This is a genomic window from Herbidospora sp. RD11066 (assembly GCF_054661255.1).
In genome coordinates this window covers 169,620-227,290 of sequence record NZ_BAAGDO010000008.1, presented here as the reverse complement: position 1 = coordinate 227,290, position 57,671 = coordinate 169,620, and the positions used below count along the sequence as shown (strand labels likewise).

At 70.7% G+C, this 57,671-nt stretch carries 48 protein-coding genes (2 of these 48 cut by a window edge); 16 read left to right on the top strand and 32 right to left on the bottom strand.

Going from position 1 to position 57,671, the window contains the following annotated elements; all coding sequences use genetic code 11:
* The 3 genes from ACYQ78_RS28430 to ACYQ78_RS28420 form a co-directional block, all read left to right on the top strand.
* Positions 1–669: the 3' portion of a polyamine ABC transporter substrate-binding protein gene (locus ACYQ78_RS28430; protein WP_459804004.1), read on the top strand. 327 nt of this gene lie to the left of the window's left edge; only the last 669 of its 996 coding nucleotides appear in the window; the start codon falls outside the window, past its left edge; the stop codon is at positions 667–669.
* A gap of 143 nt (positions 670–812) precedes the next feature.
* Complete coding sequence (locus tag ACYQ78_RS28425; protein ID WP_459804003.1) at positions 813–1,643, top strand: ABC transporter permease; 831 nt, start codon at positions 813–815, stop codon at positions 1,641–1,643.
* On the top strand, positions 1,640–2,446 hold the full coding sequence (locus ACYQ78_RS28420; protein ID WP_459804002.1) for an ABC transporter permease: 807 nt from the start codon (positions 1,640–1,642) through the stop codon (positions 2,444–2,446). The genes ACYQ78_RS28425 and ACYQ78_RS28420 overlap by 4 nt, the downstream gene beginning before the upstream one ends.
* On the opposite strand, the gene ACYQ78_RS28415 is transcribed toward ACYQ78_RS28420, so the two are convergent.
* The 5 genes from ACYQ78_RS28415 to ACYQ78_RS28395 form a co-directional block, all read right to left on the bottom strand.
* On the bottom strand, positions 2,352–2,813 hold the full coding sequence (locus ACYQ78_RS28415) for a hypothetical protein (protein ID WP_459804001.1): 462 nt from the start codon (positions 2,811–2,813) through the stop codon (positions 2,352–2,354). The two genes, ACYQ78_RS28420 and ACYQ78_RS28415, sit on opposite strands and share 95 nt — an antisense overlap.
* Before the next feature lie 8 nt (positions 2,814–2,821).
* Positions 2,822–3,217, bottom strand: a complete 396-nt coding sequence (locus tag ACYQ78_RS28410; protein WP_459804000.1) for a hypothetical protein — start codon at positions 3,215–3,217, stop codon at positions 2,822–2,824.
* A gap of 47 nt (positions 3,218–3,264) precedes the next feature.
* The gene (locus ACYQ78_RS28405) at positions 3,265–4,098 is read right to left on the bottom strand and encodes an NAD(P)-dependent oxidoreductase (protein ID WP_459803999.1); all 834 of its coding nucleotides are present in this window, start codon (positions 4,096–4,098) and stop codon (positions 3,265–3,267) included.
* 144 nt (positions 4,099–4,242) lie between these two features.
* Positions 4,243–5,406, bottom strand: a complete 1,164-nt coding sequence (locus ACYQ78_RS28400) for an acyl-CoA dehydrogenase family protein (protein WP_459803998.1) — start codon at positions 5,404–5,406, stop codon at positions 4,243–4,245.
* Between the two features lie 446 nt (positions 5,407–5,852).
* Complete coding sequence (locus ACYQ78_RS28395; protein WP_459803997.1) at positions 5,853–6,488, bottom strand: TetR/AcrR family transcriptional regulator; 636 nt, start codon at positions 6,486–6,488, stop codon at positions 5,853–5,855.
* An 80-nt stretch (positions 6,489–6,568) separates the two neighbouring features.
* On the opposite strand from ACYQ78_RS28395, the gene ACYQ78_RS28390 reads away from it, so the two are divergent.
* Complete coding sequence (locus ACYQ78_RS28390) at positions 6,569–8,611, top strand: acetate--CoA ligase family protein (RefSeq protein WP_459803996.1); 2,043 nt, start codon at positions 6,569–6,571, stop codon at positions 8,609–8,611.
* On the opposite strand, the gene ACYQ78_RS28385 is transcribed toward ACYQ78_RS28390, so the two are convergent.
* The 5 genes from ACYQ78_RS28385 to ACYQ78_RS28365 are packed head-to-tail and all read right to left on the bottom strand — an operon-like array spanning position 8,580 to position 13,267.
* Positions 8,580–8,996, bottom strand: coding sequence for a ferritin-like domain-containing protein (locus ACYQ78_RS28385; RefSeq protein WP_459803995.1), 417 nt, complete (start codon positions 8,994–8,996; stop codon positions 8,580–8,582). The genes ACYQ78_RS28390 and ACYQ78_RS28385 overlap by 32 nt on opposite strands.
* Positions 8,966–9,697: a glycosyltransferase gene (locus tag ACYQ78_RS28380; RefSeq protein WP_459803994.1), complete on the bottom strand. Its 732-nt coding sequence runs from the start codon at positions 9,695–9,697 to the stop codon at positions 8,966–8,968. The genes ACYQ78_RS28385 and ACYQ78_RS28380 overlap by 31 nt, the downstream gene beginning before the upstream one ends.
* On the bottom strand, positions 9,694–11,040 hold the full coding sequence (locus ACYQ78_RS28375) for a sensor histidine kinase (RefSeq protein ID WP_459803993.1): 1,347 nt from the start codon (positions 11,038–11,040) through the stop codon (positions 9,694–9,696). The genes ACYQ78_RS28380 and ACYQ78_RS28375 overlap by 4 nt, the downstream gene beginning before the upstream one ends.
* Positions 11,037–11,744: a response regulator transcription factor gene (locus ACYQ78_RS28370; RefSeq protein ID WP_459803992.1), complete on the bottom strand. Its 708-nt coding sequence runs from the start codon at positions 11,742–11,744 to the stop codon at positions 11,037–11,039. Before ACYQ78_RS28370 ends, ACYQ78_RS28375 begins: the two co-directional genes overlap by 4 nt.
* Before the next feature lie 35 nt (positions 11,745–11,779).
* Positions 11,780–13,267, bottom strand: a complete 1,488-nt coding sequence (locus tag ACYQ78_RS28365) for a phytoene desaturase family protein (RefSeq protein WP_459803991.1) — start codon at positions 13,265–13,267, stop codon at positions 11,780–11,782.
* Positions 13,268–13,413: 146 nt separating this feature from the next.
* Between ACYQ78_RS28365 and ACYQ78_RS28360 the strand changes: the two genes are divergently transcribed.
* From ACYQ78_RS28360 to ACYQ78_RS28350, 3 genes are all read left to right on the top strand, one after another.
* Positions 13,414–14,322 (top strand): pseudouridine-5'-phosphate glycosidase, encoded by a 909-nt coding sequence (locus tag ACYQ78_RS28360; protein WP_459803990.1) that lies wholly within the window; start codon positions 13,414–13,416, stop codon positions 14,320–14,322.
* Positions 14,323–14,344: 22 nt separating this feature from the next.
* On the top strand, positions 14,345–15,253 hold the full coding sequence (locus tag ACYQ78_RS28355; protein WP_459803989.1) for a carbohydrate kinase family protein: 909 nt from the start codon (positions 14,345–14,347) through the stop codon (positions 15,251–15,253).
* 64 nt (positions 15,254–15,317) lie between these two features.
* Positions 15,318–17,069: a hypothetical protein gene (locus ACYQ78_RS28350; protein ID WP_459803988.1), complete on the top strand. Its 1,752-nt coding sequence runs from the start codon at positions 15,318–15,320 to the stop codon at positions 17,067–17,069.
* Here the strand turns inward: ACYQ78_RS28350 and ACYQ78_RS28345 are convergent.
* The 6 genes from ACYQ78_RS28345 to ACYQ78_RS28320 all read right to left on the bottom strand — a co-directional run bounded on the left by ACYQ78_RS28345 (position 17,066) and on the right by ACYQ78_RS28320 (position 23,665).
* Complete coding sequence (locus ACYQ78_RS28345; protein WP_459803987.1) at positions 17,066–17,512, bottom strand: GNAT family N-acetyltransferase; 447 nt, start codon at positions 17,510–17,512, stop codon at positions 17,066–17,068. The genes ACYQ78_RS28350 and ACYQ78_RS28345 overlap by 4 nt on opposite strands.
* Before the next feature lie 163 nt (positions 17,513–17,675).
* Positions 17,676–18,119, bottom strand: a complete 444-nt coding sequence (locus tag ACYQ78_RS28340) for a Rieske (2Fe-2S) protein (RefSeq protein WP_459803986.1) — start codon at positions 18,117–18,119, stop codon at positions 17,676–17,678.
* A gap of 108 nt (positions 18,120–18,227) precedes the next feature.
* Complete coding sequence (locus ACYQ78_RS28335) at positions 18,228–19,379, bottom strand: acyl-CoA dehydrogenase family protein (protein WP_459803985.1); 1,152 nt, start codon at positions 19,377–19,379, stop codon at positions 18,228–18,230.
* 1 nt (position 19,380) lies between these two features.
* The gene (locus ACYQ78_RS28330) at positions 19,381–20,289 is read right to left on the bottom strand and encodes a hydroxymethylglutaryl-CoA lyase (RefSeq protein WP_459803984.1); all 909 of its coding nucleotides are present in this window, start codon (positions 20,287–20,289) and stop codon (positions 19,381–19,383) included.
* A complete protein-coding gene (locus ACYQ78_RS28325; RefSeq protein ID WP_459803983.1) occupies positions 20,286–22,091 on the bottom strand; it encodes an acetyl/propionyl/methylcrotonyl-CoA carboxylase subunit alpha in 1,806 nt (601 codons plus the stop codon). The genes ACYQ78_RS28330 and ACYQ78_RS28325 overlap by 4 nt, the downstream gene beginning before the upstream one ends.
* 5 nt (positions 22,092–22,096) lie before the next feature.
* On the bottom strand, positions 22,097–23,665 hold the full coding sequence (locus tag ACYQ78_RS28320; RefSeq protein WP_459803982.1) for a carboxyl transferase domain-containing protein: 1,569 nt from the start codon (positions 23,663–23,665) through the stop codon (positions 22,097–22,099).
* Between the two features lie 54 nt (positions 23,666–23,719).
* Here ACYQ78_RS28320 and ACYQ78_RS28315 point away from each other — a divergent pair, with 54 nt between their 5' ends.
* The gene (locus tag ACYQ78_RS28315; RefSeq protein WP_459803981.1) at positions 23,720–24,301 is read left to right on the top strand and encodes a TetR/AcrR family transcriptional regulator; all 582 of its coding nucleotides are present in this window, start codon (positions 23,720–23,722) and stop codon (positions 24,299–24,301) included.
* A gap of 36 nt (positions 24,302–24,337) precedes the next feature.
* On the opposite strand, the gene ACYQ78_RS28310 is transcribed toward ACYQ78_RS28315, so the two are convergent.
* The 4 genes from ACYQ78_RS28310 to ACYQ78_RS28295 all read right to left on the bottom strand — a co-directional run bounded on the left by ACYQ78_RS28310 (position 24,338) and on the right by ACYQ78_RS28295 (position 31,405).
* Positions 24,338–25,216, bottom strand: a complete 879-nt coding sequence (locus ACYQ78_RS28310) for an O-acetyl-ADP-ribose deacetylase (protein ID WP_459803980.1) — start codon at positions 25,214–25,216, stop codon at positions 24,338–24,340.
* 88 nt (positions 25,217–25,304) lie between these two features.
* Entirely contained in the window at positions 25,305–28,289 is a 2,985-nt protein-coding gene (locus tag ACYQ78_RS28305) for a coiled-coil domain-containing protein (protein WP_459803979.1), read from the bottom strand.
* 339 nt (positions 28,290–28,628) lie between these two features.
* On the bottom strand, positions 28,629–29,780 hold the full coding sequence (locus ACYQ78_RS28300; protein ID WP_459803978.1) for a hypothetical protein: 1,152 nt from the start codon (positions 29,778–29,780) through the stop codon (positions 28,629–28,631).
* 437 nt (positions 29,781–30,217) lie between these two features.
* Positions 30,218–31,405 (bottom strand): hypothetical protein, encoded by a 1,188-nt coding sequence (locus ACYQ78_RS28295; protein ID WP_459803977.1) that lies wholly within the window; start codon positions 31,403–31,405, stop codon positions 30,218–30,220.
* A 52-nt stretch (positions 31,406–31,457) separates the two neighbouring features.
* Between ACYQ78_RS28295 and ACYQ78_RS28290 the strand changes: the two genes are divergently transcribed.
* Entirely contained in the window at positions 31,458–32,384 is a 927-nt protein-coding gene (locus ACYQ78_RS28290; protein WP_459803976.1) for a winged helix DNA-binding domain-containing protein, read from the top strand.
* On the opposite strand, the gene ACYQ78_RS28285 is transcribed toward ACYQ78_RS28290, so the two are convergent.
* On the bottom strand, positions 32,366–33,100 hold the full coding sequence (locus tag ACYQ78_RS28285) for a M50 family metallopeptidase (RefSeq protein ID WP_459803975.1): 735 nt from the start codon (positions 33,098–33,100) through the stop codon (positions 32,366–32,368). The genes ACYQ78_RS28290 and ACYQ78_RS28285 overlap by 19 nt on opposite strands.
* Before the next feature lie 41 nt (positions 33,101–33,141).
* On the opposite strand from ACYQ78_RS28285, the gene ACYQ78_RS28280 reads away from it, so the two are divergent.
* The 4 genes from ACYQ78_RS28280 (at position 33,142) to ACYQ78_RS28265 (ending at position 36,629) form a co-directional block, all read left to right on the top strand.
* Positions 33,142–34,254, top strand: a complete 1,113-nt coding sequence (locus ACYQ78_RS28280) for a magnesium and cobalt transport protein CorA (protein ID WP_459803974.1) — start codon at positions 33,142–33,144, stop codon at positions 34,252–34,254.
* 67 nt (positions 34,255–34,321) lie between these two features.
* Positions 34,322–34,810: a PadR family transcriptional regulator gene (locus ACYQ78_RS28275; RefSeq protein WP_459803973.1), complete on the top strand. Its 489-nt coding sequence runs from the start codon at positions 34,322–34,324 to the stop codon at positions 34,808–34,810.
* Complete coding sequence (locus tag ACYQ78_RS28270) at positions 34,807–35,775, top strand: ATP-binding cassette domain-containing protein (protein ID WP_459803972.1); 969 nt, start codon at positions 34,807–34,809, stop codon at positions 35,773–35,775. The genes ACYQ78_RS28275 and ACYQ78_RS28270 overlap by 4 nt, the downstream gene beginning before the upstream one ends.
* Positions 35,772–36,629: an ABC transporter permease gene (locus tag ACYQ78_RS28265; protein WP_459803971.1), complete on the top strand. Its 858-nt coding sequence runs from the start codon at positions 35,772–35,774 to the stop codon at positions 36,627–36,629. Before ACYQ78_RS28270 ends, ACYQ78_RS28265 begins: the two co-directional genes overlap by 4 nt.
* A 41-nt stretch (positions 36,630–36,670) precedes the next feature.
* Here the strand turns inward: ACYQ78_RS28265 and ACYQ78_RS28260 are convergent, their stop codons facing one another.
* Complete coding sequence (locus ACYQ78_RS28260; protein ID WP_459803970.1) at positions 36,671–37,720, bottom strand: hypothetical protein; 1,050 nt, start codon at positions 37,718–37,720, stop codon at positions 36,671–36,673.
* Positions 37,721–38,040: 320 nt separating this feature from the next.
* On the opposite strand from ACYQ78_RS28260, the gene ACYQ78_RS28255 reads away from it, so the two are divergent.
* On the top strand, positions 38,041–40,122 hold the full coding sequence (locus ACYQ78_RS28255) for a thiamine pyrophosphate-dependent enzyme (protein WP_459803969.1): 2,082 nt from the start codon (positions 38,041–38,043) through the stop codon (positions 40,120–40,122).
* Positions 40,123–40,222: 100 nt separating this feature from the next.
* On the opposite strand, the gene ACYQ78_RS28250 is transcribed toward ACYQ78_RS28255, so the two are convergent.
* The 3 genes from ACYQ78_RS28250 to ACYQ78_RS28240 form a co-directional block, all read right to left on the bottom strand.
* Complete coding sequence (locus ACYQ78_RS28250; RefSeq protein ID WP_459803968.1) at positions 40,223–40,519, bottom strand: hypothetical protein; 297 nt, start codon at positions 40,517–40,519, stop codon at positions 40,223–40,225.
* A gap of 105 nt (positions 40,520–40,624) precedes the next feature.
* A complete protein-coding gene (locus ACYQ78_RS28245; RefSeq protein ID WP_459803967.1) occupies positions 40,625–44,356 on the bottom strand; it encodes an AAA family ATPase in 3,732 nt (1,243 codons plus the stop codon).
* Complete coding sequence (locus tag ACYQ78_RS28240) at positions 44,356–45,447, bottom strand: exonuclease SbcCD subunit D (protein ID WP_459803966.1); 1,092 nt, start codon at positions 45,445–45,447, stop codon at positions 44,356–44,358. Before ACYQ78_RS28240 ends, ACYQ78_RS28245 begins: the two co-directional genes overlap by 1 nt.
* A 146-nt stretch (positions 45,448–45,593) precedes the next feature.
* Here ACYQ78_RS28240 and ACYQ78_RS28235 point away from each other — a divergent pair, with 146 nt between their 5' ends.
* Positions 45,594–47,072, top strand: a complete 1,479-nt coding sequence (locus tag ACYQ78_RS28235; protein ID WP_459803965.1) for an alpha/beta hydrolase family protein — start codon at positions 45,594–45,596, stop codon at positions 47,070–47,072.
* On the opposite strand, the gene ACYQ78_RS28230 is transcribed toward ACYQ78_RS28235, so the two are convergent.
* The gene (locus tag ACYQ78_RS28230) at positions 47,052–47,999 is read right to left on the bottom strand and encodes an alpha/beta hydrolase (RefSeq protein ID WP_459803964.1); all 948 of its coding nucleotides are present in this window, start codon (positions 47,997–47,999) and stop codon (positions 47,052–47,054) included. The two genes, ACYQ78_RS28235 and ACYQ78_RS28230, sit on opposite strands and share 21 nt — an antisense overlap.
* A 162-nt stretch (positions 48,000–48,161) precedes the next feature.
* Here ACYQ78_RS28230 and ACYQ78_RS28225 point away from each other — a divergent pair, with 162 nt between their 5' ends.
* Positions 48,162–49,475, top strand: coding sequence for an LCP family protein (locus ACYQ78_RS28225; RefSeq protein ID WP_459803963.1), 1,314 nt, complete (start codon positions 48,162–48,164; stop codon positions 49,473–49,475).
* A 100-nt stretch (positions 49,476–49,575) separates the two neighbouring features.
* On the opposite strand, the gene ACYQ78_RS28220 is transcribed toward ACYQ78_RS28225, so the two are convergent.
* The 6 genes from ACYQ78_RS28220 to ACYQ78_RS28195 form a co-directional block, all read right to left on the bottom strand.
* Positions 49,576–50,577: an enolase C-terminal domain-like protein gene (locus tag ACYQ78_RS28220; protein ID WP_459803962.1), complete on the bottom strand. Its 1,002-nt coding sequence runs from the start codon at positions 50,575–50,577 to the stop codon at positions 49,576–49,578.
* Between the two features lie 19 nt (positions 50,578–50,596).
* Positions 50,597–51,940, bottom strand: a complete 1,344-nt coding sequence (locus ACYQ78_RS28215) for an MFS transporter (protein WP_459803961.1) — start codon at positions 51,938–51,940, stop codon at positions 50,597–50,599.
* Between the two features lie 204 nt (positions 51,941–52,144).
* Positions 52,145–53,329 carry a VWA domain-containing protein gene (locus tag ACYQ78_RS28210; protein ID WP_459803960.1) on the bottom strand — a complete coding sequence of 395 codons (1,185 nt, stop codon included), beginning with the start codon at positions 53,327–53,329 and terminating at the stop codon, positions 52,145–52,147.
* Positions 53,329–55,632: a DUF5682 family protein gene (locus ACYQ78_RS28205; protein WP_459803959.1), complete on the bottom strand. Its 2,304-nt coding sequence runs from the start codon at positions 55,630–55,632 to the stop codon at positions 53,329–53,331. Before ACYQ78_RS28205 ends, ACYQ78_RS28210 begins: the two co-directional genes overlap by 1 nt.
* 4 nt (positions 55,633–55,636) lie before the next feature.
* Positions 55,637–56,722, bottom strand: a complete 1,086-nt coding sequence (locus tag ACYQ78_RS28200) for an ATP-binding protein (RefSeq protein ID WP_459803958.1) — start codon at positions 56,720–56,722, stop codon at positions 55,637–55,639.
* Positions 56,719–57,671: the 3' portion of a DUF5691 domain-containing protein gene (locus tag ACYQ78_RS28195; RefSeq protein ID WP_459803957.1), read on the bottom strand. The gene runs 466 nt beyond the window's last position; only the last 953 of its 1,419 coding nucleotides appear in the window; its start codon lies off the right edge, out of view; the stop codon is at positions 56,719–56,721. Before ACYQ78_RS28195 ends, ACYQ78_RS28200 begins: the two co-directional genes overlap by 4 nt.

The following is a 57,671-nucleotide window of genomic DNA, read 5'->3' as shown; positions in this document are numbered from 1 at the left end:
TACCGGGCCGACAAGGTGTCCGCCGGGTTCGGGTACGGGCTGCTCTGGGACCCCGCCTACAAGGGCAAGGCGTACCTGATCGACGACCATCGCGAGGGGCTGGCCCTGGCGATGCTCAAGAACGGCTCCCGGGAGATCAACACCGAGGACCCGGTGAAGATCAAACAGGCGGGGACGTGGCTCTCGGAGCTCGTCCCGCTGATGAACATCAAGACCGGGATCGCGGCCTACCAGTTGGTCGCCGAGGGCCAGGCGACGGTCCATCACTGCTGGTCGGGCGACATGATCAACGCGCAGTCGTACCTGCCCGAGGGCGTGGACGCCGACGTGCTCGGCTACTGGTATCCCTCCGACGACCTCGGCGTGGTCGGCACCGACTCGCTCGCCGTGCCCGCCTCCGCGTCGAAGCCGGTGCTGGCCCACATGCTGCTCAACCATCTGCTGGATCCGAAGGTGGCACAGGAGAACTTCTCGTTCACGGGCTACCAGCCGGCGCTGTCGGCGATCACCCCCGAGAAGATGGTCACCGACGAGTTCGTGACCGAAGCGCTGAAGTCGGCGATCGTCACCCCGGACGTCTACGCCCGCAGCCAGCAGATCTTCCAGATCTCCCCGGCGGCGGAAGCGGTCTGGCTCGACACCTGGTCGCAGTTCAAGGCAGGCCAGTGACCGGGGGCGGTGGGGGTTCTTCGGAACCCCCTTCTCCCCTCGACGCTCGTTCGCGGCGAAATGTCGGGGCTCCCACCCGGCGCCGCCGGCCTCGGGGTGGCGGCTTCTGGGCGTTCCTCGCCGCGCCCGGCACGCTCTGGCTGGTGCTGCTGTTCGCGGTGCCGTTCTACGCCATCGCCGCCGTGGCCTTCGGGTACACCGACCCGGTCTTCAACGCGCCCGTCCCCGAATGGGACCCCCGCTACTGGGACTTCACCGCGTTCTCCGAGATCCTCACCCGATCGGTCTCCGGAGACCTGCGCCCCGTCTTCCTGCGCACCCTGCTCTACGTCGCCCTGGCCCTGGGACTGTGCGTGGCCATCGGCTATCCGGTCGCCTACTACGTCGCCCGGCACTCCGGACGGCACCGGGCCCTGCTCCTCGGCCTGATCCTGGCGCCGTGGTGGGTGAACTACCTGACCAGGATGCTGGCCTGGCTCAACCTCCTCCAGGACGACGGCTACATCAACGACCTGCTGCTGTTCACCCGGATCGTCGACGAACCGGTCCGCTGGCTGTCCGGCAACCCGGTGACGGTCGTGCTGGCCCTGGTGTACGGCTACATCCCGTTCTTCATCGTCCCCCTGTTCTCCACCCTCGACCGGATCGACCCCCTGCTCCTGGAGGCGGCGCGAGACCTGGGCTGTTCGGGCCGGGGCGCGTTCTGGCACGTGACGCTCCCGCTGTCCCGGCCGGGCCTGCTCACCGCCTCGGCCATCACGGCCCTGCCGATGTTCGGCGACTACTACACGAACACCATCGTCTCGGGCTCGCCCACCACCACGATGATCGCCAACCAGATCGAGTTCTACCTGCTCGGCGGCACCCGCAAGGAGCTGGGCGCCTCGCTCGTCCTGCTGCTGTCGGCGCTGCTCATGGCGCTGATGATCTACTACTTGATCTCCAGCCGCCGGGCCGAGGAGGGGGTGTCGTGAGACGACGTCCGTGGGTGCTCGCGTCGGTGACGTGGGCCTACATCGTGTGGTCGCTGGTCCCGATCCTGGTCGCGATCCAGTTCTCCTTCAACGACGGCCGCTCTCGGAGCACCTGGCAGGGCTTCTCCCTGCAGTGGTACTTCGGCTCGTCGGGCTCGGTGGCCGAAGACCCGTCGTTGCGCCTGGCCCTGATCAACAGCCTGACGGTGGCCGGCCTGACCACCTTGATCGCCACCCCGCTGGGCGTCGCGATGGCACTCGGGCTGTCTCGATGGCGCGGCCGGACCGGCCGGGTGGTGGGCGGCCTGACGCTGCTCCCCCTGGCCACCCCGGAGATCGTGATGGGCTCCGCGCTCTACCTGGTCTTCACGAACCTGTACCTGTTCATCCCGCTGGGCCAGCCCGCGCAGGTCCTGGGTCACGTGACGTTCTCGGTCTCGTACGTGGTGGTGATCGTCCGCTCCCGGCTCGCGTCGATCGGCACCGACTACGAGGAGGTCGCCCGCGACCTGGGCTGCGGCCGCCTCTCCGCCGTGCGCCTGATCCTGCTCCCCATGCTCGCCCCCGCCGTCTTCGCCGGCGCCATGATCGTCTTCGCGTCGTCGATGGACGACTTCGTCATCTCGGCGTTCCTGTCCCCCGACGCGTCGTCGGTGACGGTCCCCATCAAGCTCTACAGCTCTGTACGCAATGCGCCCACACCCGCGCTCAACGCCCTGGCGACGTTACTGGTGCTCGCATCGGTATTGGCGTTACTCCTCGGCTGGCTCGTTCACCGGCGCCCATTGAGCCGACATCCGTGACCACGGGGGGAGGCACATCGGACGACGCGTCCATGGCCTGCCAGAAGGCCATGCCCGACAGAACGAAGAGAAGGCTGGTCAACAGCCACATCTTCCACGACCGAATGAACAGGAGTAACGCCGGAAGGGCCATGACAAGCCCGATGACCGCCGCCACCATGGCGCCCAGAACCTGATCGGAATCGGCGATGTGCTCATTGCCGGGGATGAACGCATATCGATAAGGCTCGACGCTGAGCGCTATCACTCCGAAAAACAGCGACACCAAATAGAAGAAGACATACAGCACGATGCGCAGCACTCGCCATGCCTGCCGTCTCTGCGGCTCTTCCTCTTCCGGGCCGGCGGAAATACTGCTGTAGGGCATGGGCTCCTCTATCTCTCCATGTCGATCGCCACCTGCGTGGCGTAGAACTCGAAGAACCAGTCTCCCGCGTCGATCTCGAACTCCGACCGCCCCGAAATCACCCGGTGGACAATGCCCTCAAGGGTGTCACCGGCCCGCGGGTCATAGTCGGCGTCCTGCGCGACACGTAACGCCTGGACGCCGGAGAAGACCAGCCGGACATTCACCTTCGAGGGATCGATCTCCCGCCAGTCGTGTGCGTGACTGAAGGACAGGACCAGTTCGGCGGGGTCGACGGATATACCGACGCTCACGAGGTTCGCGTTGTTGTGGAGGTCGATGAGCCCGGTCGGCGTCTCCAGCTCGATGCGGGGAGAATCATCCGACGGCCATGGCGACAGCCCGACGAAGGAAGCCGCCGCCATTGAGGAATTCCCCGCTCTCTCCAGAACCCGTTATACGACGAGAGCACCTACCCGTAGACATATCGCATCAGCAGCGAGAAACCATCGTCACCCCGCCCGTCGGCCACCGCCCGCTCGGCGTAAGCACGGGCCGCGCGCAACGCCCCCGTGTCGAGCCCGGCCCGTTCCGAGGCCGCGATCACGTGGGAGATCGCGGAGCGCGCCGACCGGATCGACGACGCCGTGCCGGGGTGTTCGCCCGTTTCGAGGTTCGAGCCGCACTCGTCGATGAGCGAAGGGAGGATCTCCCCCAGGCCCCGCAGCATCGGCGTGAGTTCCGCCGCCGAGATCCCCTCGGATTCCGCCAGCGCGTAGGAGTGGACCACACCGGCCAGGGCGTTCCAGAACGTGTCGAGGATCGCCACGTCGAAGGCGGCGGCCCGGCCGGGGTCCTCACCCAGGTACATCGGGGTGGCGAGCACCGAGAGTTCGGCCTCCCACCGGGAGAACAGGCCGGTGGGGCCGCTGTAGAAGATCAGGCCGTGAGGGGTTCCGATGGCCGTGGTCGGGCAGGCCACGGCGCCTTCCAGGTAGGAGATGCCCTGGTCGGCGGCCCAGGCGGCCATCTCCCTGGCCCGGTGAGGGGTGTCGGCGGTGAGGTTGACGAGCGTCTTCCCGCGCAGGGCATCGGCGTCGAGGATGGCCGACACCGCGTCGTAGTCGATGACGGAGACCAGGGTGAGGTCGCCGACCGCCTCGGCCACCGTCGCGGCCTCCACGGCGCCTTCCGGGGCCTTGCCCGGAGTGCGGTTCCACACCGTGGTGGGATGACCTGCGGTGACGAATGCCCGGGTGATCGCCTGCCCCATCGGGCCTAGTCCGAGAATCGTGACTGGAGTCATGCCGCGACCTTACAAACACCCACCGACAGAACCCGGCCCCCGCCTTGCGAGTTCTGTGTAGCTTCGGCTGCTCTGTGGATGGCCCCAGGGTGGGCGGTAGCCGTAACGGAACGTCTTTCTGGGACGACGGCGGCGCTCCCGAAGCTAGGAGATGACTCGGGCCACGCCGCGGCGTTCCATCGAGCGGGCGATGATCAGCCGTTGGATCTCGCTGGTGCCCTCCCAGATGCGGTCCACCCGGAGTTCACGGAGGAACCTTTCGGCCACGTTGGTCCGCATGTATCCCCGCCCGCCGAACGTCTGCACCGCCCTGTCAGCGCACCGCCACGCCGCCTCCGACGCGAACAGTTTCGCCAGCGACGCCTTGGCGTGGACGACCTTCCGGTCCGCCCCCGCGTCGGCCAGCGCGGCCACCTCGTAGACCATCAACCGGGCCGCCGCCGCGTCGGCCGCCGAGTCGGCCAGGGGGAAGGCCACGCCCTGGTGGTCGATGAGCCGCGAACCGCCCTGTTCTCGCTCGCATGCCCACGAAACGGCCTCATCCAGTAGCCGGCCCATCGCGCCGACGCAGTGCGCGGCGATGCCCAGGCGCTCCTCGACGAACCAGTTCTGCTGGAGCGCGTCGGCCCGGCCCAGGCCACCGAGAACGGCGTCGTCGTCGACGAGGACGCCGTTCAGGTGCAGGGTCGGGTGGCCGTGCGGGAAGGAGTGCGTGAAGGGCGGATCGTCCAGGTATTCGACTCCGTCGGCTTCGGCGTCGACGAGGAACAGGGTCGGGCCATGACCCTCGGCCACGGCCACCACGATGTGGACGGCCGCGACATCGCCGCTGGTCACGAACCACTTCTCGCCGTCGAGTCGCCAGCGGGCACCCACCCGTTCTGCGGAGGTGGCGATGCCCGAGGGGTCGGATCCGGCGTGTTCCTCGGTCACGGCGTAGGAGACCCATCCGTCGCCACGCAGGGCGGGGCGGAGGTAGCGGTCGATCTGCCCGGAGGTACCGGCGGACAGGACGTTGTAGGCATCCGGGACCCACCACCACAGACCATTGGTGTTCCGCCCGAACTGCTCCTGCACCACGACGTAGTCGGTGGCCGACCACCCCTGGCCGCCGTGCTCGACGGCGTGCCGGCCTCCGTTGAGCCTCGCGGCCAGCGCCGCTTTCATGATCTCGGTGACGTCCGAGGAGGGCAGCCGCCCGAAGGCCCGCTCGGCGGACTCCTCCCGTGGAATCAGTACGTCGTCGACGAAGGCTCTGGCGCGTTCGCGCAACTCGATCTGCTCATCCGACAGCCGTATCAGCGACATGTCGCTCTCCCCAACGATCCCTGACTGGCGACCCAGTCAAATCGGGAAGCGATCATCCTGTCAAGCCACCGACACCGACCTGCCCCGATTCACCCCAGCAAGAAATCCCGGCCGATCACGTTGAGGTCCGTTCGGAGACCGAGAATGTCCTGCGACGGCATACCCACCGGGGGTAACCGACCTCCCAATCGCGATCTGCCCTCATCTCGCGGTTCCCGAACAGGGACAATCAGTCCTCGCCTCCTGGACGAGCTCCCCTATTTCCGGCCGACCCCAACATCACCTGTCGGTCATGCCGGGGATGCCGCTCTCACCCACCGAGACTTGACCAGCGTGCGACCGCTCGCCGCATCGAGCGCGCGCCGAGGCCACTCGAGCGATCAGAAATCGACACGGAAGAACTTCGAGAGCCCTTCACCGCACGAAGGGGCCGTTCAGCACGAAGGTCAGGCGGGAAACGTCGACCGTTCTACGCCGACCTCGCGCGCCGCCGCGATCCGGGCGTGCTCCAGCAGTCGCTTCCGCGACATCGCCCCCGAATGCAGCGTGTAGCGCACCACGAGCCCGTCGAGCATCCCGTCGAGCCGCTCAGCAGCGCCTTGGGGGTCGTCACAGGTGAACTCGCCGGCGGCCATACCTTCCGAGATCACCTCGGACAGGATCTCGATCCAGCCGCCCTCGAGTTCGAGGAGGATCTCGCGCACATGCGGCTCGCGCACCCCGAGCGCCCAGGCGTCGAGCCACAGGATCCAGCTCTGGTCGGAGCGCGAGTTCGGGATATAAAAACGCAGCACCCGGTCGAGGCGCTGAACCGCCGTGCCGGGACCGGCGATGATCTCGCGCAGGCGCCTGACCTCGCTCTCCGAGGTCGCGCGCAGCATGGCGGTGATCAGGTCGTCTTTGGTGGCGAAGTGGTAGTGGATCAGCCCGCCACTGACGTTGGTCGCTTTCGCGATGTCGGAGACCCGGGTGCTGGCGAGCCCACGCTCGAGCACGACACGCCGGGCGGCATCAAGCAGTTCGGCCCGGCGCTGATCTGCCTGATCGGCCCGGCTGCTCCGGGCGCCCTCCGCGCTGCGCACCCGGCAACTCTACCCCAGCACCGCCTCGCGTTGACGACACACCTTGACTGCTGACTGGTCGACCAACCAGTGTGGAGGGGGTGAGACCCGTGCGCCTGCTCGCTCCCCGTTCGGTCGCCGTCGTCGGCGCTTCGACGCGCCCCGGCTCCTATGGGAACCAGGCCGTCGCCAACCTGGTCACCGCCGGTTTCCCGGGCCCCGTGTACGGGGTGCACCCCACGGCCCGCGAGGTCCACGGCGTGTCGTGTGTGCCGACCATCGGCGACCTGCCCATCGCCCCTGACGCGCTCGTGATCGCGACTCCGGCGGCCACGGTGCCCGCGCTTCTGCGGCAGGCGGGGGAACGAGGGTGTGGCGGTGCGGTCGTACTCGCGGCCGGTTTCGCCGAGATCCCGGAAGGCCGGGGGCTTCAGGAGGAGCTCCGCCAGACCGCGCTGACCTGGGACCTGCCCGTCTGCGGGCCCAACGGGAACGGCATCGTCTCCGTGGTCGGCAACGCGCCCCTGTGGGGTGACGCCTACCTGCCCCGGCGGCCCGGCCCGGTGGCGCTGATCTCGCAGAGCGGCAACGTCGCCGTCAACGCCCTGCTCAGCAGGCGCGCGCTGCGACTGCACACCGTCATCTCCTGCGGGAACCAGGCCGTCCTGACCGCGTCCGACTACCTCACCGCTCTGGCCGAACTCGACGGCGTGACGTCGGTGGCGCTCTACCTCGAATCCGAGGACGCGGGCCTGCCGGAGGCCCTCGCGCTGGCGGCGGAGCGCGGCATCCGGGTGGCCGTACTGAAGGCGGGCTCCAGCGAACAGGGCGCCGCCGCCGCAGGGGCGCACACCGGCGCCGTCGCGGGCGACCACCGCGTCCTCAGGGCACTGATCGAGGAGGCGGGCGGCGCCTGGGCCCGCAACCCCCACGAACTCCTCGAACTGGCCAAAGCACTGAGCAGCACCAAGAAACACGACACGCTGTGGAACAACCGAACCGGGGTCCTGGTGGTCACCTGTTCAGGGGGCGATGCCGCCATCGCCGCCGACGAGGCCGCCCGGCTGAAGGTCCCGCTACCGACGCTGAGCGCCGTCACCACCGAGGCGCTGAAAGGCCTTCTCCCCGGTACGGCCACCGCCACCAATCCCCTCGACTACACCGCCGTCATTTTCGGCGAGACCCGTCGAACGGCCGACATCATCACCGCAGCGGGCAGTGACCCGTCGATCGGCGTGCTCCTCGCCTACTACGACCGGCCGGAGACCCTGGATCCCGAGCAGGAAGAAATGTGGGACGCCGCCCTTAACGGCATCACCCAGGCGGCCGACAACCTGGACATCCCGGTCGTGGTGGCCGCCACGCTCCCCGACCTCATGCCGGAAGCCACCGCCGAACACCTCACCGACCTCGGCGTAGTGCCGGTGGCAGGCCTGACCGAGGGCCTGATCTGCGCCAACGCCATGACCGCCCGGCCTGACCCCCGCCGCCTGCGCGCCATCGCCGACTATTCACGCCACACTCAACACGCCCCGGCCGAAGTGCAATACACCTGGCTCCGGGAGGTGGAGGGCAAGGCCCACCTCAAGGCTCACGGCATCGCCGTCCCCGAAGGGGGAATCGCCGATGACCTCGCTCAGGCCGAGGCGCTTCTGCAGAAGCTCGGCACCGTTGTGGTCAAGGTCGACTCCGCCGACGTCCGGCACAAAGCCGCCCACGGCGGTGTCATCCTCGGTGTCTCGACACCTAGGGACCTGGAGAGGGCGCTCAGGCAGATCCCGCCGCCCGTCCTCATCGAGGAGATGCTCCCCCAGGGCGTCGAGGTCATGGTTTCGGTCCGGTACGACGCCGTCACCCCGGTCGTCGTCATCGCCCTGGGCGGGGCCTGGGTCGAGGTCTTCGACGACGCCGCCGTCATCCCGCTCCCCATCACCCCGGAGCGCGTGGCGGAAAACGTACAGAAACTGAAGGCCGCCAGGCTCATCCCGGACATCACGACCCTCGCCCGGACCGCCGTCGCCATCGCCGGCATGACCCTTCGGGAAGGGTTCGTGTTCGCCGAGGTCAACCCCGTCATCCTGCGCGGACGGACCGCGACGGCGGTCGACGCGGTCATGCGCCGAGGGCGCCCTGCAAGTCCATGACGTGGTCCTGTGTCTGCTGGAGCAGGGGGCGCAGGGCTTCGGCCACGTCGGGGAGGCCGAGTTCGATCGCCTGCTCGACCCGCTCCCGATACCGGACGAGCTGGTTCTCCTCCAGCTCCAGGTCGAGGCGCAGAGCCGAGGCCCCGTCGGGGGTGTCGGGGATCGAGGGGACTTTCACGGAAGGGACGCCGCCGAGGAAGTCGATCTGCTGGGCCAGAGCCGAGGCGTGTTCGAGTTCCTGGGTCAGGTGGGCGCGCATCTCTTCGACGATGGGCTGGTATTCGGCGCCCTTGATGGTCGCCGCGTGCTGGGTGTACTGGACGATCGAGCGGTATTCGCTCTCAAGGTCCTCGTTCAGGAGCGCGATGAATGCCTGTTTGTCCATGCGCCTCCGGCTACCCCGCGATCGCGCTCCGACACCACCCGGGCGAGGCCGCGCAGCTGGGCGATCGAGGTGCGCAGGACGTCGACGCTGCTGTCGGGGTCGTCGACCCACCGCACCGGCACCTCGTGGATGCGCAGGCCGCGCCACTGCGCCTTGAGCAGCAGTTCGGTGTCGAAGAACCAGGCGTCGTCGGTCACGTGGGGCAGTAATGCGCGGGCGACGGGGGCGCGCAGCGCCTTGAAGCCACATTGCGCGTCGCTGAAGGTCGCGCCGACCCCGCGCAGCAGGCGGTTGTAGCTGCGGGAGATGAGTTCGCGTTTGCGGCCCCGGACGACCGAGGCGCCGGGCGCGAGCCGGGTTCCGACCGCGATGTCGGCCTCCCCCGACAGCAGCGGCGTGACGAGCGGCACGAAGGCGGCCAGGTCGGTGGACAGGTCGATGTCCATGTACGCCACCACGTCGGCCTCGCTCCACGACCAGGCCTCACGCAGCGCCAGACCCCGGCCCTTGCCCTCCAGGCGGATGGTCCGGACATTGTCCAGTGATCTGGCCACCGACCAGGTGCCGTCCGTCGAGCCGTTGTCGGCGATGGTCACCTGGGCAGGGAACGGGCATTCCCGCTTGAGGTGGTCGAGCAGTTCCATGACGCTCGACGCCAGCACCCGTTCCTCGTTGTAGACGGGCAGCACGATTTCGATCACGCGGCGGTTCCGGGCAGCACGACCGTCACCGTGGTCCCGCCGTGCGGGCCGCTCGCCAGGTCCACGCGTCCTTCGGCGGCGCGCACCGCCTGGGCCACGATGGCCAGGCCGAGGCCCGAACCGGGCAGGCTGCGCGCGGCGGGTGAGCGCCAGAAGCGTTCGAAGACGTGCGGAAGCTCCTCGTCGGCGATGCCTGGGCCCTCGTCGCGGACGGTCAGTTCTCCGTCCCGCAATCGAACGGTCACCGTGCCCCCCTCTGGGCTAAACTTGACCGCATTGTCCAGAATGTTAACCGCCGCGCGCTGCAACCCGCGCACGTCCCCGCACACCCGCCACGGGGACAACTCCACGTCGAACACCAGCCCGGGGCCGCGGCGCCGGGCGCGGTCGACGGCGGCGGACACCACGTCCTGGAACTCCACCTCGCCGACCGCCCCGGCCGTCTCGGCGTTGCGGGACAGTTCCAGCAGGTCGGCGATGAGGGAGGACATCTCCTCGAACTGTTCCTTCACGCTGACCAGCAGCAGCCGCTTGGCGTCGGGCTCCAGCGGGCGGCCGGTGTTCTCGCTGCGGAGCAGCAGGTCGATGTTGGTGCGCAGCGAGGTCAGCGGGGTGCGCAGTTCGTGGCCCGCGTCCGAGACGAGCTGCCGCTGGCGGTCGCGGGAGGCCGCGAGGGCGGCGGTCATGGTGTTGAAGGCGGCGCCGAGGCGGGCGATCTCGTCCTTGCCGTCGACGGGGATGCGGATCTCCAGGTCCTCGGTCCTGGCCACGTGTTCCACCGCGCCGGTCAGCGAGGCGACCGGGCGCAGGGCGGTGCGGGCGAGAGAAAGCCCCGTGAGGCAGGCGCCGAGCACGCCGACGGCGCAGACCCCGGCGAGCACCAGGCCGAGCACCCGCAGCGAGGTGTCCATCTCGCGGGTCGACCGGAAGACGGTCAGCGCGGTGCCGGGCTTGAACGACTCGGTGCGGGCGATGACGGGCGTCTGGTACTTGCCGCGCAGCACCCCGTCGCGGACCACCGGCGCGCCGTCGGCGGAGGCCAGCGCCCATTCGGCCGGAAGCGGGTCGAGACTGGACGAACCGCCCTGGCAGACCGACCCGTCCGACCGGACGAGCTGGAAACCGCGCCCCGACGGGTCCCACGGCAGGTCGCTGTCGTCGTGGCCGCAGCGGGCCAGCGCCTGGGCCACCTGCCCGTCGAGGACGGGGAAGGCCTCCAGCGACTCGATGAGCTGGTCGCGCATCTGGTCGCGGACGATCAGCCAGCTCGCCCCCGCGCACACGGCGATCGCGACGGCCACCGCCACCGCGATGACGAACGTCACGCGCCGCCGCAGGCTCACGACGCCGCCTTGAGGACATAGCCGACACCGCGCACGGTGTGGATCAGCCGGGGTTCCCCGTCGGCCTCGGTCTTGCGGCGCAGGTACATGACGTAGACGTCCAGGGAGTTGGACGACGGCTCGAAGTCGAACCCCCACACCGCGCTGAGGATCTGCTCCCGGCCGAGCACCTGGCGCGGGTGTGCCAGGAACAGCTCCAGCAGCAGGAACTCGGTCCGGGTCAGGTCGAGGGGCCGTTTGCCGCGCCGGACCTCCCGCGTCTGCGGGTTCATCCGCAGCCCCTCGAAGGTCAGCTCGTCGGAGGCGGGCGCGGCCAGGGTGCTGCGCCGCAGCAGGGCCCGCACCCGGGCCAGCAGTTCGTCGAGTTCGAACGGTTTGACCAGGTAGTCGTCGGCGCCGGCGTCCAGGCCGGAGACCCGGTCGCCGACGGCGTCGCGGGCGGTGAGCATGAGGATCGGCACGTGGTCACCGGCCGCGCGCAGCCGCCGGCAGGTGGTCAGCCCGTCGAGGCGCGGCATCATGACGTCGAGCAGCACGGCGTCGTAGGGGGCGTCGTAGGGCTCGCGCTGGAGTTCGGCCAGCGCGGCCAGCCCGTCGGAGGCCGTGCCGACCCGGTATCCCTCGAACTCCAGGCTGCGCCGCAGGGCGTCACGCAGGGCGGGTTCGTCGTCCACGACCAGGAGCCGGGGTGTTTCTTCCGTCACGTTTCACACGGTAACGACCGCCTCTGAGAAGACCCTTAACGTCCCAGAACGGCCATCGCCGCGTTGTGGCCGGGGATCCCGCTCACCCCGCCGCCGCGCCTGGCTCCCGCCCCGCACAGCAGCAGCCGTTCGTGGGCGGTCTCCACGCCCCAGCGGCCCTCTCCCTCGGCGTAGGGCCAGGAGAGGTCCTGGTGGAAGATGTGCCCGCCCGGGAGGGCGGCGTCCTTCTCCAGGTCGAGAGGGGTCTTGGCCTCCAGGCAGCCGGGCAGCAGGACGCCTTCGATGGGCTCGGCGAGCACCGAGTCGATCGAGGCCAGGGTCCGGCGGACCGCCTCCTCCTTGGCCCCGGGGCGGTCGAACAGCCGCGCGGGCATGTGCAGGCCGAACAGCGTCATCGTCTGCGCGCCGGATCTGCGCAGCTCGGGGCCGAGGATCGAGGGGTCGGTCAACGAGTGGCAGTAGACCTCGGCGGGCGGCAGGCCGGGGATCTCCCCCGCCGACGCCTGCCGGAACGCGGCGGCGAGCTGGTCGCGGCTCTCGTTGATGTGGAAGGTGCCGCTGAACGCCTCGCGCGGGTCGACCGACCGGTCTTTCAGCTTCGGCAGCCGCTTCAGCACCATATTGATCTTGATCTGGGCGCCTTCGGGCCGCTCGGGGCTCTCCTCGCCGAGCAGCCGCGCGAGCGTGAAGGGCGGCAGGTTCGCGAGGACCTTCCCGCCGGTCACGGTGTGCTCGCCCGTTTCGTCTCGGTACGTCACCTCGCCCGTCGCCGGGTCGATCGCGACCACCTCGGCGTTCACGCGGATCTCCGCGCCCGCCTTCCTGGCGATGTCGGCGAGCCCGCCCGTGACGGCGCCCATGCCGCCGACGGGGACGTTCCAGTCGCCCGTCCCGTCGCCGATGACGTGGTAGAGGAAGCACCGGTTGGCCAGCAGGTCGGCGTCGGGGTCGGCGAAGGTGCCGATCAGCGCGTCGGTCAGCACCACCCCGCGCACCACGTCGTTGGCGAACCGCTCGTTCACCACCTGGCCGATGGGACGTTCGAACAGATCGGTCCACGCGTCCCCGACCAGCGCCTTGAGACGGTCGCGTGGCACCAGCGGCTCGATCAGGGTGGGCGCGATCGCGGTCGCGACGGCGGCCGTCATGGCGTAGAAGCGGCGCCAGGCGACGATCTCGTGGCCGCCCCCGGTGATGTTCGCGAACGAGGCGGCGGTGCGGTCTTCGTCGCCGCCGTCCACCAGGAGACCACCGGTTCCGACCGGGGTGTACGACGAGAAGCGCCGCCGCCGGAGATCAAGGGGCAGCCCGAGGTCCTTCACGACCTTCGAGGGCAGCAGGCTGACGAGGTAGGAGTAGCGCGAGACCCGGGCCTCGACGCCCGGGAAGGCCTGGGCCGAGACGGCCAGGCCGCCCACGTGGCCGAACCGCTCCAGCAGGAGCACGCTCTTGCCGGCGCGGGCGAGATAGGCGGCGGCGACCAGGCCGTTGTGACCGGCACCGGCGATGACGACGTCGAACATGGTGGAACCCCTCGTTTTCGTGACTGGACGAAAGCGGATGTGGGGCTAGAGACCGGTCTGCCAATGGGGCTGCGGCTGGGACACCATGCCCGCACCCTACATTTGTGAGTGCTCTGGGACCACCTGCGACGTATGGGGAAATTTCAATGATCAAGCGTTCCGAGGAAGTGGCGACGGCGCAGGCGGAGGGACGCCCGGTGGTGGCGCTGGAGTCGACCATCATCTCCCACGGCCTGCCGCAGCCCAGGAACCTCGAAGTGGCCCGTGAGCTGGAGGGTCTGGTCCGGAAGGGTGGAGCGGTCCCGGCCACGATCGCGGTGCTCGACGGCGTGCCGCGCGTCGGGCTCACCGACGAGGAGCTGGTCCGGGTCGCCACCGAGCCCGGCCTGCGCAAGCTCGGCTTCCGCGACCTGCCGCCGTGCGCGAACCTCGGGCTGAGCGGCGCGACCACCGTCTCGGCGACCTCGTTCCTGGCCGCGCGGGCCGGCCTGCGGGTGTTCGCCACCGGCGGCCTGGGCGGCGTGCACCGCGGTTACACCTCCGTACAGGACGAATCGGCCGACATCGACACCCTGAGCCGCACCCGGATCACGGTCGTCTGCGCCGGGGTGAAGTCGATCCTGGACGTCCCCGCCACCCTCCAGCGCCTGGAGACCCGCCAGGTCACCGTGGTCGGCTTCCGCACCGACGAGTTCCCCGGCTTCTACCTGCACACCTCCGGCGAGCCGGTCGACTGGCGGATCGAGAGCGCCGAGGAGGCCGCCGGCATCATGCGCGCCCAGGACGCCCTCGGAGGGCCCGAGACCGCGCTGATCGTGGCGAACCCCGTACCGGAGAACGAGCAGTTGGACCCGGCCCTGCACGACCGCGTGCTCGCCGCGGCCCTGAACGCCGCCGAGACCAGCGGCGTGACAGGTCAGGCGATCACCCCCTACTTGCTGGAATACCTGGTCGAGGCCACCCAAGGCGCCTCACTTGAGGCGAACCTCGCGGCAGTACGCGGAAACACCCGCCTGGCGGCGGAAATCGCGTCATCCTGGACGCCGGAGATCTGAGGGACGCATGAGGGGGCTATTGGTGATCGGCGATGTCGTGACCGACGTCGTCGCCCTCCATCGGGAGCCGGTCGCCGCGGGCACCGACACCGAGGCCGACATCGCGCTGCGGCCGGGCGGCTCGGGAGCCAACACCGCGGCGTGGGCGGCCCACCTGGGCGGCGACGCCCGGCTGCTGGCCCGCGTCGGATCCGACACGGCGGCGTGGCACCTGAACGCGCTGAGCGGCGTCCAAACCCATGTGACCGTCGACCCCGGCCGCCCGACCGCCATGGTGATCTCCATGGTCGACGGCGCCGGGGAGCGGTCCTTCCTCACCAACCGGGGCGCGGCACGCCATCTGGGCCCCGGCGACTGGAACGACTCACTGCTCGACGGCGTCGGCTGCCTCCACCTGTCCGGCTACCTCATGTGGACGCCGGAGGGACTCGAACTGGCCCGCATCGCGATGGACGCGGCCAGGGACATCACCGTCAGCGTCGACCCGGCCTCGACCCGGTTCCTGCACGACTTCGGCCCCGAACGTTTCGTGGCCGAGACACGGGCAGCAGACGTGATCATCCCCAACCGCGACGAGGCACTCGTGCTGACCGGAGCCACCGAACCCGAGCGGGCGGCCGAACTCCTCGGCTCCCGCTATGACACAGCGGTTGTGAAGCTCGGCCCGGCGGGCGCGCTTCTCGCCCAAGACGGGCGTATCGTTGCTCGGGCCGGTGCCGTCGCGACGGGACCGGGTGACCGCGTCGTCGACTCCACCGGCGCGGGAGACGCGTTCGCCGCCGGGTTCCTCACGGCACGACTCGCGGGTTCCACCGGTTCAGAAAGTCTCGAAGCGGGCTGCCGCGCAGGCAGAGGGGCCGTTGGCCTCGTCGGCGGACGTCCCCCGGCCGTCAAGAACGCAACTGAGCTTTACCCTATTGACACCAATTGATAGCTTGCGGCGTAAGCTGCACCATTAGCAACAAGCGTCACTCTCGGGAGGGTGCGGTCAACCGATGGACGCCGAGTCAACGATCTGCCTGAGCGATCTGGTTCCCGCTCTACGCTGGAGCCGCCCCCAGCAGGTGGCCGAAGTGCTGGCCGACCCACGCCTGCCCGGTGGCTGGTGGGGCTCCGTCGCGCTGGGTCGTGCCCTCGGCACGACCGGAGTCGACTGGGTCTGCGAGCGGCTCGCCCGGCTCGCCGTGACTCATCTCGACCATCTGCCGCTGACCGATTTCATGCCCGCTTTGCAGGTGCACACGGTCGACCGGCAGCTGCCCGGCTGGCCCGAGCCGGTGCGCTCGGTGATCATCGGCCTGGGCGGCTGGACCCGCCTCCGCCGGCTCACCACCGCCGACCTGGCCACCCCGTCGGCCGCGGCCTCCTCCGAGGTCGTGCTCACGGCGGTGTTCAAGGAGATCTTCGCGCACATCCGCATCGAGATCACCGCCGACGCCGCCGCGCAGGCCCCCGCGCAGCCCGCCGCCGCGGCCGCCCCGGCCAAGCAGCAGGCCCCCGCCCCGCAGAAGGCGCCCGTCGCCGGTCCGCTGGCGGCGCCCGTGCCGTCCGTCGAGGAGACCGGCATGATGGCCGCGATCCCCGCCCTCCCGGCGCGCCCGGTCAACGGCGTCAACGGCGGGAAACCGGCCGTCAACGGCACCCCCGTCGTGCCGGCCCCGGTCAAGGAGCCCGAGAAGAAGCCCGCGCCGCTCAACACGGCCGAGCACCCGATGGTCGGCCTGGTCGAGCACCTGTTCCGCGAGTGGAACCAGCTGGAGCGCGCGGTCGCCGCGCAGCGCCTGTTCGCCGCCGAGCCGATCAGCCTCCGCACCCTCGCCCACGAACTCGGCGTCGACCGTGAGCTGCTGTCGCAGGCCCAGCGCACCGCCGAGGAGCGGGTGCTGATGTGGCTGCGCTCCCCCGACTCCGCCGCCCTGACCGGCCACCTGTTCGGCCTCACCGAGTGGCTCGGCACCGCCGCCACCCAGGAACAGCTCATCGCCGCCGACGCCTCCCACCCGATAGAGGTCCCGGCGCTGCGTACGCCCCTGTGGCGTGTCCTGGTGACCCTCATGCCCGACCGCCGTCTCCAGGACGGCTGGCTCGTCGTGGGCGACCTGGGCGGCCTGCGCGACCGCACCCGCCAGCTTCTGTCGGCCCACGCGGCCGACGCCGACGTGATCGAGCTGCTGGGTCAGCTCGGTATCCGTTCCCATTCCGCCAAGGCCTGGATGGAAGCCCTGCCGAAGAGCCTCACGAACCCGACCGCAGCGAACGGCGGCGCCCCCGTCGGCGACGCGCCCCTGCCCCGCCGGACCCCCGGCGCCAACGGCCACCCGGCCCGTCCGGCGGGCGTGCCGATACCGAAGATGGCGCACAGCGGACCCGACCCCCAGACCGCGCTGGCCGCGCTCAACGCCCTCACGGGCGGCGCGCCGCGACCGCACCTGGTGCCCAGCCCGCGTTCGACGCCGAGCCCGGCGTCCGACCCGCGCCGCTGGCAGCGGATCGACGTCACCAGCGGGCACCTGCGCGGTGAGCCGGTGGCGGTGCCGGAGAACTACGCGGCCCAGCTCGGCATGCGTCCTGGCACCCTGCTGTCGGTGACCGGCCCCGGCGACAACGCCGTGGTGCTCGTGTGGCGCGACCGGCAGCCGGTCTTCGACTCGCTGCAGCCGGTGCTGATGCGGTTGAACGCGCGTCCGGGCGACTCGGTCTACGTGACCGTCGACGGCTACCGGCTCGACGCCCAGCTGACGTCCTAGGACGTCTTGGGGCGGAGCAGCTTGCGGTAGTAGGTGGCCGACACCTCGTAGCCGGTCGCCTTGTAGAACTCCGCGGCGCGGCGCGTGGCCAGCGACACGTATCCCGCGTCGCGGCTGCGCGCCCACTGCTCGAACTCCTCGAGCAGGTGGCGGCCCAGGCCGAGACGGCGGAAGCCGGCCTCGATGATCGCCTCCTCCACCCACGCGACCCGGCCGTTGGCGAACAGGGTCAGGTGGGTGAAGCCCAGGAGGTAACCCCGGACCGTGCCGTCGACGGTGGCCACGAGGAGGAGCGCCTCCTCGTTCTCCAGGAGCTCCGGGAACGCGGCGTCGAACGAGGCCCTTTCGGGCCGGAATGACACGGCGAATTCCCGGGCCAATGCGAAGATCTGCTCCGCATCGGTCTTCTCTGCTCTTCGAAGCTGGAGATCACCGGACGTCATGAGGCGACTCTAGGATCCGTCCGACCTGCGCGTCCATCACCGGGATGCGGTCACCTGGCTACTGAGGCAGCCGAAACGTCAGCCTTAAGGGAAGTTTAAGCAGGTGGGAAGTGGTACGTCCGGCCACGTACCACTGGTGGTAATGGTGCCAAACTTTCGCACTTTATCCGAGCATGATCGAGTCACCCTCGACCTTGATCGGCACCTCGGGGAGCGGCTGGGGAGCGGGGCCGCCCACGACCGAGCCGTCGGCGATCGAGAACTGCGAGTTGTGGCACGGGCAGACGATCTTGTCGGCCTCGATGCTCTTGACCTTGCAGCCCTGGTGGGTGCAGACCGGGCTGAAGGCCTTGTACGTGCCCGCCTCCGGCTGGGTGATGACGGCCTGCTCGGTGATCACGCCACCGCCGACCGGCACGTCGGCCGTCGCCGCGAGGGCGGCGCCACCGGCCGCGGGGGCGCTCTCGGCGGGAGGCGCCGCGTCGGTCCCGGCGGGGGCCGGCTCGGCGGTCGTGCCCTGCTCTCCCGAACACGCCGCGACCGCGACGCCGACCCCGGCCAGCGCGGCGGTGCCGATGGCGCGACGACGAGTGAGGTTCAGGTCCACTTTGATGCCCTTCATGTGGGTTGCGGGGATGTCGTACAAGACAGACAACCAGCAGCCGGGAGTGGACCTGTCCTCTTGATCGGGTTTCTAAGGATTAATTAATCGTGGTCAGAGGCCTCCGAGGCCCAGTTCACGGGCGATGAGCATGCGCTGGATCTCGCTCGTGCCCTCGCCGATCTCCAGAATCTTGGCGTCCCGGTAGAAGCGGCCGACGGGGTACTCGTTCATGAAGCCGTAGCCGCCGAAGATCTGAGTGGCGTCGCGGGAGTTGTCCATGGCGGCGTTGGAGGCGGCCAGTTTGGCGATGGCAGCCTCCTTCTTGAACGGCAGGCCCGCCAGCATCTTCTCGGCGGCGTGGTAGTAGGCCAGGCGGGCGGTGTGCACGCGGACCTCCATGTCAGCGATCTTGAACTGGAGCGCCTGGTAGTGGCCGATCGGGTGGCCGAAGGCGTGCCGCTCGGCGACGTACCGGACCGATTCGTCGACGCAGCCCTGGGCCAGGCCGACCGACAGGGCCGCGATGGCGATGCGGCCCTCGTCCAAGGTCTGGAGGAACTGGGCGTAGCCCCGGCCGCGCTCGCCGAGGAGGTTCTCGGCCGGGACCCGGCAGTCGGTGAACGACAGCTCGCGGGTGTCGCTGGACGACCAGCCGACCTTCGAGTACTTCTCCGAGACCCCGAGGCCCGGCGTGCCGGCCGGGACGATGATCGTGGAGATCTCGGGCTTACCGTCGGCGCGCTTCCCGGTGATCGCGGCGACCCCGATGAAGCCGGTGATGGACGTGCCCGAGTTGGTGATGAACGCCTTCGAGCCGTTGATCACCCACTCGCCGCCGTCGAGGACGGCGGTGGTCCGCATGCCGCCGGGCACGTCGGAGCCGCCGCCCGGCTCGGTCAGGCCGAACGCGCCGAGCTGGGTGCCTGCCGCCAGCTTCGGCAGCCACTGCGCCTTCTGGGCGTCGGTGCCGAAGCGGTGCAGCGGCATCGCGCCCAGCGAGACGGCCGCCTCCAGGGTGATCGCCACACTGGAGTCGACCCGCGCCAGTTCTTCGAGGGCGAGGCAGAGGGCGAAGTAGTCGCCGCCCATGCCGCCGTGCTCCTCGGGGATGGGCAGGCCGAACAGGCCCATCGCGCCCATCTTGCGGACGATGTCGTAGGGGAACTCGCCCTTCTCGTAGAGGTCGCCGATCACGGGGGCGACCTCGTCCCGGGCGAACGCCTCGACGGTCTTGCGCAGATCCTCGTGGTCTTCGGTGAGCATTTCAGGACTCCTGGGTGAGTGCGCGGACCACCGCGCTGGGGCTGGGGCGGCCGAGCTGTCCGGCGAGCCAGTGGCTGGTGGCGGCGAGTTCGCGAAGGTCGACGCCGTGCCGGATGCCGAGGCCGTCGAGGAGCCAGATCAGGTCTTCGGTGGCGAGGTTCCCGGTGGCCGACTTGGCGTAGGGGCAGCCGCCGATGCCGCCCGCGCTGGCGTCGATGACGGTGATCCCGTGGCGCAGGGCCTCGACGACGTTGGCGAGGGCCTGGCCGTAGGTGTCGTGGAAGTGGACCGCGAGCGGCCTCTCCCGGGGGAACGCGTCGAGCAGCGCGCCGACGTGCCCCGCGGTGGCGACGCCGATGGTGTCGCCCAGGGACAACTCGGTGCAGCCGAGGTCGAGGAGCCTGCTGCCGACGTCCACGACCTGCTCGATCGGGACGGGGCCCTCCCACGGGTCGCCGAAGCACATCGAGACGTAGGCGCGGACCGTGAGCCCGTTGGCCAGGGCCCTGTCCACCACCGGGGCGAACATGTCGAACTGAGTCGTCAGCGACCGGTTCAGGTTGCGCTCAGCGAAGGTCTCGGTGGCGCTGCCGAAGATCGCGATCTCGGTACAGCCGAGTTCGAGCGCGCGGTCGAGCCCGCGCTCGTTCGGGACCAGCACCGGGTAGCGGACACCTTTTCTCCGGGGGGCGATCTTGAGGAGGTCCTCGGCGTCGGCGAGCTGCGGGACCCATTGCGGGTGGACGAAACTCGTCGCCTCGATGACCTTCAGGCCCGCCGCGGCGAGCCTTTCCACGAACTCGGCCTTGACCTCGACCGGGACGATCGCCTTCTCGTTCTGGAGGCCGTCGCGGGCGCCGACCTCGTAGATCGTGACCTCTTCGGGAAGACCGTCGATCTTGTACGTCATGCTCCCGCCTCCACGATCGCGAGGACCTCGTCGAGGGCGACCTGCTGACCGGCGCGCACGCCGAGCGTGGTGAGCGTGCCGTCGATGGGGGCGGTGATGGTGTGCTCCATCTTCATCGCCTCCACGATCAGCAGCGGCTGCCCCTCGGTGACCTCATCGCCCTGGGCGGCCTTCACGACCAGGACCGTGCCCGGCATGGGGCTGCGGACCGCGCCGTCACCCGCCTGGGCGGCGGCCGACCGCTCCTCGATGGGCTCATGCTTGGTGATCTTGTACGTCTGTCCTTCGGCATGCAGCCACAGGGTCGAGCCGTCACGGGCCGTGGTGAAACGCCTGGTCACACCGTCAGACTCCGGCGCCTCGACGATCTCGCCCCGCACTTCCAGAAGGTGGGTCGGCGGGCGGTGCCGGCCGATGCGCCAGCCGTCGGGGATGTCCCAGGGATCGTCGGAGGCCGGCTGCGGCGTGAAGACCCTGGCCGCCTCCGTCAGGACGTATCCGGGAGTGGGCGGTTCTGCGGGGTCGAGTTCGCGTTCGACGAGCCCGGTGTCGAGGTGGCCCTGCCGGACCCGGTCGTTCCGGAGGAGCCGCTGGAGGAAGGCCAGGTTCGTGGTCACACCGAGGATGACCGTTTCGCCCAGCGCCTGGTCGAGCTTGGCCAGCGCTTCCTGTCGCGTCGGCGCCCAGGCGATGACCTTGGCGAGCATCGGGTCGTAGCCGGTGCCGATCACGCTGCCCTCGACGATGCCCGAGTCGAACCGGACCTCCGGCTCCCGGAGCGCGAGGACGCGGCCGGTGCTCGGCAGGAAGCCCCGCGCGGGGTCTTCGGCGTAGACGCGCGCCTCGACGGCGTGACCGTCGAGCCGGATGTCGTCCTGGGTGAGCGGCAGCCGCTCCCCCGCCGCCACTCTGAGCTGGAGTTCGACCAGGTCGAGGCCGGTGACGAGTTCGGTGACCGGGTGTTCGACCTGGAGGCGGGTGTTCATCTCCATGAAGAAGAACTCGCCGGTGGCGCCGTGCACGATGAACTCGATGGTGCCCGCGTTGACGTAGCCGACGCTGCGGGCGGCCTCCACGGCGGCGGCGCCCATCTTGGCGCGGGTGGCGTCGTCGAGGAGGGGCGAGGGGGCCTCTTCGATGATCTTCTGGTGCCGGCGCTGCAGGCTGCACTCACGCTCGCCCAGGTGGACGACGTTGCCATGGCCGTCGGCCAGCACCTGGATCTCGATGTGGCGAGGGCTCTCGACGTACCGCTCGATGAGAAGGGTGCCGTCACCGAAGGCGGCGAGCGCGGTCCGCGCGGCCGAGGCAATGGCCTCGGGCAACTCCTCTTTCGAGTGGACCAGAACCATGCCCTTGCCGCCGCCACCGGCGGACGGCTTGATCAGCGCGGGGAAGTCGCGGAAGTGCTCCAGGCCGGTGGACGCACCGGGGACGACGGGGACCCCGGCGGCGGCGACGGTCTCCTTGGCCCGGATCTTGTCGCCCATGGCCTCGATCGCCTCGGCGGGCGGCCCGACGAAGACGATCGCGTTCTCCCGGCACGCCTTCGCGAAGTCGAGGTTCTCGGAGAGGAAGCCGTAGCCGGGGTGGACGGCCTGGACTTGTGTCTTCCGGGCCGCCTCGATGACGTCGGGGATACTGAGATAGCTTCCGATTTTTACCGCAATGTCAGCTTTGTCGGCATGGGTGGTGTCGCCCTCGGTGTAGACGGCGACGGACCTGATGCCGAGGCGGCGGAGGGTCCTGATGACGCGGAGGGCGATCTCGCCCCGGTTGGCGACCAGAACGGTGTCGAACATGGCTCTCACATCCTGAAGACGCCGTAGCCGACCGGCCCCAGCGGTGCGTTCGCGCAGGCGCCGAGGGCCAGGCCGAGGACGGTCCGGGTGTCGGCGGGGTCGATGACGCCGTCGTCCCACAGGCGCGCGGTCGAGTAGTAGGGGTTGCCCTGCGATTCGTACTGGGCCCTGATCGCCTCGGGATCGGCGTCGCCGACCATCGACAGCACGGTCGCGGCCTGCTCGCCGCCCATGACCGAGATGCGGGCGTTCGGCCACATCCAGAGGAAACGTGGGGAGTAGGCGCGTCCGGCCATGGCGTAGTTGCCGGCCCCGAACGAGCCGCCGACGACGACGGTCAGCTTCGGCACCCGCGCGCAGGCGACGGCGGTGACCATCTTCGCGCCGTGCTTGGCGATGCCGCCCTGCTCGTAGGCCTTGCCGACCATGAACCCGCTGATGTTCTGCAGGAACACGAGCGGGATCTCCCTCTTGTCGCACAGCTCGATGAAGTGGGCGCCCTTCATGGCCGACTCGGCGAACAAGATGCCGTTGTTGGCGATGATCCCGACAGGGTGACCGTGGATGCGCGCGAACCCGGTGACGAGCGTCGGGCCGTATTCCTGCTTGAACTCCAGGAACCGGCTGCCGTCGGCGATCCGCGCGATGACCTCGCGCACGTCGTAAGGGGTGCGGCTGTCCGGGGGAACGAGCCCGTAGAGCTCGTGGGCGGCGTATCTGGGCGCCTCGGTCTCGGTCCGCTCCCACGCCTTCTTCTGGGGCGCGAACGTGGCGACGATGTCCCGCACGATCCTGAGGGCATGGGCGTCGTCGTCGGCCAGGTGGTCGGTGACCCCGCTGATCCGCGAGTGGACGTCGCCACCGCCCAGTTCCTCGGCCGTGACCTCCTCCCCCGTGGCGGCCTTCACGAGCGGCGGCCCGCCGAGGAAGATCGTGCCCTGGTTCCGGACGATCACCGCCTCGTCGCTCATCGCCGGCACATAGGCGCCACCGGCGGTGCACGAGCCCATCACCGCCGCGATCTGCGGGATGCCCTTCGCGGACATGGTCGCCTGGTTGTAGAAGATCCGCCCGAAGTGCTCGCGGTCGGGGAAGACCTCATCCTGCTTGGGCAGGAACGCGCCCCCCGAGTCGACCAGGTAGACGCAGGGAAGGTGGTTGTCGAGGGCGACCTCCTGGGCGCGGAGATGCTTCTTGACCGTCATCGGGTAGTAGGTGCCGCCCTTGACCGTCGCGTCGTTGGCGACGACCACGACCTCACGCCCGCTGACCCTGCCGACGCCGGTGATGATCCCCGCGGCCGGGGCGTCGTCGTTGTAGAGCCCCGTAGCGGCCAGCGGCGAAAGCTCCAGGAAGCGCGCGCCCGGGTCGAGCAGCGAGTCGACGCGGTCTCTGGGCAGCAGCTTGCCCCGCTCGACATGCCGGACGCGCGACCGCTCGGGCCCGCCCTTCGCCGCGGTGTCGAGCCGGTCGCGCAGCTCGGCGACCAGGCGCTCGTTGACCTCGGCGTTCTTCTTGTACGGAGCCCCGCCCGGGTCACCCGGACTGGACAGAACCGGCCACACGTCGGCCACCTCCTCCTTGGGTTACGGCGCTCACGTTAGTCGCCATTAACATTGGCGTCTACTATGGGGGTCGTGACCACACCTACCCGGAATCGACGGACCGAGATCCTCTCCGCGGCGGCCGGACTGTTCGCCGAGCGCGGGTTCCACGGGGTGTCCATCGAGGAGATCGGCGCTGCGGTCGGGGTGTCTGGGCCGGCCCTCTACCGGCACTTCCGGGGGAAGGAGGCGCTGCTGACCGAGATCCTGCTCGACATCTCCGCGCGGCTGTCCTCCGCCGGGGAGTCGGCGGCTTCCCTGCCCCCTTCTGAGGCCTTTGATGTGCTGCTCAGGGGGCATATCGAGTTCGCGCTGGGGCATCCGGAGCTGATCCGGGTGCATGAGCGGGAGCTGCACAACGTGCCTCTCACCGACCAGCGGGCGATTCGGCGGCTGCAGCGGCTTTACGTGGAGGAGTGGGTGGGGGTGGTGCGTGACCTGTATCCGGGGTGTGCGGTGGCCCGGGTGCGGGCTGCGGTGCATGCCGTGTTCGGGTTGCTCAACTCTACGCCTCGGAGTGTGGGGGAACTGGGGCGGGAGGAGATGGCGTCGGTGCTGGAGGTCATGGCCCGGGCGTCGCTGCGGGTTGCTGTTAGTCATGATTAACGTGCAGGGAGCCGACGCCTTTACAAAGTAGATTTATTACTGACGCTCACGCCAGCGTCGCAGGGTGTCGAGCGCCGCCGGCAAGCTGCCGTCGCGGATGCGATCCTCCCGGACACCCATGCCGCCACCGCTCCAGTAGTCCTCCCGCCAGACGAAGGTGATCAGCCTGACGGCTTCGGCGACCGTGAGGTCCTCGGCGCTCCGCCCCTCGCTCAGCGGATTCGAGTAGTCGCACCGCACGATCAGCGGGGCGCGGAACAGCCGCCGGAACAGGTCGCCGACCGCGGCACTGCCGATGGTCTCCAGATCGGCGGGCGTGACGCGGTCGGCGGCCTCGAACAGGGCGCGCCACCGGTCGGCGGGCACGGCGGCGAGGACGCGGACGATCTCGGCATCGGTGACCCGGTGGTCTTTCGTCGCCATCGCCTCCTCGTAGGCGCGCAGGTCGGATGCCGAGAACAGCACAAGACGTATGTCGAGCCTGAAGCCCGTCGAGGTCAGCACACGGGAGACGAGACGGGCGGAGTCGGCGACCGGCCAGCCGAAGATCCCGGTGGAGATGGCGGGGAAGGCGATGCTCTCGGCGCCCAGGTCCTGGGCGAGCATGAGCGACTTCAGGTAACAGGAGGCGAGCAGGTCGGAGCGGTCCTCCGTCTCCGAGTGGACCGGCCCGACGGTGTGGATCACCCAGCGGGCCGGCAGGTTCCCCGCGGTCGTGGCCACCGCCTCGCCGGCCGGCAGGCCCTGGGGGTATCGGGAGGCACGAAGCTCGCGGCACTCCGCCAGGATCGCCGGTCCGCCCCGGCGGTGGATCGCGCCGTCGACCCCGCCTCCACCGAAGAGGGAGGAGTTCGCGGCGTTGACGATGACGTCGACCCGCTGCTCGGTGATGTCACCGTGCACTAATGCAACCATCTTCAGCCTTCCCTTTCTCGGAACGGGACCCGCGAGAGGCCATCACGTTGGCTTTCGCCTGGGCGCTCAGGCTTCCGGGACACCCTGGTCAGATGCGGGTGACGTGGTCGGAGAGCATGCGGACGCGGTCGGCGTGTTTGTCGTGGGCGATGATGATGGGCGGTTCGTTGTAGGCCATCGCGTCGGATGACCGGCGGAGCTTCACGTACTGACCGCAGGCGTCGATGGCGTAGGGCTCCATGTCGTCCTGGAGGGCGCCGATCACAGTGATGCCGTAGGTCTCGCCGATGCGGCGGAACAGGGCGACCGCCTCGCGGCGGTGTTCCTTGCCGAGGTTGCGGCCGAGTTCGTCGAGGACCAGGGTCAGGTGTTTGCCGCCGCTGGACGCGATCGCCGCCGCGCAGACCAGTTTGACCGCCTTCTCGTCCATGAGCGCGGTGTTGGCCCGGCGGTTGTACGGCACGTAACCCTGCCCCTCGCCGCGCTTCCACTTCGGGATGACCCGCCACGACCAGCGCTGTTCCGGGTCGGCGGGGGCGGCGGGGACGGGGAAGTCGAGGGAGGCGCCATAGCCGCCGTAGCCGGTGTCGAGGCGGTCGAACTCCTCAGAGACGCGGGTCAGGCGGGCGCGGATGGCCTCGGTCAAGGTCGCCCGGTGGACGGCGGTCGACTGGGCGGCCTCCTCGGCGCCTCTCGTGGCGGCGGCGAGGTCGCGGTGGCGGGTGGTGATCTGGGTTTCGATCTGGCGGCGCTGGTGGCGTTCGTACTCCTCCTGGGCGCGCAGGTAGGAGCCGAGCGCGTTGCACACCGCCTGGAAGGTGGCCAGTTCCTCGGCGGCGCGGCCGTCTTTGCGGGCGGCGACGAGGTAGGCAAGTTCGTCGGGCAGCTCCTCGCCGTCGTCGAAGGCGCCGCGCAGGGCGGCGTCGAGGTGGCGTTCGGCGGCGCGCCACCACTCGTCGGCGGTCAGCTCGCTGTCGGCGAGCCACTCGCGGGCGCCCTCGATCGTGCCGCCCCAGTCTCTGACCAGGGTGTCGAGCCCGAGCGCGACCCGCTGGGCCTCGATGCGGGCGGCGCCCGCGCGGGCCTCGTCGCGGCGGGCGGTCAGGGCGTGGCGGCGGCCCTCCAGACGGTCGGCCTCGACGTCGCGGGTGCGGGCCCGGAAGTCGAGCGCCGCGACCTGCTCCTCTGCGGCGTCGAGCGCCGGGGTGAGCTCCCCTGCCGCGGCGGTCAGTTCGGTGAGCCGGTCGCGCTGGGCGGTCAGGCGGGTGGCGAGTTCCGCCAGCCGGTCGGCGGCCTCCGCGCCCTCGACCCGGCGTTCCGCACCGGTGACGCCGTCTTCGGCCTTCTTCACATCCGCGGCGGCGCTCTCCTGCGCCGCGACGGCCCGCTCGACGCGCTTGGCGACGGCCTTGATGCGGGCCTCCCGCCCGGTGACCAGTGACTCGGCCTGGCCGACGACGGTTACGCCCGACGACGAGACCACCACGGAGCCGGGCAGCCCGGCCAGCGCTTTCGCGGCGGCGGCCATGTCGGCGGAGTCGACCACGACCGCATCCCGAGCGGCGGCGTCACGGGCGCTGTCGCTGAGGTCGGGCGTGGTCGCATTCCGATTCTCGGCGACGTCGAGGGCGTCGAGGAGGCCGGACGCCGGGATGCCGGCCAGGCCCAAGGCGGTGAGCTGGACGGCGGCCGGGCCGTTCTCGGCGTCTCGGAGGGCGGCCTGGGCGGTCTCGTGTTCGCGGTCGGCGACGCCGAGGGCCTTGAGCGCCTCGGCGTGGACCTTCCTCGCGTCGGCGAGCTCGGCGCGGGCCTGCTCGGGGTCGCGGCCGTCGGCGCGGCGGCGCTGCTCCTCCAGAGCGGGGATCTGGGCGCGGAGCTGGTCGGCGGTGTTCTGGGCGACCGCGCGTTCGGCCTCGACACGGGCGGCGCTCGCCTGGGCGGCGGCCAGCTCCCTCCTGGCGGCGGCCAGCGCGCGGTCGAGCGAGTCGTCACGCAGGGCCGCGATCTCGGCTCTGACCTCGGCGATCGCGGTCTCGGCGGTCTCGGTGGCGGCGTCGAACTCGGCCCGCTGCTCCGTCAGGACGGCCTCCGACTCGGCGGCGTCGGCGGCCCGGCGGGCCAGTCGGCCGCGCCAGTGCTTCAGGGCGTCGGCCAGCCGTTCGCGGGAGCGGTCGCGGCGGTCGAAGGTGGCCAGAAGGTGGCGGGACTCGTCTTCGAAGTCGGCCAGCCGCTGGCGGGCGTCGTCGGCGCGGACCCGTTTGGCGTGTTCGTCGCGGCGGGCCTCGCGCTCCTGGTCGAGCTCGGCGTCGAGGCCGGTGAGGGCGGCGATGGCCTCGAAGATGCGGTCGGGCGAGATCTCGTTGAGGGGCTGGGAGAGGAGGTTGGTGGCGACCTTGCTGCGTACAGAGGTCGACAGGAACGACACGCACCTGACCCGGTCGCCGTAGAGGACCCTGGTCAGGTCGCGGGCGACGACGTCGCGCCGCCCGGCGCTCTTGGGCAGGCCCGACCAGATGACGTCGGCGTGCGTGACCCGCTCGGCCTCCGAGGCGGCACTCGCCAGATGGACGCCCTCCGCCCACCGCACCTCCAGATGCGGCGCCTCCTGGTTGACCCGCACCCACACGGTCACCGGCACCCCGGCCGACGGCACGTCGAAGACCCCGACGATGTAGCCGTGGGCGGCACTGGCCCACTGCTGGTCGCCGTGGGCGGCGAGCTCGGCGTTGAAGAGCAGCTCGGACACGGCCTTCGCCCCCGACGCGAACCGCCACTGCTCGTCGCCGAGCAGCGCCGTGATGGCCGCGATGAACGACGACTTCCCGGCCCCGTTGGAGTCCTTCGGCCCGGCCCCCGCGACGACCACGAGAGTCCCCGGCACGATCGGGACGGTGTGGGTCGACAGCCGCGAGATGTTGACCGGCTGAAACGCGACGAGCACCCGGTCACCGACGATGTTGTCCTGCGGCGCCCGCACGGGCCGCACATCATCGATCGGTACGACGACCTGGAACAGCCCGGAGGCCCCGGGCTCCCCCGGCTTGTCCCCACTCAGATCGACGACCTCTGTCATCCCCGCGCCCTTTCCGTACCGAACCGACCAACCCCGACCACCTGCACGCCCCATCACCACCCGGCGAACCCGGGCCTCCCGAATCAGGTGGGCGCCGGACAGCCCTGCGGAGCCCCCACCCGACCGGCACGCAGCACAACCGGCTCGTGACAACGTCCCCCGGCCGTGCGCGCAACCGCCAACCGCACACCTGGCCCACATGCCATCTGAACCCACCGGCGTGTGAGAACGTCGCTTGGCCTCGGTCGCAACCACCGCCGACGTCTGCGACCCGGCCGGCACGCATCCCGCCACAAGCGCTCGCACCGCCAACAGCGCCTATGACCGGACCGGCGCGCATCATGCCGCTCCGTCGGGGTCGGCCGGCTCGTGGCGGCGGCGTTTGGCTCTGATGGCCACCGCCAGGGGTGTCTGCGGCCCGGCCGCGAGGATGAGTTCCTCCTGGAGCCGTGCGCGGGCCGCGCGGGTCAGGCGGTGGAACTGCGGGCCCGGCACGTAGCCGCCCGCGCCCTCCTCGTTCGTCTTCTGCTGGGCGATTAGGCCCGCTTGGCGGAGGGCGCGCAGGGCGGCCTCCAGTTCGCCGATGGGCAGCAGGGTGCGCCGCCGCAGCTCCTCGGTCGGGACCGGGTGGGGTGACAGCCAGGTGTCCTCTCCCAGCAGTCCCTCCGCGCGGGGGATCGCCACCGTGTGGACCAGCACGAGCGCCAGCACCGCCCGCTCGGCCTCCGGCAGCGAGGTCGCCCGGTAGGCGTCGGCGTAGCCGGAGATCCACGACTCCCTGACCTGGAGCAACACTCGCCCACGCCGGGCCAGCATCTCCATCAGCGCCCGCCGCAGCGCCGGATCGCGCAGCGCCGCGAACCGCGCCTCGTGGACCGGCTCGGCCGCCGCCTCGACCGCGACGAACGCCGCCACGAGCTCGGCCCGGCGCCGCTCGTCGAACGCCCCGAGCAGGTCGCCGAACTCCTCGGGCCCCTCGTCACGCGACTCGACGACCGGCGTCACCTCGGCCGACGGCGCGGGCGCGGCGATGCGCCGCATCAGCTCGCGCAGCTGGGCGTGGCCGTCGGCGGGCCAGAGCACACAGCGCGGCCCGAGGCGCAGCGTGCCGTCTCCGGCGAGCACGATCCACCCGGTGTCGTGGAGCCGCCGCAGCGCCCCGACGGCCCAGCTCCGCACCGAGTCGTCGGTACGCCCGACCATCGTGCGATAACAGGCCAGCACGTCGTCGACCGACGCCACTACGCCGGGCCACGGCTCGGCGTCGAGATCGGCCCAGCACATGCGCAGGCAGCACGCCAGCACCCGCCGCGTCTCCCCCGCCCGCTCCACGGGCGAGGACGCGATCTGATACTCCTCCAGCAACGACGGCGACGCCCCATCAGGCCACACGGGCACCCCGACCCCGCCCACCCGAACGAACCCGGGAGGAACCGACCCGGTCAACGGCACCAGCCCGGACGACCGCGCCTCAGCGTGAAGCTCACCCATGAACCCGCCCCGCCGACCTCGGCCCCAACGCAACGGGGCCAGATCCAAGCGCCCGCCGCCGACGGCCTACCCGACCGGCCACCGCCATCCCGTCGTCACCCATCGACCGCACCAAGTACTCGCCCGCGCGAAACGACAGCGTTCCCCACCATCCGTCACCACGCAGCAGACCATCCACGCCGTCGGCAAGCCTCGGCACCAACTGATCAGACCCCTCAGCTACGGTGCCGGATCGAAGCACCACTTCTCGGCCGGCCCTCCTGACCTTCGCCCTGCCGGTCATCGGGCACTTCCACACGCCCGCCCACCGATCCGACCCTTCAGCTGCGGTGCTGGACCCAAGCTCAGCCTCTCGACCTGCCACCCCACCATTCATCGGGCCGCTGCGATCAGCCGCCCGGACGGCCAGGTCGAAGTGGCCGACACCCCAAGTTTCGTCAGCCATCGGTTCGCTCCAGGCGGCCGTGAGACAGCCAGCTCGGGCGGCCCGCCGGATCGGCCGTCAGGGTGTCGGACCAGGCCAGCCGGTAAGGCGCCTCCGGATGCAGGTCAGCCGAGGCCAGATCGGCCAGAACGCGGCGGATCGTCGACCAGTCGCCCACCAGGACCTCTTCGAGGGCCACCGCATCGCGATCGCCCAGCAGCGACTCCGCCACCTCGGCGAATCGGCCCGGCACCGAAGCCTGGAGGGAGGAGGACGCGCCGTCGTCGGGAAGGGCCGAACGCGGCGGGGCCGGGCGAACGGGAACCGGCCGTGGGGCCTCGTCGACGGCGCGGACGATCGCGCCAGGGTCGTGCCACGGCGCGGGGGCGTCGAAGACGAAACCGTCGAGCACATCGGCAAGGCGTTCGCGGGACGCCGTCTGGGCGAAGGTGCGCCACGTCTCCGCCGGGAGGAGGGTCAGGTTGCGGGTCGTGCCCGCGGAGTCGGCCAGGCGGCCGGCCGCGCGGCGGGAGGCGTCGCTGTAGGCGTAGATGGCCGAGCGGAGGTCGGTGCAGACGCGGTCGAGGTCGGGCCAGCGGGTGAGGATCGTCGTGTGGAGGCTCTGGGCGCGGCGGGCGATCTCCTCGGTGCCCCACAGCTTGGGGGCCTGTTCGCGGAGCTCCTCGATCGTGCCCGTCGTCAACGTCACCAGCTCCAGAGCCCACAGGCGGAAGGCGCGGGCGAGCATGTCGGCGGAGCGGCGGGCCTGGTCCATCGTCGTGCGGGGGCCCGCGACGGTCAGGTCTTCGAGGGCCAGCAGGCGGTGCATCTCGCTCTGGCCGCCGTCGTCCATCATGCGGCGGATGAACATCAGGCCGACGACCGAGGTGAACGACGCCCGGTAGCGCAGCTGGTTGGGCTTGGGGAAGACCTCGCGGATCGCGCCCAGGCCGCGCAGCACCCGGAGGCGGTTCTCGAACCGCTCGACGGGGTGGGCGCGGCACGCGTGGCGCATCTGCTCGTGGGTAAGCCACTCTTCGCCCGCCTCGGCGAACGCCGCGAACAGGGTCTCGGCGATGTCGACCAAGGCCGGGTCGTCGATGACCGCGCCGCTGTCGCGGGCCAGGGCGGCGAACATCCTGCGGTAGGTGACCAGCACCGCCTCTTCGGACAGCGCCGCGTCGAGTGTCTCGGGAAGCACGCGCCCCACCGTAGGGCACCCCTCCGACAATCCGCGTTCCTAAGATCGAGACGTGAATGATCCATGGCCCAGGCGGGCGGCGGCGCAGCTCCTCGATCGGCCCAAGGCCACCGTTCCCGAGCTGGTCGGACGGCTCCTGGCCGTACAGGCACAGGATTCGAGGGCCGCGGCCCTCGCGCTGCGCGCCCGGGGCACCGGGTTCACCAGGCGGGACGTCGACGAGGCACTCCACAACAAGGAGATCACCAGGGCGTGGGGGCCGCGCGGCACGCTGCACCTGATCAGGACCGACGATCTGCCCTGGCTGCTCTCGCTCACCCGGTCCTCGCAGAAGACCATCGAACGGCGCCTCAACCAACTCGGAGCCGCCCACCTGACGAACCGCGTCGAGAAGGCCACCTTCGGGCAGGGGCCGCTCACCAAGGCCGAACTCGGCGAACGTCTCCAGGCCGAAGGTCAGGCGATCATCCATCTGGCCGCGTACGCGGCGGAGCAGGGACGGCTGGTGCTGGGGCCCGACCGGAACGGCAAGGCGACCTATGTCCACACCGCCGACTGGCTCGGGGCGCCGATCGTCTTCGAGCCCGACCGTGACCGCGCGCTCAGGGAGCTCGGTCTGCGGTACGCCCAAGCGCACGCCCCGGCCACGCCCGAGGACCTCGCCTACTGGTCAGGGCTCGGTGTGAAGGACGCGCAGCGGGCCCATCGCGACGTACCGGAAAAGGAACCGTGGGAAGGGATTCGGCTGCTGCCCGCGTTCGATGAGTTTCTGCTCGGCTGGAAGGAACGTGCCCCGATGACGGTTCCACCGGCCACGATCGCGCCCGGCGGGGGAATCATCCGGCCGGCCATTGTCAAGGACGGGACGATCATCAGAACGTGGTCGATCGAGCGGAACGGAGTGGTGACGGACGCCACAATTCCGCTCGATCAAGAAGCCGCGGAAATCGCGACTTTTCTTCACATCACCAGCAAATAGCCGCCGAATCCCAATGCCACCAGGGACACCACGAAAAACAGGAATACCCACAATGCACCGGGAACGCGGGTGAGCCGCGCGAGCTGGTCGGCGTCGGAGTCGGGGGCCCTGCCCCGGCGCCGCTTGCGCTGGAGTTCGAGGATGGGGCGCACCCCGCCGAGCATCAGGAACCACGCCGCGCCGTAGGCCACCACGCCCTGGGCGTTGGGCGGCGCCAGCCACGACACGCAGAACACCGCGCCGCCGACGGCCAGCAGGGAGATCACCCCGAAGGCGTTCCTGATCAGCAGCAGCATGCAGGTCAGCAGGACGAGCACCAGCCACAGCAGCAGCGTGACGTGCCCGGCGTCGGTCAGCCAGGCGGCGCCCAGACCCACGAGCGAGGGGGCGATGTAGCCGGCCGCGGCCGTCAGCACCATGCCGGGGCCGGTCGGGCGGCCCCGCGTCAGGGTCACCCCGGACGTGTCGGAATGGAGCCGGATGCCGCGCAGCTTGCGCCGGGTCAGCACCGCCATCAGGGCGTGCCCGCCCTCGTGGGCGATCGTGATCAGACCCCGGGACAGATGCCACGTCTGCGGGTATGCCACGATGCCGAAGGCCACGACTCCCGCGACCGCGATCACCCACAGCGGCGGCGCCGGGTGGGTGTCGATGAGCTGATTCCAGAGGGCGTTCAGGGGGGCCACCTCCGGGGAGAAGCCTAAGGGCTTCCGCACCTCAGAGGATTGATCCCGGTATGGAGGGATACCGTCACCATGTGGCAAAGCTGCGAATGCGGACCTGGATGAGGCGGGACGCCTCCCCCGAGGCCTCCATGGACCCCCGTAAGCCCGAAGAAGACCTGGTCAGGCAGAGTGTCATCGACAACGCGATCTACCTGAACGGGCACCGGGTCGACTCACCCCTGTCCCTCGCGGGTGCGTTCGCCTCACTGCGCGCCAACCCCGGATCGATGGCGTGGATAGGCCTCTATCGCCCCGAGGACACCGAACTCCTCAAGGTGGCCGAGGAGTTCGGCCTGCACGACCTCGCCATCGAGGACGCCATCGTCGCCCACCAGCGGCCGAAGGCCGACCGCTACGGCGACACCCTGTTCATGGTGCTCCGGGCGGCCAACTACCTCGACGCCGAGGAGGAGGTCGCGTTCGGTGAGCTGCACATCTTCCTCGGGCCCGACTTCGTGATCACCGTCCGCCACAGCGAGGCGCCCGACCTCTCGCTCGTCCGCAAGCGCATGGAGAACGACCCCGACCTGCTCCGGCAGGGCCCCCAAGCGGTGCTGTACGCGATCATGGACGCCGTCGTCGACGCCTACGCCCCCGTCGTGGCGGGACTGCAGAACGACATCGACGAGATCGAGGTGCAGGTCTTCGGCGGCGACCCGGCCGCCCCCCGGCGCATCTACGAACTCTCCCGCGAGGTCATCGAGTTCCAGCGGGCGACCGTGCCGCTCACCCAGATGCTCGACGGCTTCATCCAGCACGCCCCCAAGTTCGGCGTCGACCAGGAGCTGCAGAGCTACCTGCGCGACGTCGCCGACCACGCGATCACCGTCACCGAGCGGGTGGCCGGGTTCCGGCAGATGCTCCAGGACATCCTGATCGTCAACTCGACCCTGGTCAGTCAGGCCCAGAACGAGGAGATGACCAAGCTCACCAGCGCCAGCATCGCGCAGGGCGACGAGGTCAAGAAGATCTCGGCCTGGGCGGCCATCCTGTTCGCGCCGACCCTGGTCGGAACGATCTACGGCATGAACTTCGACCACATGCCCGAGCTGCACTGGGCCCTGGGCTATCCGTTCGCGGTGCTGCTCATGGGGTGTGTCTGCCTGACGCTCTATCTGGTGTTCAAGGGCCGCGACTGGCTGTAAATCACATCGACATGTCCGACTATCTAGATATATCTTTGAGAGTATCTAGATAGTCGGAGGCTTTGTCATGCCTGCTCCCCCCATTCCCTCCCTCCTGCAGGTCAGACGGGGTAACGTCAGGGCGGCGCTGCTCGCCCTGCTCGCCGAGGAACCCCGCAACGGCCACCAGATGATCGAGGAGATCGCCCGCCGCAGCGGCGGCCTGTGGCGCCCCTCCCCCGGTTCGGTCTACCCGTCGCTCCAGCAGCTGGAGGACGAGGGTCTCGTCGCCGCCGCCGAGTCGACGGGATCACGCGTCTACACCCTCACCGAGGCCGGTCAGAAGGCCGCGAGTAGCCGTACAGGACCGGAGCCCTGGACCGAAGTGGCCCAGGGGATGACCGAAGACCGCCACGAGATGCGGCTGCTCTGGGGGCAGCTCGCCGAGGCGTTCATCCATCTCACCCACGTCGCCACCGACGACCAGGTGGCGCAGACGAAGAAGCTGCTGAAGAGCACCCGCCGCGAGATGTTCCGCATCCTCGCCGGTGACGACGACGAGGAAGGGGATCGATGAGCGCCGTCGAGGTCGTCGACCTGAAGAAGTCCTACGGCAAGGTCGAGGCGGTCAGAGGTGTCAGCTTCGAGGTCGAGCACGGCGAGGTGTTCGGCTTCCTCGGCCCGAACGGGGCCGGGAAATCGACCACGATCAGCATGCTCTGCACCCTGATCAACCCCACCGGCGGGAACGCCCGGGTCGGCGGCCACGACATCGTCAGGGAGCGCGACGACGTCCGCCGCAACATCGGCCTGGTGTTCCAGGACCCGACGCTCGACTCCTACCTCACCGCCGAACAGAACCTCCGCTTCCACGCCGAGCTCTACGGAGTGCCCAAATCGGTGGTGAACGACCGGCTCAGGCAGGTCATGGAGATGGTGGCCCTGTGGGACCGCCGTGACAGCAAGGTCCAGACCTTCTCCGGCGGCATGAAGCGCCGCCTGGAGATCGCCCGGGGGCTCCTCCACTCCCCGCGCGTGCTGTTCCTCGACGAGCCCACGGTCGGGCTCGACCCGCAGACCCGCTCGGCGATCTGGGGCTACATCAACGAGCTCCGCCGTACCGAGGACATCACGATCTTCATGACCACCCACTACATGGACGAGGCCGAATACTGCGACCGCATCGCGATCATCGACCACGGTGAGATCGTCGTCATCGACTCCCCCGAGGCGCTGAAGGCGAGCATCGGCAAGGACAGGGTGCAGATCCACACGTCCGACGATCAGGCCGCCATCGCGGCGCTGAAAGAGCGGTTCGACCTCGACGCGGCCGTCCATGACGGCGCGGTGACCTTCGCGGTGGCCTCAGGAGAGGAGTTCGTGCCGAAACTGTTCGCCGAGCTCGGGCTGCCGATCACCGGGGTCAGCGTGCACCGGCCGACGCTCGACGACGTGTTCATGAACTACACCGGCTCGACGATCCGCGACGCCGAGGAGTCCGGCGGGGCCAACCAGATGATGAGAGCGAGGCTGCGCCGATGACGGCAACGGAAATCGCCGGCGTGCGGCTGCCCACCGGCGGTGCGGCCCACGACGTGCGCGCGGTGAAGATCGTGCTGCACCGCGAGATGCTGCGGTTCGTCAACGACCACACGCGGCTGGTGTCCTCGCTGGCCCAGCCGATCCTGTTCCTCTTCGTGCTCGGTACGGGGCTGGGCTCGATCGTCCGCAACGCGATCCCCGGGATCGACTACCGGACCTTCATCTACCCGGGTGTGCTCGCCATGACGGTGATCACCACGGCGATGTTCTCGGCCGCCTCGATCGTGTGGGACCGCGAGTTCGGGTTCCTGCGGGAGATGCTGGTCGCGCCGGTCAGCCGGGGCGCGATCGTGCTGGGCAAGTGCCTGGGCGGGGCGCTCGTGGCCACCGCGCAGGGCGTGATCATCCTCGCGCTGGCGGGGCTGGTCGGGGTGCCCTACAGTCCCACGCTGATCCTGACGCTGCTGGCGGAGATGCTGCTGGCGGCGTTCACGATCACCGCGTTCGGCACGCTGCTGGCCGCCGGGATGAAGAACATGCAGACGTTCTTCGGCATCATGCAGATGGCGATCATGCCGATGATCTTCCTGTCCGGGGCGATGTACCCGCTGTCCAACCTGCCGGCCTGGCTGCACGTCCTGACCGTGATCAACCCGCTGACCTACGCGGTCGACCCCATGCGGCAGGCGGTCTTCGGCCACCTCCACGTCGATCCGCAGGTCGCGGCGCTGCTGAACCCGGGGATCACCTGGTTCGACTGGCGGCTGCCCATCTGGTTCGAGCTGATCATCGTGGCGCTGATCGGGTTCGCGCTGTTCCAGCTCGCGGTGGCGCGCTTCCGGCGTACGGAGTAGGAAAATGCCCGGGACGCGTGGGGTGTCCCGGGCATTCTCACCTACTTGACGAGCACCCAGTCGGACTTGCTGGTGCTGGGCTTGGTGTCCTTGTCGCCCGCGAAGACGACACGCCAGTCACCCGACTGCTTGGCCGTGGCCGTGGTCGAGAACTCGCCCGAGCCGTCGGTCCAGGCGGTCTTGACGTAGGTCCACTTGCCGGTCTTCGTCTTGAACCAGACGGCGACCTTGCCCTTGTAGCCGTCCCAGCGGCCGTGCTCCCAGGTCTGCAGCTCGCCGACGAGGGAGAGCTTCTTGCCCTTCTTCACCGGCTCGGGGGACGCGTTGAAGTCGACGACGCGGCTGGCGGCGTCGGGCTTCGGCGGCCTCGGGCGGAAGACGGTGACCTGGTCACTGTCACTGCTCGAACCGTGGGTGTAGCCCTTCACACCGTCGTACTCGGCCTTGTACCAGCCCGACTTCAGGGCCTTGAGGCGGACGGAGAAGTCACCGCGCCAGTCGGTGCGGTCCCAGGCGACGCGCTTCCAGCGGAAGGAGCCCTTCTCCTTGAACAGGATCGTCACCCGCTGGTTCTTGAGGCCGTCGTGACCCCTGGCACCGTGGATGACCAGGCGGCCCGACGCGGTCAGGACGGAACCGAACTTCGCCGGCTCGGGGCTGACGCCGAACCTGACGATGTCGGTCGACCAGACCTGGACGACCTTGAACTCCTTGGTGGCCTCGGTGCTGCCACCGTCGTTGGTCGCCTTGACGACCAGCTTCCAGTCACCGGCCGGCTCGCCGCGGCCGAACGGGAACGTTCCCGAGTACTTGCCGTCCGGGGTGCCCGTCGGTGCGGTGAGCTTGAGGGTCTCGGCCTTGCCGCGCCTGGGCGCGATCGTCGCCTCGACGCTCTTGGCCGCCTTGCCCACCACGAAGGTGAACGTCGCGGTGACCTTGTCACGACCGGTCACGACGACGACGCCCGGGTCGACCGTGAGGTCGCTGACCGTGGGCTTGTCCACCGTCGTGGCGTTCGCCGCGGAACCGGTGGCTAATCCCACCGACGCCACGGCCGCCGCGAGAATCACGGCGCTGATGCGTTTCAACATGCGGGTGTGTTCCCTTCCCCGTCTGTGTGTTGAACGCGACATGAGGGTGCCGCGCATTTGCCTTTCTAGTAGACGGCTTTTGTGGCCGAATGGTTTGATCTCGTGACATGTTGTCATGAAAACTTGTCAAATGTGGCCGGTGTGAGCAAGGGGCGGGACGGCGCCCACGAGGTGCCGACATAATCGGGCATGTGGCGCGGGACACTGTTGAGACGCATTTCGCCGAGGTCCTCGGGGCGCTTCGCCCCCCGGCAGAGAAGGGTGACCCGGAGCTTCCGATCAGACCAGGCTCACCACTGACCGGAACACAGGCCAGACGTGTGTACGACGCCCAGCTCGCCAGCCGCCTCTGCGATGTGGCCGCCCGCCTGCTGCGGGAACAGGACCTGGGCTACTACACGATCGGCTCGGCCGGCCACGAGGGCAACGCCGCCGTCGCCCTGGCCCTGCGCGAGACCGACCCGGCCCTGCTCCACTACCGGTCGGGCGCCTTCTACCTGACCCGGTCGACGCAGGCGGGCCGGGTGGCCAACGAGGGCGTGCGCGACATCCTGCTCGGCATGGCCGCCTCGGCCGACGAGCCGATCTCGGGCGGACGCCACAAGGTCTTCGGCCACCCGGCGCTCAACGTCATCCCGCAGACCTCCACGATCGCCAGCCACCTGCCGCGCGCGGTCGGCGTCGCCTTCGCGATCGAACGCGGCGCCTCCCTCGGCGCCGCGGGCCCGTGGCCCGCCGACGCGATCGCGGTGTGCAGCTTCGGCGACGCCTCGGTCAACCACGCGAGCGCCCTGTCGGGGTTCAACACCGCCGCCTACGGCACCTACCGGGGCCTGTCGCTGCCGATCCTCTTCGTGTGCGAGGACAACGGCATCGGCATCAGCGTCCGCACCCCGCCCGGCTGGGTTGAGGCGTCGCGGCAGGGCCTGATCGAATACTTCACCGCCGACGGAAGCGACGCCGCCGAGACCTACGAGGTGGCGCTGCGCGCGGCCGCCCACGCCCGGGAGAACCGGGCCCCCGCCTACCTGCACCTGAAGACGGTCCGGCTGATGGGCCACGCGGGCTCCGACGTCGAGATCGGCTACCGCACCCGCCGCGAGATCGCCGCCGACCTCGACCACGACCCGCTCGTGGCCACCGCCCGGCTCCTGGTCGAGGCGGGCCTGGAGACCCCCGAGGGCCTGCTCGCCCGGTACGAGGCCGAGCGCGACCAGGTGCTCAACCTCGCCATGGAGGCCGCCCGGCAGCCGAAGCTGACCAGCGCCCGCGACGTCATGTCCCCTCTCGCTCCGCGCGACCAGGGCGTCATCGCGGCGGAGTCGGCCCGGTCGTCGCCCGAACGCGAGGAGGCCTTCCGGACCCTCCCCGAGGACGAGGGGCGCCTCACCCTGGCCCAGGCGATCAACCGGACCCTGGCCGACCAGATGCTCCACGACCCCGGCATGATCGTCTTCGGTGAGGACGTCGGCCGCAAGGGCGGCGTCTACGGCGTGACCCGGGGCCTCGTGCGCCAGTTCGGCACCGACCGCGTCTTCGACACGCTCCTCGACGAACAGGCGATCCTGGGGCTGGCCCTCGGCTCGGGCGTCTCGGGCCTGACGCCGGTCCCCGAGATCCAGTATCTGGCCTACCTGCACAACGCCCTCGACCAGATCCGCGGCGAGGCCGCCTCGCTGAGCTTCTTCTCCAACGGCGCCTACCGGAACCCTCTGGTCGTACGGGTCCCGGGACTCGCCTACCAGAAGGGGTTCGGCGGACACTTCCACAACGACAACTCCATCGCCGCGCTTCGCGACATCCCCGGCCTGGTGATCGCGGCCCCGGCCCGGCCCGACGACGCGGCGGCGATGCTGCGCACGTGCCTGGCCACCGCCCGCGCCCACGGCACGGTCTGCGTGTTCCTCGAACCGATCGCGCTCTACCACACGCGTGATCTCTTCGACGACGACGACAACGGCTGGCTGGCGCCCTACGCCCCGCCGTCGCGGTGGGCGGAGACCCACGTGCCCGTCGGCCGGGCCCGCTCCTACGGCGACGGCACCGACCTGACGATCGTGACCTTCGGCAACGGCCTGCGCATGAGCCTGCGGGCGGCGGTGCGGCTGACGCAGGAGGAGAAGAAGTGCCGGGTGCTCGACCTGCGCTGGCTCTCCCCGCTGCCGGTCGACGACCTGATGCGCTCGGCCGAACTGACCGGCAACGTCCTCATCGCCGACGAGACCCGCCGCACGGGCGGGGTGTCGGAGGCGATCGTGACCGCCCTGATCGACAACGGGTTCACCGGGCGGATAGCGCGGGTGACCTCACACGACAGCTTCGTGCCGCTGGGCGCCGCCGCCGACCATGTCCTCCTGAGCGAACAGGACATCGAACAGGCCGCGCACAAACTGCTATCTTAGCGCGCCCCACGATTGGAAACCCCCGCTATCGATAGCGGCGCCCGCCAACGGGCGCGCCCGGGCGCAGGTGGCACCCTCGGCCCGGGCACGCCCGCGGCACTCAGGCCGGAACGGCCCTGGCCGCGCAGTAGGACGGGTTCGGCCCGTAGCTCGGCTGGTAGTAGTACCAGTCGTCGCCGTTGAGCCAGGCGTTGTAGCGGCAGGGTGCGGGCTTGCCGTAGTACCAGCAGACGACCTGGCCCTGACCGGTCGCCGACGAGTAGAGGCTGGACGACCCGTCGGCGGTGAGCCACGGGCACACGTAGTTCGCGGCGTGAGCCGTGCCGGTGACCATCTGGGAGCCGGCCACCGCGATGGCGATGGCTCCCATCGCGAGGAAGATGCGCTTACGTAACAAGGAACGTTCCCTTTCTTGCGGGAAGTAGAAAAATCCCGACAAGAGGAACGTAGCAAGCCGACGGAGCCATGCAAGGTCTGGATTTGTCGCGAGAATTTGTTAGCGTCAGACGGTGTGCCGCAGGGTCGAACCGGCCCGGCCCTTGTGAACACGCAGCTGAGCCGGGATGCGGACCCGGAGCTCGGCGACGTGGCTGACCACGCCGACCGCGCGGCCGCCCTCGCGAAGGGAGTCGAGGATGTCGAGGACGTCGTCGAGGGTCTCCTCGTCGAGGGTGCCGAAGCCCTCGTCGACGAACAGGGTCCCGATCTCCGCGCCGCCGGCCTCGGCGGCGACCACGTCGGCCAGCCCCAGGGCGAGGGCGAGCGACGTGATGAAGCTCTCGCCGCCCGACAGGGTGGCCGGGTCGCGGTCGATGCCGGTCCAGGCGTCGAGGATGCGCAGGCCCAGGCCGCCGCCCGATCTGCCGCGGTGGCCCGCCGTCTTCCTGACGTCGTATTGGAGCAGGTAGCGACCGTCGGACATGTGGGTGAGCCGCTCGTTGGCGGCGTCGGCGACCTGACGGAGCCGCTCGCCCAGGACATAGGACGACAGGGGCATGTCCCACTGGTTGTCCGGCGAGGTGCCGTTGGCGAGTTCGGCCATCCGCCGGGCGAGCCGGTGTTGCCGCTCGGCCGGGGCACGGCGTTCCTGCGCCTGGACGAGTTCGCCCGCCAGCGCCGTGAGCTGGGTGAACCTGAGGGCGGCGCGGTCACGGGTGGAGACCTGGGCCGATCGCGCCGCGTCGGCCTCATCGTGGGCCTGTTGGAGAGCGGCGGTATCCGGTGCGGGCAGCGCGGCGGCGGCCATCAGCTCGGGGTCGGCGAGGGTGCGGACCACGGCGGCCAGTTCGTCGCCCATGTCGCGCAGGCGGCGGCCCATCTCGTCGATCTCCGCGGGGGTGCGGCGGGCGGCGGCCACGTCGTCGAGCCCGGTGAACCCGGCGTCGACGGCGGCGGCCAGAGCGGCGTCCCTGGCGGCGGCGAGTTCCCTTCCGGCGTCGGCGAGGGCGTCGGAGAGCTCGGCGGCGTGACGGTAGGCGGCGGTCTCGGCACGCAGACGGGTGACCCGGGCGTGGAGGGACGCGTCGTCACCGCGCAGCCGGTCGAGCCGGAGGGTGAGCTCCCGCTCCTCTTGGGCGAACCGGTCGCGGGTGGCGGAGGTCTCCAGGAGAAGCCTGGTGTCGTCGGCCTCCCTGGCCCGGAGGGTCTTCACCTCGTCGGCCAGCCGCGCGGCGTCCTGCCGGGCGGCTAAGAGGCGGCCGACGGTGGCGGCCAGCTCCGCGACGACCTGCTCGGCCTCGGCCACGAGCTCCTGAGCCGTGGGGATGTCAGGCCACGAATCCCCGTCGCCATCCAGGGCGGTGCCCCTCGTCGCCGATGCGACCTGGCGGCGGGCCTCGGTCAGGCGTTTGGACAGGGTGGTCGCCTCGGCGGCGGCCGTCAGGGCCGCGCTGATCGCTGCTGCCTCTCCGGTCAGCCGGGTTCGGCGGGAGGCGACCGTTTCGCCCGGATTCAGGGCTGCGGACAGGCGGACCACTATCCGGTCTTCCTCGGCCCGGGACGTTTCCTCTCTCGTCTGGAGGGCCCGCAGGGCGAGGGCGGTCTCGCCTTCGGCCTCCCGTGCTTCGTCGAGGGCGGCTTCCAGGCGGGTGACCTCGTCGTGGTGGGCGTCGACCCGGGAGGCCGCCGCCTCCAGAGCGGTCAGGTCGGACTGGGCCTCGGAGAGGGCCTCCTCCGCCTCGGCCGGGGACAGGCCGTCGGAGGCGTCGAGTGCGCGTTCGTGCTGGTGGGAGAGGTGGGCGACCGCCGACTCTGCGTCTTCCCTGGCCGACTGGGCCTCGTCGGCCTCGGCCTGGGCGGCCTCCTCGTCGTCGGCGGTGGCCATGCCGGACAGCGGTTCGGCGGGGGCGGGATGGTCGGGGGAACCGCAGACCGCGCACGGGTCGCCCTCGGACAGGCGGGCGGCCAGTTCGGCGGCCATGCCGTCGATTCTGGCCTGGCGGATCTCGTGGAGGCGGTCGACGGCCGACTGGGCTGCGTCGACGGCCATCCGGCGGGCGTCTTCGGCCACGGCCAGGTCGGCGGCGAGTTCGTCGCGGCGGATCACCGCGCCCAGGCGTTCTTCGGCCGCGAGCAGCCGGGATCGGGCGGCCGGGAGGGCGGCGGCCTGTTCACGGCAGGTCGCCAGCCGGGCGGTGGCCTCGGCCAGGAGGCCGGGCAGGGTCGTCAGGCGGTCGGCTAACTGGGCTTCCAGCCCGGCCAGGCGGGCGGCCTCGGTCTCGGCCGCCTCGCGGTCGGCGCGGAGCGCGGCCAGGCGGGGCTCCTCGCCGTCGAGGGCGTCGAGGCGGGCCAGGTCGTCGAGGCGGTCGCGGTGGAGGGCGGTGAGTTCGGGCTCGGCGAGACCCGGGTGGCCCGCGGCGAAGCGGGCGGCCATGGCGGCGGCCAGGTCGGCGGTGATCTCGTCGCGGTGACGGACCGTGTCGAGCAGGCCCACAGCGCGATCGCGGAAGGCCTCGGCGCCGGGGAGCCTGGCTTCGGCGACCGTGGCGGCGGCGCGCTGCTCTTCAGCCTCGGAGAGCTCGGCGGTGGCGGCCTCCAGGCGGTCGGCCGTCGCCTGGAGGCGCTTCTCCAGGGTGGTGACGTCGTGCCCCAGCTGGGCCTGTTCGCGGATCACGACCTGGAGGCGGGTCTCGTCTCCGAGGGCATCTTCGAGGCGGATCAGCTCGTCGTGGCGGGTGCGTTCGGCCTGGCGGTGGTCGGTCTCGGGCAGGCCGGCCGACGCCGACTCGAAGGCCGACGACGCGGTGGCGGCGGTCTTCTCGCGGGCGGCGAGCTGGTCGAGCAGCGGGACCACCCGGGCCGCCTCCGAGGCCTCGGAGAGGATCAGTTCGAGGTCGGCGCGCTCCTCGGCGCGGGCCTCCAGTTCGTCGCGGCGGACCCGGGCCGAGGTGTGGCGGCGCTGGCGGTCGGCCAGGTCACGGGCCTCGGCGAGGCGGTCGCGGGCGATCCGCAGGGCCTCGTCGGACACCGCCGCCTCGGCCGAAGTGACGGCGGCCGAAGCGGCGGCGAGCAGGACCGACGACCATTCGAGGGGGTCGTCGGAGTCGTCCACCTGGGACAACAGGTCGGGCCCGGCCGCGCCGCGCATGCGGTCGGCGCGGGCGCGGACCTCGTCGCCGAGCTGCTCGGCGACCCGGCCGGTCTCGCGGCGGTGGTCGGCGAGCCATTTCTCCATGTCGGTGAACACCCGCACGGTGAACAGGCGTTCGAGCAGCTTGCGGCGGTCGTCGCCGGACGCCTTCAGGAACTTCGCGAAGTCACCCTGGGGCAGCATCGCCACCTGGCCGAACTGGGCGGCGTTCATGCCGAGCAACTGGCCGATGAAGTCGCCGGCCTCGTCGTTGCGGGCCGTCACCGACACCCAGTCACCGGCCCGGAACTCCTGGACGATCACCTTCGCCTGCTCCTGGATGGTGCCCTGCCCCCGCAGCTTCGGCCGCGACCAGGCGGGCGACCGGGTGACGCGCAGGAGCCGCCCCCTGATCGTGGTCTCCAGGACGACCTGCGGGCCGGTGCCCGGCGGCGCGTGGTCGCACCGCAGCGACCTCGCGTCGTTGCGCTGACCGGGCACGACGCCGAACAGGGCGCAGCAGACGGCGTCGAGGATGGTGGTCTTGCCCGCTCCGGTCGGCCCGTGGATCAGGAACAGCCCGGCCTCACCGAGCCGGTCGAAGTCGACCTCTTCAGTGCCGGGGAAGGAGCCGAAGGCCGAGATCGTCAGCCGGTGGAGACGCATCAGGCCATCGTCTCCTTGATGCGGCAGGCCATCGCGGCTTCTTGGAGAATTCGCCGCTCGTCGGGGTCGGCGGACTCCCCGCGGACCTCCCGGACGAAGTCGAGCGCGACGTCGATCTCGGGCCTCCCGGCCAGGCGGGGACGCGCGGGCGCGGCCTCGGGCGCCTCGTCGGGCGCGAAGTGGAGGTCGACGGTGTGGGGGTGGCGGGCGCGCAGCCTCTCCATCGCGGCCTTGGGCCGGATCGGGTCGGTGAGGGTGGCCTGGATCCAGTCGCCGGACGGCGGCAGGGCGAGCAGGTCGTCGAGGTGGCCGCGCAGCCGGGTGAGCGGGCGGGGCACCGGCGCGGGCACGAACTCGACCGGCCCGCCAAGCTCGACCAGCCACGACCCCTTCACGTGGCCGGCCTCAGAGAAGGAGTAGGCGATCGGGGAGCCCGAATAGCGGACGGTCTCGCTCATGGTCTGGCGGCCGTGGAGGTGGCCGAGGGCGGTGTAGGCGATGCCGTCGAAGACCCGCAGCGGCACGTGGGCCACCCCGCCGACGGTGATGTCGCGCTCGCTGTCGCTGGCCGCCCCGCCGCTGACGAAGGCGTGGGCCAGCACTACCTTGGTGGGGGCGGCGTGATCCAGACGTACCCGATCCATGACATAGGTCATGGCGGCCGTGTGGGTGCGCTCGGAGAGGTTCCAGGGGGTGCGGACGAGCTCGGGCTCCAGGTAGGGAATCCCGTAGAAGGCGACGTCGTTCACGACAACGGGTGACCAGGCGCGATGCGGGTCGGTGCACAGGTGGATGCGGTCCATCAGGCCGGCGCCGAAGCCGAGCCGGACCGCCGAGTCGTGGTTGCCGCTGATGATCACGGTGTGCACGCCGAGGGCGCGTAACCGCCTCAGGGTGTCGTCGAACAGGGCGACGGCGTCGACCGGGGGCAGGGCCCGGTCATAGACGTCACCGGCCACCAGCACGGCGTCGACCCGCTCGGACCGCACCGTCTCGACCAGGTGGTCGGCGAACGCCGCCTGGGCAGAAAGGAGGCTTTCGCGGTGGAAGGACCGGCCCAGATGCCAGTCGGACGTGTGCAGCAGCCGCATGGCGCACGAAGCTAACAGGTCTCACCGACAAATTGGGCCTCCCCTGATACAACGCGTTCGCGTAATGACTTAACCTGGCGACCAGGGGGCATCGTAAGGAGGAAGGCACGACTCGGAATATGGACGATCCGTCGGGGAGCGGCCTGATGACCGTTGGGCGGGGCACGCTGACGATTCTCGCCGGTGCCCTCGTCGCGCTGCTGGCCGTGATCGGTTATCTGCTGCCGCCGCCGTCCTTCGACCCGCCGCCGCTCGAACCCCCGGCCGTCTTCCGCGACCTCCCGGCCCAGCCGGCCGGTGAGACGACCCCTCCGGTGACCACCTATCCGGTCTCCACCCAGACGATCACCGTCCCCGTCCAGGGTGACAAGCTGATCACCACGATCCGCACGCCCCAGGGCCCCGGCCCCTTCCCCGCGATGGTGTTCGTGCAGGGCTCGGGCTCCGGCGACCGGGGCGAGTTCACCTCCCAGGCAGAGTGGCTGGCCCAGCACGGCATCGTGACGCTCGCCTACGACAAGCGCGTCAACGGCTACTCCTTCCGCAGCCGTGACTTCTCGCTGCTGGCCGACGACGCGGTGACCATGATCAACCTGCTCCGGCAGCGGTCCGACATCGACCCGCTGCGCACCGGTCTGTGGGGGGTCAGCGAGGGCGGCTGGGTGGTGCCGATCGCGGCGTCCAAGGCCCCCGACATCGCCTACACCGTGCTGGTCTCCTCCCCCAACGTGTCGCCGATGCGCCAGGTCGCCTGGGCGCTCAACGAGCAGCTCCTGCGGCTCCACGCCCCCACCGGCGTGCGCGACCTGCTGACCCGGGCCATGGGCGGGGTCGGCTTCAACTTCCTGCGCTACGACAGCGCGCCCGCCCTCCACGGCATGCGGCAGCCGACGCTCGCCCTCTACGGCACCGGCGACCCCTCGATCCCGTTCGTCGAGAGCACCCAGACCCTGATCGACGCCAAACCCGTCGACAACTACACGATCCGGTTCTTCGCGGGAGCCGACCACGCGATGCGGCGGCACGGCGGGCCGTTCGTGCCCGACTACCTGCCGACGCTGGCCAACTGGATCACCGGCCTGCCGAACGAGTCGCCGGTGAAGATCGCCGGGGCGAAGCCGGTGCAGCGGTTCGAGGCCAGCGACGTGCCCGCCGCGCCCTGGTACGGCGGCAGCACCTTCCTCGGCCTGACGCTGACCCTGGCGGCGTTCGGCTACGTCGCGGCGCCGGTGACCGAGATGTTCGTCCGGCTGCGCGGCCGTGACTTCCCCCACCAGACCAACGCCCGCGTCTGGCCGCCCATCCGGCGGCGCCTGCGGCGCATGGTCTGGACGAGCCTGGCCCTGCTGGCCTCGGTGCTCGCGTTCATCATGCTGATCGTGCTGTTCTCGGTGAACCAGGCCGGTGCCTGGCCCGCGGTGCAGTCTGGCTGGCTGGTGGTGCGCGTGCTCGCCGTGGTGATATTGGCGCAGGTGGTGGGCTGCACCGGCGCGGTCCTGGTCGGGCTGCGCGACGGCTGGCAGACCACCCCGTGGCAGCGGGTCGCGCTCGGCGGGGTGCTCGGCGGCACCGCGCTGATGCTGATCACCGCCGCCTATTACGGGCTATTCGGCTTCCCCTGGTAGGGCATAGGCCAGCCAGCGGTCCATCTCGTCGAACACCTGCTTGCGCACGGGTTCGGCCGACAGCACCAGGTCGTGGACGCCTCCCGTCACCCGCACCACCGTCACCCGGGGCCCGATCCGGGTGGCGTAGCGGGTGATGTGCTCGACGTCGAGCACGACGTCGGTGTTGTGGACCTCCGGCGCGAAGTCCTTCACCCGAAGGCTGTGGTCGGAGCAGAGCACGAGCACCGGCACGTCGACCTTGAGCCCGCCCTGGAGCCGGTGGTGGGCGCGGCGGATCGCGGCCAGCCACGCGGCGTGCACGGGGAAGCCCCCGAGCGGCTTCCAGTCGAGGTCGTAGTCCCATTCGCCCTCGCGGGACAGGTGGATGCTGTCGCCGTAGACCGTCGAGACGCCCAGCGGGAGCACCGCGCTCGCGGGCAGCCGCGCGAACACGCCCTTCAGCGCGTCGGCCACGCCCTTGACCAGCACCGGGACGTTCAGGTCGAGGAACGGGCTGTTCAGCAGGAGCGCCTGCACGAGCCCCTTGCCGCGCACCCGGTCGGCCCACAGCGCGGCGACCAGGCCGCCGGTCGAGTGGCCGTTGATGACGAGCTCGTCGTGGTCCTCGCGGATGATCTTCACGGCGGCGTCGATCTCCGGGAAGTACTCCGTGACGCTCCGAACGAACCCCCGCGTCTGGTACGGCAGCAGCGACCGCCCGTATTTGCGCAGGTCGAGCGCGAAGAACGAGACGCCCTGGCTCACGTAGTGGTCGGCCAGGTGGGCCTGGAAGAAGTAGTCGGTGAAGCCGTGCAGGTACAGGACCGCGCGGCGGGCGCCCGGCACGACCCGGCGGACCAGCGCCGCGACCACCTCACCCTCGTCGTCGGGTGGCAGGGGGATGGTGATGACGTCATAGTCCGCGCCCAGGATGTCCTCCGACATGGGCGACAGGGTACGCGAACCGGATGAATCGGCTGCGAACTCGCCGGTGTCTGGAAGGTAAAGGCGTTCGGCGCCCCTGGACGGTTCAATGTAATCGTGGCGACACGGTCCGTGACCACTAAATCGAGCTCTTCGGGGATGGGCGTGCGGAAACCAGGTCAGGTGATCGGATGGGTCGCGTTGTCGGTGCTGTTCCCGGGGGTGGCGCATCTACGGGCGGGCTGGCGGCGGACCGGAGCCTCGGTGCTGGCGATCTATCTGTCGGGCGTCGCGGTGGTCATCACGGTGGCGGTGGTGTCGGGCGCCGACCTGGCCGGGCGGCTCATCGGCCGTCTCGGGCTGGTGGCGGTCATGTCGGGCACGCTCGGCGTGGCCTGGTTCGTACTGGTCGTGCACTCCTATGTGGTGCTGCGGCCGGGGCGCCTGTCGGTGCCCGGCCAGGTGGTGTCGGGGCTGCTGACCGGTGTCCTGGCGGTCGGGTCGGCGCTGCCGTTCGGGCTGGCCGCCCACTACGCGGCCGTCTCACAGCGGACGATCGACGGGCTGTTCAAGAGCTCGGGCGAAGTGCCCGCCCCCGGTGCGCCGTTCGGCGGGCGGGCGCGGGTCAACATCCTGCTGCTCGGGGGTGACCTGGCCGGGAACCGGGTGGGGGTCCGCACCGACAGCATCAATGTGGCCAGCGTCGACGTGCACACCGGCCACACGGTCATGTTCGGCCTGCCGCGCAACCTCGAAGGGGTGCGGTTCCCGCAGGGCAGCCCGATGTACAACCACTTCCCGTTCGGATTCCGGCTGCCGTCGGGGCCCGACGGGTCGCGTGAAGACCTGCTGTTCTCGGTGTGGGAGTACGCCGACCAGCACCCCGAGGTGTTCGGAGGCCGCACCGGGATGGGCCCGCAGACGCTGAAGGAGACCGTCGGCGAGATCCTGGGGATGCGGATCGACTGGTACACCCTGGTCAACATCGGCGGCTTCGCCAAGATCATCGACGCGATCGGCGGGCTGGAGCTGACCGTCGACCAGAACGTCGTCTACGGCCGCCGCCAGGAGGGCCTCATCCCCGCCGGAACCCGGCGGCTGACGGGTGAGCAGGCGCTCTGGTACGCCCGCTCGCGCACGTTCTCCGACGACTACGCGCGAATGCGCCGCCAGAAGTGCGTGTTCGCCGCGCTGCTCGACCAGGCCGAACCGGCGACGGTGCTGACCCGGTTCACCGAGATCGCCACGGCGACCGAGGGACTGCTGGAGACCGACATCCCGAACCCGATGCTGGAGCACCTGGTGCCGCTGGCGGCGAAGACCAAGCGGTCGGGGGTGACGAGCATCCAGTTCGTCCCGCCGATGATCAGCACGGCCTCCCCCGACTGGGATCTGATCCGCGCCACCGCCGCCAAGGCGATCTCCGGCGGCACCGGCGGCCACGGCCCGGCCAAGCCCCCCAAGATCGCCGAGGGGTGCGCTCCGGTCGAGCCGTGACGGCGCGCGGCGGGAGCGGTGGCTGGCGCCGGATGCGGTGCGAGGCGGGCGCTGCCGGGTGGTGCCGTGGTAGGCGGAGCCGTAACCGAGAAAGAAGCTTTTAACGCAGGGCGAAGCTGTCGCGGGCCATGCGCCTGACCCGCTCTTCGTCGACCGTGTGGCCCAGCCCCGGCTGGGTCAGCGGGATGGCGACGACTCCCCCCGAGGCGCCGACCGGAGGGTCGACGATCTGGGCGTTCCTGGGCGGTTCGGTCACGTCGCTCGGGAGGGTGCAGCCGGGGAGCGCCGCCACGGCGACCGTGGCCGCGCGGGCCAGGCCGGTGCCGCGGCCGTCGGCGCAGGTGATGTCCCAGCCGGCGCGGCGGGCGCGGTCGTGGGCGGTCTTGACCCGGGCGAGCGAGCCGAAGAGCGAGGGGCGGAGCATGAGCGCGCGCCCGGCCCGCACGGCGATCGCCTCGTCGAGTTCGGTCAGCGACCGCGCCTCGACAACGACCGGGATCGACAGCCGCGACTGGAGTTCGGCGCTCAGGTCGAGGTCGTCGCAGGGCCGCTCGATGCCCGACAGGTCGTATCCGGCCAGGGACTCCAGCTGCCCGATCTCCGTGTACGCCCTCCGCGCGTCGACCGCGATCGCGAGCACCGGATAGGCGGCCCGGATCGCGCGCAGCGGCTCGACGTCCCACCCCGGGTGGATCTCGACGGTGACGTGGGCGTATCCGGCCCCGACGAACCGGTTGACCTGGTCGACGGCCGACTGCAGCGACCGCACGGCGGGCAGCCGGACCGTCGCCATCAGGGAGGTGCGGGTGCCGCCCAGCGCGTGGGCCAGCGGGACGCCGGTCATCCGGGTCGACAGGTCCCAGCAGGCCATGTCGGCGGCGAAGCCGAGCTCGGGAAGATCGTGGGGGGTCTCCCAGTCGACCCCGATCAGGAGTTGGGCGAGGGTCTCCTCCAGCGTGCTCCAGACCTTGGGGTCGGGATGGACGATCTCCCCCCACCCCGCCATCCCGCCGTGATCGGTGAGCTTGACCAGGATGCTCTCCGGCCGCCTGCCGTAGGGCAGGACCAGCCGGAACACATCGACCTCACGGACACGCGGCACAGATGGTTCCCCCTAGTTCTCAGACCTCCATGGTGACACGCCGGGACAGTAGCGCCCCCGCCAGTGCCATCACCACGAGCAGGGCGAAGCAGACGGCATAGGCACCGGTCGCGGTCAGGATCGCGCCGGTGACGGCCACCGCGACGACGGTCACCCCCGACTCGCCGACGCTCAGGGAGGCGCTGTTCTTGCCCTCCTCGCCGGGCTCGGACAGTTCGAGGACCAGCACGGACAGCGTCGGGTAGATCATTCCGATGCCCAGCCCGCACACCACCCAGCCGATGAACGCCACCCAGATCGGGAAGGCGGGCAGGAAGGCCAGCGCCGTCACCGAGATCCCCCCGGCGACCAGCAGGTGACCGCCCCACAGGCGCGGGAGCCGGCCGCCCGGATACTTCCCCTGGAGCCACGACCCGGCCGACCAGGCCAGCGCGCCGCCGGTGAGCGCGAGGCCCGCCTCGGTCAGCGTCAGCCCGCGCTCCCTGACGAGCATGAGCGGCACGAGCACCTCGGCGGCGAAGAACGCGCCCATGCTCAGCCCGCGCAGCGCGACGACGGTCGGCAGCCCCCGCGCCGCCCGCAGCGTTCCGCCCGGGACCAGCATCGGCAGCGCGACCGCCAGCACCACCAGGCCGATCGCCATCAGCGGGTAGTTGTGGTCGTCGGATCCGTATTGGAGCACCGCCGCACCCACGGCCGCGCCGCCGCCCCAGGCGAGCCGCGCGGCGAACGGGCCGTTCTCCGGCTTCTCCTCCTGCGTGTACGGCTCCCTCGACGCCAGCCCCCGCCAGAAGATCACCGCGGCCGGGATCGCCAGCACCGCGACCCCGAGGAAGACGGCCCGCCAGGTCCACGCCTCGGTGACCGTGCCGGTGATGGCCGGGCCGACCACCGACGGGAGCACCCAGGCGGCGGCCAGCAGCGAGAAGACCTTCGGGTGCATCGCGCCCGGGTAGACCCGCGCGACCAGCACGTAGATGGCGACGTTGAACATCCCGCCGCCCATCCCCTGGATGAGCCGCCCGGCGATGAAGATCTCCATCGTGGGGGCGAGACCGGCGATGAGCAGGCCGGTGACGAAGGTGGCCAGGCCCGTCCAGAGCGGTCTGTCGGGGCCGGAGAGGTCGCCCCAGCGGCCACCGGCGACCGTGCCGATGAGGGCCGCCGCGACGGGACCGCTGAAGGCGAGGCTGTAGAGGCCCCAGCCCTGGAGCTCCTCACCGATCTCGGGCATGGCGGTCGCGACCGCCAGGTACTCGAACGCGACCAGCACGATGAGGGCGGTGATGCCGACGCTCAGGGCCCGGTAGCGGGCCGAGAAGACGGCCGGTGGTGGTGACGTGGGCGTCATGAGGGAAACCATGATTCGGACATTACGGATGGGAAGCGTACCGGGCATCGGCCCCTGGCCCCAGTGGGAGTGGGACCTTGGACCGATGACCTTCGGCCCTCGGTGCTCCGTCGTTGCGGCGGGTGGCGGGAGCGGGTGGTGGGCGCCGGGTGCGGCGCGGTGCGGAGGCGGCGGGCGGGGCCGGGGTAGGCGGAGCCGTAACGGAAGAAGAGGCTCTTAGGCTCCTTTGTTCTCGCCCAGGTTGCGTTCGGCCCAGGCGGTGATGTCGCGGCGCTCGATGGCGGCGGCCATGAGGTCGGGGAAGGCGTCGGGGGTGCAGGCGAAGGCGGGGACGCCCATGGCCGCGAGGGCGGCGGCGTTCTCGTGGTCGTAGAAGGGGGCGCCCTCGTCGGACAGGGCCAGCAGGACGATCACCTGGACGCCGGCCGCGGCAATGGCGGCCACGCGCTTCAGCATCTCGGCGCGGACGCCGCCCTCGTAGAGGTCGCTGATGAGAATGAAGATCGAGTTGGCCGGGCGGGTGATGAGGCCCTGGGAGTAGGCGATGGCGCGGTTGATGTCGGTGCCGCCGCCGAGCTGGGTGCCGAAGAGGAGTTCGACGGGGTCGTGGAGCTGGTCGGTCAGGTCGACCACGGCCGTGTCGAAGACGACCAGGGACGTCTTCAGCGACCGCATCGACGCCAGAACCGCCCCGAACACGCTCGAATAGACCACCGAGGCGGCCATCGAACCGCTCTGGTCGATGCAGAGCACCACCTCGCGCTGGACCGACTGCTGCTTGCGGGCGTAGCCGATCAGCCGGGCCGGGACGACCGTGTTGCGGTCGGGGAGGTAGTTCTTCAGGTTGGCGCGGATCGTGCGGTCCCAGTCGATGTCGGCCGGGCGCCTCGGCCGGTTGGTGCGGGCGGCCCGGTTGAGCGCGCCGGTCACCGCCGCGCGCGTGCGGTGCTGGAGTTTGCGTTCCAGTTCGTGGACGACCTTCCGCACCACCACCCGCGCCGACTCCCTGGCCTTCTCGGGCATCACCCGGTTCAGCGACAGGAGGGTGCCGACGAGGTGGACGTCGGGTTCCACCGCCTCGAGCATCTCCGGCTCCAGGAGGAGACGGCTCAGGTCGAGGCGGTCGATGGCGTCCTTCTGCATGACCTGGACGACCGTCGACGGGAAGTAGGTGCGGATGTCGCCCAGCCAGCGGGACACCTTGGGGGCCGAACCGCCCAATCCGGCTGATCGGGGTGACGATTCGCCGCTGCCGTCGAGGTCGTAGAGGGCGGCCAGGGCGGCGTCCATGCCGGCGTCGTTGCCGGACAGGCCGCCGAGGCCACCGCCGGGGGCGTTGTCGGCCTCGCCACCCAGGACCAGCCGCCAGCGGCGGGCCCGCTCGTCGTCGTTCAGGTCCATCACACGCTCCCCAGGATTCCCATGACGGTGCGCACGGCCGGGGCGGCGCGGTCGTCGTCGTACACGATGTCCTTCTCGGCGGCCGAGCCCGAGCGGATCCGGCTCGCGATCGAGCGGCGCTCCGGCGGCGCGAAGGAGCCGAAGGTGCGCCGCAGCAGCGGCAGGACCTCGACGAACGCGTCGCCGCGCAGGCCCATGAGCCAGTCGTCGACCATCGCCAGCAGGCGCGGGTCGTGGATCAGCAGCAGGCCGCCGCCCGACAGGAACCCCTCGATCCACGCGGCGGCCCGCGCGGGCGGGTGGGCGATCGACACGGCCCGCGACATGCGCGCGTCGGCGTCGCCGAGCCGGTCGGCGTCGAACAGGATCCGGACGATCCGGCCCTCGACGACCCCCGGCAGGCCGGTGCGGTCGGCGAGGGTGCGCAGGGCGGCCAGCCAACGGTCCCTGCCCTCCTCCAGCAGCGCGGACGCACTGGTCACGGCGTCGATGTGGACGACCATGCCGCGCGCGTTCTCGTCGTCGAGCCCCGAGACGGCGGCGGACAGACCGGCGCAGACCCGGGCCAGCAGCGACGTGGCGATCACCGCGAGACCTTCGGCCGGGGTGCCCCGGACGTCGCCGTACCGCTGGGCGCGCACCAGCGCGGGCAGCGCGGCCATGAGGTGACGGATGTCGGTGTCGACGGCGGCCCGGTCACTGATCGCGGCGAGCACCGACGGCAGCGACCCCGGCAGGTCGGCGAGCAGCGCCCGCTCCACCAGCCCGGTCAGGTCGGCCAGCGCGGCCCCCTCCTTGGCGGCCAGCTCGGCGATCCTGGCGGTCGCGGCGGCCGGGACGGTCACGCCGAGCGGCGCCGCCTCGATGAGCGAGACGTCGAACTCGGGCCGCCACTGGAGCGCCCACGCCTCCTTGAACGTGCCCTTCCCGCGCGTCTGCCGGGGTTCGCCCCACGGCACGCCGAGGAGCCTGAGGCGGTGCAGCAGGCGGCTGCGGTCGAGGTCGAGCGGTTTGCGCAGGTCGAGTTCGAGCTCCCGGTCGAGCGCCTCGGGCTTGAGCCGGAGGCGTTTCTGCTCCTCGCGGAGGTGCCGCTGGAGCGGCACCATGGGCGTGGAGTCGGGGACGTGTCCGAGCCGCTCCCCCACGACCATGCGCCGCTGGATGAGCTCGACGGGCAGTTCGTCGCCCTCGCACAGCACCGCCCGCGCCGCCTCGGTGACCTCGGCGAGCCCCGCGAGCGGCCGGTCACGGATCACCGCGAGGCTCTGCGCGAGCCGGACCGACTCGATGACGTGGGCCGACGAGACGGGGATGCCCTCGTCCCTGAGCACTCCGGCCGCTTCGGTGAGCCACCGCTCGACGGGGCGGTCGGGGGTGGCGAACAGATGGGAGTACCAGCCCGGGGAGGTGACCCCGGCGCCGTATCCGCTCCAGTGGGCGAGCCTGCCGTGGGTCCACGGCACCCAGGTCATCTCGGCCTTGACCTTGGGCAGCCCCTTGAGGATCCGGTCGTCGGCGACGGCGGGGCCGATCGTGGCCAGCGCCGGGACATGCCACGCGCCGCACACGACGGCGATGTTCGTGAACCCTTCCTTCATGGCGACGCGGATAGTCCTGCGCATGTACGCCTCACGCCGGGCCTCCCGCTCGTCGGGGGTGTAACCCTCGCGGACGGCACCCATGGCCTCGGCGATGACCTCGAAGGGGGTGTCGCCTCGGTGCTCGACGGCGTCCTCCCACCACCGCTCGGGATCGTCGTAGCCAGCGGCCTCCGCGAGCGCGGCGATGGGATCGACGCGGACGACCTCTCGGGGGATGTCTCCCGCTTCGGCGGGGTTGCCGGTCGCCACGCCCCGAACCCGCTTCATGCCGTGGGCGACATTTCCGGCTTCGGGAAGGTGGGCGCCGTTCGCGTGGCCACGCGCCCTATCGGCCGGCCCGTGCTTCGCCTCTGAACTTTCAGATTCGGCGTCTTCGGGGTCCTTCTCCGCCAAGGAATGCGCCGCCGGAAGGTCGCAGAAGCGGGCCGGGATGCCTGCCTCCGCCGCGTACTTCAGCGCCTGCCATTCCGGGGAGAACGTCGCGAAGGGCCAGAAGGCCGCTTTGGTCGGGTCGCCCGGTACGTGGGCCAGCAGGGCGACCGGGGGTTCCATGTCGGGGTCTGCGGCCAGGGCGACCAAGGCGTCGGCCTCGGGTGGGCCCTCGATGAGCACGATGTCGGGCTTCAGGCGGGCGAGTTCGGCCACCACGGCGCGGGCGGAACCGGGGCCGTGGTGGCGGACGCCCAGCAGGGTGATCGTCATCGGGTCAGCCGGCGTCGCGGCAGGCGCGGTAGAAGTCACGCCACTCCTCCCGTTCCCGGACGACCGTCTCGAGGTACTCCTGCCAGACCACCCGGTCGGACACCGGGTCCTGCACGACCGCGCCGACGATCCCGGCCGCCACGTCGGAGGGCCGCAGCACGCCGTCGCCGAAGTGGGCCGCCAGGGCGATGCCACTGGTCAGCACCGAGATCGCCTCGGCCGTCGACAGGGTTCCGCTGGGCGACTTGACCTTGGTGCGGCCGTCGGTGGTCACCCCGGAGCGCAGCTCGCGGAAGACCGTCACCACGCGGCGGATCTCCTCCAGGCCCGCCGGGGTCTCCGGCAGTTCGAGCGACCGGCCGAGCTGGGCGACCCGGCGGGAGACGATCTCGACCTCCTCCTCGGCCGAGGCCGGGACGGGCAGCACGACCGTGTTGAAGCGGCGCCGCAGCGCGCTCGACAGCTCGTTGACGCCACGGTCGCGGTCGTTGGCGGTGGCGATCACGTTGAAGCCCTTGGCCGCCTGCGTCTCCTCGTTGAGCTCGGGGATCGGCAGCGTCTTCTCCGACAGCACGGTGATCAGGGCGTCCTGCACGTCGGAGGGCATGCGGGTCAGCTCCTCGACCCGGGCCAGGCGGCCCTCGGCCATCGCCCGCATCACCGGGCTCGGCGTCAGCGCCTCACGTGAGGGGCCCTCGGCGAGCAGGCGGGCGTAGTTCCAGCCGTAGCGGACGGCCTCTTCCGCGGTGCCCGCCGTGCCCTGGACCAGGAGGGTCGAGTCGCCGGAGATCGCGGCGGCGAGGTGTTCGGACAGCCAGGTCTTGGCGGTGCCGGGGACGCCGAGCAGCAGCAGCGCCCGGTCGGTGGCCAGGGTGGCGACGGCGACCTCGACGATGCGGCGCGGGCCGATGTACTTCGGGGTGATCAGGCCGCCGGGGTGGTCGGGGTCGCCCAGGATGTACGTGGTCACCGCCCACGGCGACAGGCGCCAGCCGGGCGGGCGGGGCCGGTCGTCGTGCTTGGCCAGGACGGCCAGCTCGTCGGCGTACTGGTCTTCCGCGTGGGGCCGCAGCACGGTGGGGGTCGTCACGAGAACTCCTTGATCATGTCGGAACGGAAGCGGAGCAGGGCGGCGGCGGTGTGCAGTTCGCCGATGTCCGGCAGCTGGTCGAGGTCGTAGTGGCCGGTCGGGTCGAGGCGTTCGCCCGCGAGGCGGGCCAGTTCGCCCGCGTTCCACGGCTGGCTGGAGGCGATGTCGGCGACCCTCTGGAGCACGGCGGCCGCCAGCGGCCCGCTCCACGGCCCCGGCACCCCGCCGAGCATCATGATCAACTGGCCGTCGACGTTCCCGGCCCGGACGATCTCGGCCGCCCGCCACGACCTTTCGTCGGGCGGCAGGACGGCGAGCAGGTCGGTCAGCGGTTCGACGTCGAACAGGGCGCGGGCCCAGACGGGGTCGTCCTGCAGGATGGCAGCCCGGATCCAGCCCATGTGGATCTCCCTGGCCCAGTCGCCGATCGTCATCCTGACCAGCTCGGCGGGCTCGGCCCCCAGGTGACCGGGCCAGAACCCCAGCGGCGTGTGCGCGACGACCTGCTGCAGCCACCAGCTGCGCGGCCCGGTGCCCGCCGGCGGCCGCGACCGGACACCGTCGCGCTCCATGACGGAGTCGCACGCCGTCGGCGCCACGGCGGCCAGCCGGGAGCCGTCGCGGGTGAGCAGCGCGGCGGCCCGTTCGGCCATGCGGGTGCCGAGCCGGGAGTCGGGCAGCTTGGTGAGCAGGTCGGCGGCGGCCTGCCGGACCTCCCGGCGCCGGTCGTCGAGGGCCTTCTCGAGGAAGGGCTCGTCGGCCATGGTCAGCCCGTCGGCCAGCACGCCGATGAAGACGGCCCGGTCGTCGGGGTTCTCCTTGCCCCAGTTGACCTGGAGGAGCTCCCTGGCATCGGCCGGGGAGGCCTGGCGCAGCGCGGCGAGGAAGGCCTGGCGGTCGCCGCGCGTGCCGAACTCCCAGGGCCCGTGATCGAGACCTTCGGGGGCGA

What these genes read in the sequence shown, in the direction of transcription:
- ACYQ78_RS28415 (WP_459804001.1), bottom strand. Translation starts at nt 2,813, where the DNA reads ATGCCCTACAGCAGTATTTCCGCCGGCCCGGAAGAGGAAGAGCCGCAG.
- ACYQ78_RS28410 (WP_459804000.1), bottom strand. Translation starts at nt 3,217, where the DNA reads ATGGCGGCGGCTTCCTTCGTCGGGCTGTCGCCATGGCCGTCGGATGAT.
- ACYQ78_RS28405 (WP_459803999.1), bottom strand. Translation starts at nt 4,098, where the DNA reads ATGACTCCAGTCACGATTCTCGGACTAGGCCCGATGGGGCAGGCGATC.
- ACYQ78_RS28400 (WP_459803998.1), bottom strand. Translation starts at nt 5,406, where the DNA reads ATGTCGCTGATACGGCTGTCGGATGAGCAGATCGAGTTGCGCGAACGC.
- ACYQ78_RS28385 (WP_459803995.1), bottom strand. Translation starts at nt 8,996, where the DNA reads ATGGACAAACAGGCATTCATCGCGCTCCTGAACGAGGACCTTGAGAGC.
- ACYQ78_RS28365 (WP_459803991.1), bottom strand. Translation starts at nt 13,267, where the DNA reads ATGTTCGACGTCGTCATCGCCGGTGCCGGTCACAACGGCCTGGTCGCC.
- ACYQ78_RS28360 (WP_459803990.1), top strand. Translation starts at nt 13,414, where the DNA reads ATGATCAAGCGTTCCGAGGAAGTGGCGACGGCGCAGGCGGAGGGACGC.
- ACYQ78_RS28350 (WP_459803988.1), top strand. Translation starts at nt 15,318, where the DNA reads ATGGACGCCGAGTCAACGATCTGCCTGAGCGATCTGGTTCCCGCTCTA.
- ACYQ78_RS28345 (WP_459803987.1), bottom strand. Translation starts at nt 17,512, where the DNA reads ATGACGTCCGGTGATCTCCAGCTTCGAAGAGCAGAGAAGACCGATGCG.
- ACYQ78_RS28335 (WP_459803985.1), bottom strand. Translation starts at nt 19,379, where the DNA reads ATGCTCACCGAAGACCACGAGGATCTGCGCAAGACCGTCGAGGCGTTC.
- ACYQ78_RS28330 (WP_459803984.1), bottom strand. Translation starts at nt 20,289, where the DNA reads ATGACGTACAAGATCGACGGTCTTCCCGAAGAGGTCACGATCTACGAG.
- ACYQ78_RS28325 (WP_459803983.1), bottom strand. Translation starts at nt 22,091, where the DNA reads ATGTTCGACACCGTTCTGGTCGCCAACCGGGGCGAGATCGCCCTCCGC.
- ACYQ78_RS28315 (WP_459803981.1), top strand. Translation starts at nt 23,720, where the DNA reads ATGGGGGTCGTGACCACACCTACCCGGAATCGACGGACCGAGATCCTC.
- ACYQ78_RS28310 (WP_459803980.1), bottom strand. Translation starts at nt 25,216, where the DNA reads ATGGTTGCATTAGTGCACGGTGACATCACCGAGCAGCGGGTCGACGTC.
- ACYQ78_RS28305 (WP_459803979.1), bottom strand. Translation starts at nt 28,289, where the DNA reads ATGACAGAGGTCGTCGATCTGAGTGGGGACAAGCCGGGGGAGCCCGGG.
- ACYQ78_RS28300 (WP_459803978.1), bottom strand. Translation starts at nt 29,780, where the DNA reads ATGGGTGAGCTTCACGCTGAGGCGCGGTCGTCCGGGCTGGTGCCGTTG.
- ACYQ78_RS28275 (WP_459803973.1), top strand. Translation starts at nt 34,322, where the DNA reads ATGCCTGCTCCCCCCATTCCCTCCCTCCTGCAGGTCAGACGGGGTAAC.
- ACYQ78_RS28270 (WP_459803972.1), top strand. Translation starts at nt 34,807, where the DNA reads ATGAGCGCCGTCGAGGTCGTCGACCTGAAGAAGTCCTACGGCAAGGTC.
- ACYQ78_RS28265 (WP_459803971.1), top strand. Translation starts at nt 35,772, where the DNA reads ATGACGGCAACGGAAATCGCCGGCGTGCGGCTGCCCACCGGCGGTGCG.
- ACYQ78_RS28260 (WP_459803970.1), bottom strand. Translation starts at nt 37,720, where the DNA reads ATGTTGAAACGCATCAGCGCCGTGATTCTCGCGGCGGCCGTGGCGTCG.
- ACYQ78_RS28245 (WP_459803967.1), bottom strand. Translation starts at nt 44,356, where the DNA reads ATGCGTCTCCACCGGCTGACGATCTCGGCCTTCGGCTCCTTCCCCGGC.
- ACYQ78_RS28240 (WP_459803966.1), bottom strand. Translation starts at nt 45,447, where the DNA reads ATGCGGCTGCTGCACACGTCCGACTGGCATCTGGGCCGGTCCTTCCAC.
- ACYQ78_RS28235 (WP_459803965.1), top strand. Translation starts at nt 45,594, where the DNA reads ATGACCGTTGGGCGGGGCACGCTGACGATTCTCGCCGGTGCCCTCGTC.
- ACYQ78_RS28230 (WP_459803964.1), bottom strand. Translation starts at nt 47,999, where the DNA reads ATGTCGGAGGACATCCTGGGCGCGGACTATGACGTCATCACCATCCCC.
- ACYQ78_RS28215 (WP_459803961.1), bottom strand. Translation starts at nt 51,940, where the DNA reads ATGGTTTCCCTCATGACGCCCACGTCACCACCACCGGCCGTCTTCTCG.
- ACYQ78_RS28210 (WP_459803960.1), bottom strand. Translation starts at nt 53,329, where the DNA reads ATGGACCTGAACGACGACGAGCGGGCCCGCCGCTGGCGGCTGGTCCTG.
- ACYQ78_RS28205 (WP_459803959.1), bottom strand. Translation starts at nt 55,632, where the DNA reads ATGACGATCACCCTGCTGGGCGTCCGCCACCACGGCCCCGGTTCCGCC.